43 protein-coding genes (1 of these 43 cut by a window edge) are annotated in these 47,507 nt (G+C 45.0%); 28 read left to right on the top strand and 15 right to left on the bottom strand.

The window, feature by feature from the left end:
* The 4 genes from AC1DFM_RS31165 to AC1DFM_RS31150 form a co-directional block, all read left to right on the top strand.
* On the top strand, positions 1 to 1,798 hold a 1,798-nt coding region (locus tag AC1DFM_RS31165; RefSeq protein WP_477080696.1), incomplete at its 5' end, for a T9SS type B sorting domain-containing protein.
* Positions 1,799 to 1,940: 142 nt separating this feature from the next.
* Entirely contained in the window at positions 1,941 to 4,097 is a 2,157-nt protein-coding gene (locus tag AC1DFM_RS31160; RefSeq protein WP_477080695.1) for a TonB-dependent receptor, read from the top strand.
* 11 nt (positions 4,098 to 4,108) lie between these two features.
* Positions 4,109 to 4,759 carry a hypothetical protein gene (locus tag AC1DFM_RS31155; protein ID WP_477080694.1) on the top strand — a complete coding sequence of 217 codons (651 nt, stop codon included), beginning with the start codon at positions 4,109 to 4,111 and terminating at the stop codon, positions 4,757 to 4,759.
* Positions 4,760 to 4,865: 106 nt separating this feature from the next.
* A complete protein-coding gene (locus tag AC1DFM_RS31150; RefSeq protein WP_477080693.1) occupies positions 4,866 to 5,168 on the top strand; it encodes a winged helix-turn-helix domain-containing protein in 303 nt (100 codons plus the stop codon).
* Between the two features lie 129 nt (positions 5,169 to 5,297).
* Here the strand turns inward: AC1DFM_RS31150 and pdxA are convergent, their stop codons facing one another.
* Positions 5,298 to 6,359 carry a 4-hydroxythreonine-4-phosphate dehydrogenase PdxA gene (gene pdxA, locus AC1DFM_RS31145; protein WP_477080692.1) on the bottom strand — a complete coding sequence of 354 codons (1,062 nt, stop codon included), beginning with the start codon at positions 6,357 to 6,359 and terminating at the stop codon, positions 5,298 to 5,300.
* A 157-nt stretch (positions 6,360 to 6,516) separates the two neighbouring features.
* Between pdxA and rsmA the strand changes: the two genes are divergently transcribed.
* The 4 genes from rsmA to AC1DFM_RS31125 all read left to right on the top strand — a co-directional run bounded on the left by rsmA (position 6,517) and on the right by AC1DFM_RS31125 (position 9,338).
* Positions 6,517 to 7,272, top strand: a complete 756-nt coding sequence (rsmA, locus tag AC1DFM_RS31140) for a 16S rRNA (adenine(1518)-N(6)/adenine(1519)-N(6))-dimethyltransferase RsmA (RefSeq protein ID WP_477080691.1) — start codon at positions 6,517 to 6,519, stop codon at positions 7,270 to 7,272.
* Positions 7,269 to 8,198: an NAD(P)-dependent oxidoreductase gene (locus AC1DFM_RS31135; protein ID WP_477080690.1), complete on the top strand. Its 930-nt coding sequence runs from the start codon at positions 7,269 to 7,271 to the stop codon at positions 8,196 to 8,198. The genes rsmA and AC1DFM_RS31135 overlap by 4 nt, the downstream gene beginning before the upstream one ends.
* Positions 8,199 to 8,333: 135 nt before the next feature.
* Entirely contained in the window at positions 8,334 to 8,858 is a 525-nt protein-coding gene (gene greA / locus AC1DFM_RS31130) for a transcription elongation factor GreA (protein ID WP_477080689.1), read from the top strand.
* A gap of 90 nt (positions 8,859 to 8,948) precedes the next feature.
* Positions 8,949 to 9,338 carry an HIT family protein gene (locus AC1DFM_RS31125; protein ID WP_477080688.1) on the top strand — a complete coding sequence of 130 codons (390 nt, stop codon included), beginning with the start codon at positions 8,949 to 8,951 and terminating at the stop codon, positions 9,336 to 9,338.
* Between the two features lie 5 nt (positions 9,339 to 9,343).
* Here AC1DFM_RS31125 and AC1DFM_RS31120 read toward each other — a convergent pair whose 3' ends face one another.
* Both AC1DFM_RS31120 and ruvC read right to left on the bottom strand, forming a co-directional pair.
* A complete protein-coding gene (locus AC1DFM_RS31120) occupies positions 9,344 to 10,042 on the bottom strand; it encodes a response regulator transcription factor (protein WP_477080687.1) in 699 nt (232 codons plus the stop codon).
* 185 nt (positions 10,043 to 10,227) lie between these two features.
* A complete protein-coding gene (gene ruvC / locus AC1DFM_RS31115) occupies positions 10,228 to 10,788 on the bottom strand; it encodes a crossover junction endodeoxyribonuclease RuvC (protein WP_477080686.1) in 561 nt (186 codons plus the stop codon).
* Between the two features lie 13 nt (positions 10,789 to 10,801).
* Between ruvC and AC1DFM_RS31110 the strand changes: the two genes are divergently transcribed.
* The 3 genes from AC1DFM_RS31110 to AC1DFM_RS31100 all read left to right on the top strand — a co-directional run bounded on the left by AC1DFM_RS31110 (position 10,802) and on the right by AC1DFM_RS31100 (position 13,439).
* Positions 10,802 to 11,809, top strand: coding sequence for a lysylphosphatidylglycerol synthase domain-containing protein (locus AC1DFM_RS31110; protein WP_477080685.1), 1,008 nt, complete (start codon positions 10,802 to 10,804; stop codon positions 11,807 to 11,809).
* A gap of 9 nt (positions 11,810 to 11,818) precedes the next feature.
* On the top strand, positions 11,819 to 12,610 hold the full coding sequence (locus AC1DFM_RS31105; protein WP_477080684.1) for a DUF3108 domain-containing protein: 792 nt from the start codon (positions 11,819 to 11,821) through the stop codon (positions 12,608 to 12,610).
* Between the two features lie 124 nt (positions 12,611 to 12,734).
* The gene (locus AC1DFM_RS31100; protein WP_477080683.1) at positions 12,735 to 13,439 is read left to right on the top strand and encodes a response regulator transcription factor; all 705 of its coding nucleotides are present in this window, start codon (positions 12,735 to 12,737) and stop codon (positions 13,437 to 13,439) included.
* 126 nt (positions 13,440 to 13,565) lie between these two features.
* Here the strand turns inward: AC1DFM_RS31100 and ruvB are convergent, their stop codons facing one another.
* Positions 13,566 to 14,594: a Holliday junction branch migration DNA helicase RuvB gene (ruvB, locus tag AC1DFM_RS31095; RefSeq protein WP_477080682.1), complete on the bottom strand. Its 1,029-nt coding sequence runs from the start codon at positions 14,592 to 14,594 to the stop codon at positions 13,566 to 13,568.
* 95 nt (positions 14,595 to 14,689) lie between these two features.
* Between ruvB and AC1DFM_RS31090 the strand changes: the two genes are divergently transcribed.
* The 3 genes from AC1DFM_RS31090 to AC1DFM_RS31080 all read left to right on the top strand — a co-directional run bounded on the left by AC1DFM_RS31090 (position 14,690) and on the right by AC1DFM_RS31080 (position 19,344).
* On the top strand, positions 14,690 to 17,101 hold the full coding sequence (locus AC1DFM_RS31090) for a TlpA family protein disulfide reductase (protein WP_477080681.1): 2,412 nt from the start codon (positions 14,690 to 14,692) through the stop codon (positions 17,099 to 17,101).
* 7 nt (positions 17,102 to 17,108) lie between these two features.
* A complete protein-coding gene (locus AC1DFM_RS31085) occupies positions 17,109 to 18,428 on the top strand; it encodes a M20/M25/M40 family metallo-hydrolase (RefSeq protein ID WP_477080680.1) in 1,320 nt (439 codons plus the stop codon).
* A 154-nt stretch (positions 18,429 to 18,582) separates the two neighbouring features.
* The gene (locus tag AC1DFM_RS31080; RefSeq protein ID WP_477080679.1) at positions 18,583 to 19,344 is read left to right on the top strand and encodes a hypothetical protein; all 762 of its coding nucleotides are present in this window, start codon (positions 18,583 to 18,585) and stop codon (positions 19,342 to 19,344) included.
* 130 nt (positions 19,345 to 19,474) lie between these two features.
* Here AC1DFM_RS31080 and AC1DFM_RS31075 read toward each other — a convergent pair whose 3' ends face one another.
* Both AC1DFM_RS31075 and AC1DFM_RS31070 read right to left on the bottom strand, forming a co-directional pair.
* Complete coding sequence (locus AC1DFM_RS31075; RefSeq protein WP_477080678.1) at positions 19,475 to 20,317, bottom strand: endonuclease/exonuclease/phosphatase family protein; 843 nt, start codon at positions 20,315 to 20,317, stop codon at positions 19,475 to 19,477.
* 58 nt (positions 20,318 to 20,375) lie between these two features.
* Positions 20,376 to 20,987: an RNA polymerase sigma factor gene (locus tag AC1DFM_RS31070; RefSeq protein ID WP_477080677.1), complete on the bottom strand. Its 612-nt coding sequence runs from the start codon at positions 20,985 to 20,987 to the stop codon at positions 20,376 to 20,378.
* Positions 20,988 to 21,252: 265 nt separating this feature from the next.
* Here AC1DFM_RS31070 and AC1DFM_RS31065 point away from each other — a divergent pair, with 265 nt between their 5' ends.
* From AC1DFM_RS31065 to AC1DFM_RS31055, 3 genes are read left to right on the top strand one after another with little or no spacing between them, the layout of a single operon-like run.
* Positions 21,253 to 22,269, top strand: coding sequence for a FecR family protein (locus AC1DFM_RS31065; protein ID WP_477080676.1), 1,017 nt, complete (start codon positions 21,253 to 21,255; stop codon positions 22,267 to 22,269).
* A gap of 26 nt (positions 22,270 to 22,295) precedes the next feature.
* Positions 22,296 to 25,874: a SusC/RagA family TonB-linked outer membrane protein gene (locus AC1DFM_RS31060; RefSeq protein ID WP_477080675.1), complete on the top strand. Its 3,579-nt coding sequence runs from the start codon at positions 22,296 to 22,298 to the stop codon at positions 25,872 to 25,874.
* A 24-nt stretch (positions 25,875 to 25,898) separates the two neighbouring features.
* Positions 25,899 to 27,293 carry a RagB/SusD family nutrient uptake outer membrane protein gene (locus tag AC1DFM_RS31055; protein WP_477080674.1) on the top strand — a complete coding sequence of 465 codons (1,395 nt, stop codon included), beginning with the start codon at positions 25,899 to 25,901 and terminating at the stop codon, positions 27,291 to 27,293.
* An 81-nt stretch (positions 27,294 to 27,374) separates the two neighbouring features.
* Here AC1DFM_RS31055 and AC1DFM_RS31050 read toward each other — a convergent pair whose 3' ends face one another.
* On the bottom strand, positions 27,375 to 28,061 hold the full coding sequence (locus AC1DFM_RS31050) for a peptidoglycan DD-metalloendopeptidase family protein (RefSeq protein ID WP_477080673.1): 687 nt from the start codon (positions 28,059 to 28,061) through the stop codon (positions 27,375 to 27,377).
* Positions 28,062 to 28,125: 64 nt separating this feature from the next.
* On the opposite strand from AC1DFM_RS31050, the gene AC1DFM_RS31045 reads away from it, so the two are divergent.
* Genes AC1DFM_RS31045 through AC1DFM_RS31035 form a run of 3 tightly spaced genes read left to right on the top strand, consistent with a single transcriptional unit; the run spans position 28,126 to position 30,559 of the window.
* Positions 28,126 to 28,884 carry a prolipoprotein diacylglyceryl transferase gene (locus AC1DFM_RS31045; RefSeq protein WP_477080672.1) on the top strand — a complete coding sequence of 253 codons (759 nt, stop codon included), beginning with the start codon at positions 28,126 to 28,128 and terminating at the stop codon, positions 28,882 to 28,884.
* The gene (locus AC1DFM_RS31040) at positions 28,877 to 30,286 is read left to right on the top strand and encodes a radical SAM protein (RefSeq protein WP_477080671.1); all 1,410 of its coding nucleotides are present in this window, start codon (positions 28,877 to 28,879) and stop codon (positions 30,284 to 30,286) included. The genes AC1DFM_RS31045 and AC1DFM_RS31040 overlap by 8 nt, the downstream gene beginning before the upstream one ends.
* Positions 30,287 to 30,289: 3 nt before the next feature.
* The gene (locus AC1DFM_RS31035; protein WP_477080670.1) at positions 30,290 to 30,559 is read left to right on the top strand and encodes a hypothetical protein; all 270 of its coding nucleotides are present in this window, start codon (positions 30,290 to 30,292) and stop codon (positions 30,557 to 30,559) included.
* A gap of 77 nt (positions 30,560 to 30,636) precedes the next feature.
* On the opposite strand, the gene leuS is transcribed toward AC1DFM_RS31035, so the two are convergent.
* A complete protein-coding gene (gene leuS, locus AC1DFM_RS31030; RefSeq protein ID WP_477080669.1) occupies positions 30,637 to 33,402 on the bottom strand; it encodes a leucine--tRNA ligase in 2,766 nt (921 codons plus the stop codon).
* A 262-nt stretch (positions 33,403 to 33,664) separates the two neighbouring features.
* On the opposite strand from leuS, the gene AC1DFM_RS31025 reads away from it, so the two are divergent.
* From AC1DFM_RS31025 to AC1DFM_RS31015, 3 genes are all read left to right on the top strand, one after another.
* Entirely contained in the window at positions 33,665 to 34,537 is an 873-nt protein-coding gene (locus tag AC1DFM_RS31025; RefSeq protein WP_477080668.1) for a cell division protein FtsX, read from the top strand.
* A gap of 39 nt (positions 34,538 to 34,576) precedes the next feature.
* A complete protein-coding gene (locus AC1DFM_RS31020) occupies positions 34,577 to 34,852 on the top strand; it encodes a DUF3098 domain-containing protein (protein ID WP_477080667.1) in 276 nt (91 codons plus the stop codon).
* A gap of 76 nt (positions 34,853 to 34,928) precedes the next feature.
* The gene (locus AC1DFM_RS31015) at positions 34,929 to 35,729 is read left to right on the top strand and encodes an undecaprenyl-diphosphate phosphatase (RefSeq protein WP_477080666.1); all 801 of its coding nucleotides are present in this window, start codon (positions 34,929 to 34,931) and stop codon (positions 35,727 to 35,729) included.
* 120 nt (positions 35,730 to 35,849) lie between these two features.
* On the opposite strand, the gene AC1DFM_RS31010 is transcribed toward AC1DFM_RS31015, so the two are convergent.
* On the bottom strand, positions 35,850 to 37,067 hold the full coding sequence (locus AC1DFM_RS31010) for an alanine dehydrogenase (RefSeq protein WP_079473555.1): 1,218 nt from the start codon (positions 37,065 to 37,067) through the stop codon (positions 35,850 to 35,852).
* Positions 37,068 to 37,109: 42 nt separating this feature from the next.
* Positions 37,110 to 37,547: a tRNA (adenosine(37)-N6)-threonylcarbamoyltransferase complex ATPase subunit type 1 TsaE gene (gene tsaE / locus AC1DFM_RS31005; protein WP_477080665.1), complete on the bottom strand. Its 438-nt coding sequence runs from the start codon at positions 37,545 to 37,547 to the stop codon at positions 37,110 to 37,112.
* A 91-nt stretch (positions 37,548 to 37,638) separates the two neighbouring features.
* Here tsaE and AC1DFM_RS31000 point away from each other — a divergent pair, with 91 nt between their 5' ends.
* Together AC1DFM_RS31000 and AC1DFM_RS30995 are read left to right on the top strand one after the other, a co-directional pair.
* Positions 37,639 to 39,744, top strand: a complete 2,106-nt coding sequence (locus AC1DFM_RS31000; protein ID WP_477080664.1) for a heavy metal translocating P-type ATPase — start codon at positions 37,639 to 37,641, stop codon at positions 39,742 to 39,744.
* Between the two features lie 129 nt (positions 39,745 to 39,873).
* Positions 39,874 to 41,781, top strand: coding sequence for a RecQ family ATP-dependent DNA helicase (locus tag AC1DFM_RS30995; protein WP_477080663.1), 1,908 nt, complete (start codon positions 39,874 to 39,876; stop codon positions 41,779 to 41,781).
* 55 nt (positions 41,782 to 41,836) lie between these two features.
* Here the strand turns inward: AC1DFM_RS30995 and AC1DFM_RS30990 are convergent, their stop codons facing one another.
* Entirely contained in the window at positions 41,837 to 42,883 is a 1,047-nt protein-coding gene (locus tag AC1DFM_RS30990; RefSeq protein WP_477080662.1) for a Gfo/Idh/MocA family oxidoreductase, read from the bottom strand.
* A gap of 54 nt (positions 42,884 to 42,937) precedes the next feature.
* Positions 42,938 to 44,491: a helicase HerA-like domain-containing protein gene (locus AC1DFM_RS30985; RefSeq protein WP_477080661.1), complete on the bottom strand. Its 1,554-nt coding sequence runs from the start codon at positions 44,489 to 44,491 to the stop codon at positions 42,938 to 42,940.
* 164 nt (positions 44,492 to 44,655) lie between these two features.
* Here AC1DFM_RS30985 and AC1DFM_RS30980 point away from each other — a divergent pair, with 164 nt between their 5' ends.
* From AC1DFM_RS30980 to AC1DFM_RS30970, 3 genes are read left to right on the top strand one after another with little or no spacing between them, the layout of a single operon-like run.
* Entirely contained in the window at positions 44,656 to 45,147 is a 492-nt protein-coding gene (locus AC1DFM_RS30980; protein WP_477080660.1) for a DUF2975 domain-containing protein, read from the top strand.
* Positions 45,148 to 45,184: 37 nt separating this feature from the next.
* A complete protein-coding gene (locus AC1DFM_RS30975; protein ID WP_477080659.1) occupies positions 45,185 to 45,643 on the top strand; it encodes a hypothetical protein in 459 nt (152 codons plus the stop codon).
* Positions 45,644 to 45,651: 8 nt separating this feature from the next.
* On the top strand, positions 45,652 to 45,858 hold the full coding sequence (locus tag AC1DFM_RS30970) for a helix-turn-helix domain-containing protein (RefSeq protein WP_477080658.1): 207 nt from the start codon (positions 45,652 to 45,654) through the stop codon (positions 45,856 to 45,858).
* 63 nt (positions 45,859 to 45,921) lie between these two features.
* Here AC1DFM_RS30970 and AC1DFM_RS30965 read toward each other — a convergent pair whose 3' ends face one another.
* The 3 genes from AC1DFM_RS30965 to AC1DFM_RS30955 form a co-directional block, all read right to left on the bottom strand.
* Entirely contained in the window at positions 45,922 to 46,302 is a 381-nt protein-coding gene (locus AC1DFM_RS30965) for a co-chaperone GroES (protein WP_477080657.1), read from the bottom strand.
* A gap of 56 nt (positions 46,303 to 46,358) precedes the next feature.
* The gene (locus AC1DFM_RS30960; protein WP_477080656.1) at positions 46,359 to 47,198 is read right to left on the bottom strand and encodes an MBL fold metallo-hydrolase; all 840 of its coding nucleotides are present in this window, start codon (positions 47,196 to 47,198) and stop codon (positions 46,359 to 46,361) included.
* 82 nt (positions 47,199 to 47,280) lie between these two features.
* Positions 47,281 to 47,507, bottom strand: partial view of an MFS transporter gene (locus AC1DFM_RS30955; protein WP_477080655.1) — the 3' portion only. It continues 1,048 nt past the right edge of the window; only the last 227 of its 1,275 coding nucleotides appear in the window; its start codon lies off the right edge, out of view; the stop codon is at positions 47,281 to 47,283.

Below are 47,507 nucleotides of genomic sequence, written 5' to 3'. Positions count from 1 at the left end.
GGTGAAAACAGCAGCAGCTACAGCTATTGCAGGCGATAGCCTCAAGTACACCATCACTATTACAAATGATGGTCCATCTGATGCGAGTGGCGTGAAGATCAGCGATATCGTTTCTGATACACTCAGTGGTGTAAGCTGGACAGCGAGTACCAGTGGCGCCGCGCAGATAATAGGCAGCAACAGTGGTACAGGTAATGTAACGCTGACGGGCAATATTGCTGCGGGTACTGGTAACGCGATTAGGATTCTGATAGCAGGTAAGATCAATCCTGACTTCACCGGTACCATCACCAATACGGCCAGTGCTACAGATGTAAATAACAATACCACTACCGGCACCGCTACTACGCAAGTGACGGGTAAATCAGCCTTGAGTATCACTAAAACAGGTAGTACAAGCGTGAAAGCCGGTGAGGCTATCCATTATGTAGTGGTTGCGGCTAATGCCGGTCCATCAACAGCTAACGGTATAAACATTACAGACCTGGTACCTGCTACGATAACGAATGTTACCTGGACCGCGGTGGCCAATGGCACTTCGCAATTGACCGGCCCGGCCAGTGGCAGTGGAAACAACGTGTCTGTAAAAGGAAACCTGGCTGCAGGCAATAGTAATACCATACAGGTGAATATCGACGGTATTGTTCCGGCGGATGCTACGGTTACTTCCGTATCCAATACCGCTACACTCAACCCTGGAACAGGCACACCAATTCCTTCTGAGCCGGCAGTTACTATAGTGGTTCCTGCGGTGAAAACATTGGATCTCTCTATTACCAAATCAGGTCCGGCCAGCTTATTCGTGAATGATTCTATTACGTATGAACTCACCGCGCAAAATGCAGGTCCTGCGGCCGGAGACGGTGCTGTTATTACGGATATCCTGCCAGTGGGCATAGATGGTGCTTATGCCGTGGTGACATCACTTACCGGAGGCGCTGCCAACGTACAGCTCACCAATGCCGGTAATGTGGTGAAAGCCTCTATCGGTACCTTCCCTGCCGGTGCAGTTATCCGGCTAATGATACGTGGTAAGGTAACCGGCACAGCCGCCTTGCGTAATCAGGCAGTGATTGCAGCGCCTGATGGATTGGTAGATAATAATCCCGAAAACAATACCAGCGCTACCGTGATTACCGCCATCAACCAGGTGGCCATGGCTGATCTGCAGGTACAGAAGGAACTGCTGAATACTACGCCATTGCAGGTAGGCGGTAAGGCTGAATTTGCGATTACCCTGAACAATGCCGGACCAGTAACTACTACGGGTATCATTGTAAGGGATACACTGAACAGTAATCTGGAAATAGTAAATGGATTTGATGCCTCTACAGGTACGGTAAACTACGATCTAAACACCAGGATAATCATCTGGACACTGGACAGTCTGCGACTCACGCAAACGGCTACACTGAAGTATACTGCAAGGGTTACCAATACCGGTGTAATCGCCAATCGTGCTACTGCTACTGCGCAGGTGCCTGATCCGAATCTCACCAATAACACGGCCTCCAGTAAGGAAATGACCGTAACCGGCGATGATATTCTCATTCCGAATGTGATCACACCAAATGGAGATGGTAAGAATGATAAGTTTGTCATTATCGGTGTTACCAGGTATCCAAATTCTTCCTTATTCATCTATAACCGCTGGGGTAATATGGTATTCCAATCGAAAAATTATCAGAATGAATGGGATGGAAAAGACCTGAATGAGGGTACTTATTACTATATCCTGAAGCTGAATACACCTAATGGAGAAAGGTCCTACAAAGGATGGATTGAGTTATTGAGATAACTAACGCATCAATTGCTTTTTGCTATGATTAAGGATCGTCCCGCCGGGTTAGCGGGACGATTCCTGTTTAATATCGTATTAATAGAAGTTTTGGTTTATATAATAAACTAGTTTACATTTGGTGAGAAATTAATCCCTGGACATGTCGAAATTCAACCTTTATCTATATTTATTAGTATTCGCACCATTGCTATCCTTTGCCCAGCATAAGGTCAGTGGTAAAGTAACAGATAGTAAGAAACATCCTTTACCGGGTGTAAACATCGCTATAAAAGGTTCCTATGATGGAGCTACCACTGCCGCAGACGGATCATTTTCTTTTACCACCACCGCCACCGGTGATCACTTGTTATCCGCTACCCTCACAGGATATCAGGTGCTGGAGTTACAAATAAATACAGACGCTGATCAACAACTGAATATTGTGCTTAAAAGTGCTGTAAATGCACTTCGTGTAGTTACCATATCTGCCGGTAGCTTTGAAGCCAGCGATGATAAAAAAGGTACCGTATTAAAACCACTCGACATTGTGACCACTGCAGGCGCCGGCGCTGATATTGTGAACGCCATCAAAACCTTGCCTGGCGCACAACAAACCAACGATAGAGAAGGGCTGTTTGTACGTGGCGGAACAGGTTATGAAACCCAAACCCTCATAGATGGTATGTTGGTAAGGAATCCTTTTTCCTCCAGCTTGCCGGATATCCCGGGCCGTGGCCGTTTTTCTCCTTTCCTCTTTAAGGGCACTACCTTCAGTAGCGGTGGTTACTCTGCACAATACGGGCAGGGATTGTCTTCCGCATTGATCCTGGAATCAGTCGATTTACCGGAGCGTTCTTCTTCCTCTGTAGGGTTATCTGTGATCGGCGCCAGCGCAGGATTGGATAACCTGTCGAAAGACAAAAAAACTTCTTATGGGGTAGAAGCCGACTATACGAATCTATCTCCCTATTTCAATATTTTTAAGCCTAAGCAAACGCCCAATCTGGGACCGGAAATTATAGGTACATCCGTTAACTTCCGCCATAAAACCTCCAGAACAGGGATGCTTAAATTTTATGGCTATGGTAACTGGACGAAGATGGGATTCGATAAAAACAGCCTGGAATATCCGGGATATACAGAATCCTTTAAACTGCATAACCATAACTTCTATACGAATCTTACTTATCGGGAAAATATCGGAAACGACTGGCACCTGTATCTGGGAGCGTCTTTCAGTTCCAACCTGGATAATATAGAAGCAGATACCCTACACAAAAATCTGCTGCCAACCCTGATCAAGGGACAATCTGATCTGAGTCAGACAAAGGTGATGCTCTACAAGAATCTGGGACAATTTTCTGTGATTCGTTTTGGTGGAGAGTATCAGTACGCGGTAGAGAAATCAGCGTTTAATGGTAACAACGCCAATTACGTAGACAACTACACCGCTGCTTTTGCAGAAGGCGATATCTATTTCACGCCCAGCTTTGTAGGACGCGTGGGTGGCCGTGCAGAGTATACTTCTGTATTGGGAAAAATGAATTTTGCACCTCGTGTATCGCTGGCTTATAAGATGAATAACTATAGCCAGTTTTCTGTTGCCTACGGCGATTATTACCAAAAGCCGGAGCCGCAGTATGTTCGCTTTGATCACTATCTCGGCTATATGAAAGCCACACACTATATTGCCAGTTATCAAAGAGTAGCCACAGATTATACTTTCCGTACGGAGGTGTTTTATAAGAAGTACAGTGATCTGCTGAAAACAGTGCCCGGCTATAACAACAATGGTAGCGGTTATGCACAGGGTATAGAAGTGTTCTGGCGTGATCGTAAAACCTTTAAGAATGTTGACTACTGGATTTCTTATTCTTACCTTGATACCAAACGTGACTACCTGAATTATCCGTTCAAAGTGCAGCCTGACTTTGCCGCTACGCATACCGCCAGCCTGGTGTATAAGCATTACTTTCCGAAGATCACCACCAATCTTGGTTTAACATACACATTTGCCACCGGTCGCCCTTATTATAATCCAAACTTACCGGTGGATAAGTTTATGTCTGAGAAAACGATCACGTATAATGCCCTCGGGGTAAGTGCCAGTTATCTGACTACTATCCGCAAAGCTTTTACCATCTTCGTGATATCAGTTAGTAATGCACCTGGTAACAAGCAGGTATTTGGTTACCACTATTCCTCTGATGGATTGCGCCGGGATGAGATTACACCTAATGTACCGCGGTTTATTTTCCTGGGTATGTTTATGAACTTTGGTATCGACAGAAGACAGGATGTTATTAATAACCTCTAACCACAATAAATATGAAACGTTTCTTTTTAGCTTTTTTAATCGCGGGTAGCTGTACTACCGCTGCCATGGCCCAAAGCGCCCAATACCAGGATGCGATGGTAAAACAAACCGCTGATCTGGATAGTGCCAGTACCTTTACCCCGGATGGGCTGCAACAGAAAAGCAACACTTTCGAGCGCATTGCAGATGCGGAGAAAGTACAATGGTTGCCCTACTATTATGCAGCATATATGCAGGTAATGCAGGCTTTTGCACTGAAAGATAAAAGTCAGGTAGATGCACTGGCAGACAAGGCAGAAGCTAACCTGGATAAGGCAGATGCGTTAAGCCCAAAGAATTCAGAAATTGCCTGCGTTCGTTCGCTGGTAGCTACAGCCAGACTTACAGTTGATCCCATGACCAGAGGAATGAAATATGGTATGGAAGCCGCTGCTCAGCTGGAAGCTGCTAAGACACTGAATCCTGAGAATCCCCGTGTATACCTGTTACAGGGACAATCATTATTATTTACACCAGAACAATTTGGTGGTAGTAAGTCAAAAGCCAAAACTACGTTCGACCTGGCATTGGAGAAATTTGCAGCCTTCAAGCCGGAAAGTAATATTGCACCACACTGGGGAGAAGCGTATGCCCGCAAGCTGTTGGAGGCAAGCCAGAAGTAATTTGAAATTTTATTGTTCAGGTATTTAGTTATTTTGTTGCCATTGGACGAAATCATTGGAACAAAATTGCTAAATACCTGGATAGGTATCTCAGAAAATCATGCTCATGGACTTTAAAGATCTGGACCCCGTACTACATTCACAATTGCGGCTGGCTATTATGTCGATATTAATCAGCGAAGAAGAAGCAGAGTTTACTTTACTGAAAGAGAAAACGAATGCCACCGCAGGTAATTTAAGTGTACAGATTAATAAGTTACGTGATGTAGCCTATATTACTGTTGTAAAGCAATTTAAAGAGAATTATCCTCAAACAATTTGTAAAATAACTGCTGCTGGCAGGAAAGCCTTTGAGAGCTATGTTAGTTCTATTCAGGGGTATTTAAATGCAGGTAAGCGGAAAGCATAAATTTTAGTGAGCTGAAAGCGTAAAGCAGAAAGCAAAAAGCTATTGAGGCGAATGACCTGAGCGAAATTTATATACGCTAAGATCATTCGCCTCAATAGCTTTTTGCTTTCTGCTTTACGCTTTCAGCTTTTATTCTGATGCTAATTCAGTTTTCTTCAGTGGGTTCCGGGTATTTTCTGCGTAGCGCATCCGTTGTTCGAGTATTTCCAGGCAGGTAAAGATGGCTTGTCTGAAGGAATCAGGATCTGCCACATTTTTGCCGGCAATATCGAAGGCGGTGCCATGGTCCGGAGAGGTACGTACAATGCTGAGACCCGCGGTGTAGTTGATACCGTTGCCGCTGGCCAGTGATTTGAAAGGAATGAGGCCCTGGTCGTGGTACATGGCCAGTACGCCATCAAATTGTTTAAACATTTCACGGGCAAAAAATGCGTCGGCGCTATATGGTCCGAAACAGAGGATGCCATTGCCTTTGGCATGGCGGATGGCGGGAACAATTTGTTCTATTTCTTCGCGTCCAATCAGGCCGTCGTCGCCAGCATGTGGGTTAAGGCCCAGTACTGCGATGCGGGGTTGATCTATACCGAAATCTTTTATCAGGCTATCTTTCATGAGTTGCAGCTTGCCAAGGATATTTTCCTTGGTCACATATTTGGCTACATCTGCCAAAGGCACGTGTTCAGTGAGCAAGCCTACGCGCATGTTGTCGGCAGTCATGAACATGAGCACATCCTTTGCCTGGAAAGCATCCCGGAGATAAGGGGTATGACCGGTATAGTTAAAGTTGGCGCTCTGAATATTGTTTTTATGGATAGGAGCGGTTACCAGTCCGCTGATATAGCCGTCCTGCATACATTTGATGGCTACTTCCAGTGCACGGGCAGCGTATTTGCCTCCGGTTTCATTCAGTACCCCTGGTGTAATCTGTACTTCTTCTTCCCAGCAGTTATATACATTTACCTGCTTGTGATTCAGGCGGGTAAAGTCTTTGATGCTCTGGTAATTGAAGTTGTTTTCATTCATCAGCTTCCGGTAAAAGTTGATGGTTTTGTTGGATGCAAAAATCACTGGCGTGCAAAACTCCATCATACGTGTGTCCATAAACGTTTTGATGATAATTTCTGCGCCAATGCTGTTGATATCGCCAATGGTGATACCTATTACCGGTTTGTTGATCTGGGTGGTACTCATGCTGTGTTGCCTCAATGAGGGGCAAATATAAGCATTTAGCTTTTAGCATTTAGGGGTTAGCTTTTAGTAAATGCAGCGGAGAATAACATAATATGATCTTTACTGCATTTACTAAAAGCTAACAGCTAAACCCTAAAAGCTTATCTTTGCATCCTCCATGTATACACTAAAAAAATCTCTCGGCCAGCATTTCCTGACGGATGAAAATATCTCCAGGAAAATTGTGGAGTCGTTACCTGTAACCGAAGGCCAGCAAGTGCTGGAAGTGGGCCCTGGTGGGGGCGCCATCACAAAATACCTGTTGCAGCTGCCAGGCATTCAATTTAAGGCCATCGAGCTGGATACCGAAAAGGTACAGTTCCTGGAAAAAACTTATCCCGATATCAGGGGCAAACTGATCAATGAAAGCATCCTGGATGCAGCATTGCCTTTTGAAGGATCTTTCCGCCTGATCGGCAACTTCCCCTATAATATTTCTACCCAGATCATGTTCAAAGTGCTCGATTGGCGCACCCAGGTGGACGTGGTGGTAGGCATGTTCCAGAAGGAAGTAGCCCAGCGTATTGCAGCCCCACATGGCAACAAGGAGTATGGTATCCTGAGTGTGTTGTTGCAGGCATATTATAAAATTGAATATTTATTTGAAGTACATGAAAACTGCTTCAATCCGCCTCCCAAAGTGAAATCTGCCGTTATCCGCCTGACCAGGCTGGAACAACCAGCGGATATTGCCTCTGAACGCAAATTTTTTGTATTGGTGAAAACAGCCTTCGGACAAAGGCGTAAGCAATTACGTAATCCGCTGAAGACCATGTTTGATAAAGAACTGTTAGCACAGGACCCCATCTTTACAAAAAGAGCGGAAGAGTTGAGCGTGGCCGATTTTGCAGCATTATCCCATAAGATGATATGAGCAGGAAAGTATTAGTTACCGCAAAAACACACCCGTATTTGATTGACCAGCTGGAAGGCAAAGGATTTGATGTTATTTACCAGCCGGCCATTACATATGACGAAGTATATAGTACCATTCATGATTGTGTGGGCCTGATTGTGACTACCCGTATCCGGGTCGACAAGCACATACTGGATCACGCTACTTCCCTCCAATGGATTGGACGCCTGGGCTCGGGCATGGAGTTGATAGATGTGCCTTACGCAGAAAGCAAAGGGATTCATTGCGTGAGCAGTCCTGAAGGTAACCGGGATGCAGTAGGTGAGCAGGCCGTAGGGATGTTGCTTTGCCTGTTGAACAATGTGCTGAAAAGCAGCCTGGAGCTAAGAAATGGCATCTGGGAACGGGACGGCAACCGGGGATATGAGTTGAATGGCAAAACAGTGGGCATTATTGGCTATGGTAATACCGGTAGCACCTTTGCGCATAAACTGCAGGGTTTTGATGTGAATATCCTCGCATACGATAAGTATAAAACCGGTTTTGGTACTGCTGCCGTGAAAGAGGCTACCATGGAGGAGATTTTCCAACAGGCGGATGTAGTAAGTGTACACTTACCATTAACGGCGGAAACAAAACACCTGGCCAATGCAGCGTTTTTTGCTGCTTTTGCGCATCCGGTGTGGTTCATGAATATGGCGAGGGGGAAACTGGTGAATACGCCAGACCTCATTGCGGCGCTGGACAGCGGTGTGATAGCAGGGGCTTGCTTGGATGTACTGGAAAACGAAAAGCCGGATACATATACCGAAGCTGAAAAAGCACAATTAGCGTGGCTGTTGAAGGCGCCTAATGTGGTGGTAACCCCGCATATTGCTGGTTATTCCCATCAGGCGAGTATTAAAATGGCCCGCATTGTATTAGAGAAATTAAACATTTTATAAACCTGTCAAGCAGGTGATGATTTCCGATGTAAATGGTTGATTTTCAATTTATTTATATCGGAAATAAGACCCTTTTTTCTTTATAGGAAATTCATTATATTTGCGATAATACCAGTAAACAACGCTTCTGTGCAAATGGAGGCGTTGATTTTTTTTTCTTATAACCACAAAAAAACACAACAGGTTATGTCTGGCATAAATTACGTTACGAAGGAAACCCTGGATCAGATGATGAGTGAATTGACCCAACTTAAAACCAAGGGTCGGGCTGAAATTGCGCGCGCTATTTCAGAGGCAAGAGAAAAGGGAGACTTGAAGGAAAATGCCGAATATGATGCCGCTAAAGAAGCACAGGGCTTGCACGAAGCTAAGATTGCCGTACTTGAAGGCGCAATAGCTACTTCACGTATTGTGAGTGCAGATTCGATTGATACCTCTAAAGTATCTATTCTGTGCAAGGTAACTATTACCAATGTAGCTAATAAGAAGACAGTTACTTACCAGATAGTTTCTGAAACAGAGGCCGATCTTAAAGCGGGCAAAATTTCTGTTACTTCTCCTATTGGAAAAGGCTTACTAGGAAAGCAAGTAGGAGACGTGGCGGAGGTACAGGCGCCAAATGGACAGATTAAATTTAAGATTGATAGCATTACAGCTTAAGTAGTACTGCTACTTTTTAATGATATTTGTAGGGGTTGCATTCATTTGCAACCCTTTTTATTTTTACTTTGATAATAAGAAATAACGACTATGACCATCTTCACGAAAATCATTAAAGGGGAAATTCCGAGCTATAAGATAGCAGAGAATGAACATTTTTATGCCTTCCTGGATATTTTCCCATTGGTTAAAGGGCATACGCTGGTAATCCCCAAAGTGGAAACAGATAAGTTCTTTGATGTTTCAGATGAGCTGATGAAGGAGTGGCTGTTGTTTGCCAAGCCGATTGCGCATGCTATTGAGAAAGTAGTGCCTTGTAATCGTATAGGCATGAGTGTAGTAGGACTGGAAGTACCACATGCACATATGCATCTCATCCCGATTAACTCAGCAGATGATCTGAATTTTTCCCGTAGTAAGCTGAAGCTGTCTGTAGAAGAATTTAGGGAGATACAGTCACAGATTGTTGCCGCTTTATAATGGTGTTACCGGGGAGGGGGAACGTTAAACCGGAAGCCCACCCCATGTACCGTTTCCAGTTTAATCTGTGGATCTGATTTGAAATGTTTCCGTAGTTTGGTAATGAAAACATCCATGCTACGTCCAAGGAAGTAGTCGTCCTTTCCCCATACATTGGAAAGAATATCTTCTCTTTTAAGTGTTTTATTGGGATTATTACAGAAGTATTTCAACAGGTCGGCTTCTTTCTGCGTCACAGAAATAGATACATCTCCATTGGTGGTAAAGAGACGAAGGTCGTCATAGTCAAAGGTTAGCAGTCCGATAGCAAATTGGTTGGACTTGTCTTTACTACGGCCCATCGTCCGTTTCAGGAACACTTCAATACGGAGTATTAACTCCTGCATACTGAAAGGTTTGCTGATATAATCATCGGCTCCTGTTTGGAGGCCGGCTATTCTGTCTTCTTTTTCATTCTTGGAAGTGAGGAATAATATAGGAACGTGGTCGTTTAGTTCGCGGATTTGCTGCGCCAGTTGTAGTCCGTCTTTTTTGGGCATCATCACATCCAGTAAGCAAATATCAAAAGAGCGTAGCTGAAACTGCTCCCATGCCGCCTGGCCGTCTATACTGTGCACTACATCATAACCCGCTTCTTCCAATCGTTTTTTCGTAACCGCACCAATATTTTGATCATCTTCCACCAATAGGATTCTTGCTTTCATATCTGCCTGATGCTGATTAATATAAAAAAGCTTGTTATATAACCTGTCAATAACAAATGATGGTCACTTTTCATAGTTAAGCTATGATCCGGTCCCCTGCCGGTAGCTTTAAATGGGTTGTTGAATTTCAACCAAAGTAACTACAATTTACGGATTTATGAAATAACCTTTTCGCCTGTTTGTTTTTACCGGCCAATCCTTTCGGGGTGTTGCTGAAGGAATTGATCCCAACCTTTGGCTTTGCTGATTCCAGCCAGCGGATTGGATTCCTGGTAAAAATGGCACACTGCTACCGCCAGCGCATCTGTAGCATCAAGGTAATCAGGACGTTCTGCAATGCTGAGAATACGCTGCAGCATTAACCACACTTGTTCTTTATCTGCGTTACCATTGCCGGTAACGGATTGCTTTACTTTTTTTGGGGAATATTCTGTCACTGCCAGGCCTCCCTGTATAGCGGCCGCAATGGCTACGCCCTGGGCACGTCCAAGCTTGAGCATACTTTGTACGTTCTTTCCAAAAAAGGGTGCTTCAATCGCAAAACTGGTTGGTTTATGCTCCTGTATGAGTTCCTGTACCCTTGTGTGAATCAGTTGTAGTCGTTCATAGTGATCTTTAAATTTGGATAGCTTCAGGACATCCATCTCCAGGAGACGGGCTTTTTTCCCTTCTATAAGTATAAGCCCATAGCCCATTACGAGGGTACCGGGGTCAATGCCGAGAATTATTTTTGACTTGTTTGCCAACCACAGTTTATTTTTGCCAAAATTTGACTATCTGAACAAAAGTACCAAAATAATTCTCAATTACTTATTAGGAGCAGGCCTTTTTAGCTGGTTGGCTTATTCTATCTATTCGCAATTGAAGCATCGGGATAACCTGCAGGTATCCGTTCATCACATGTGGGAAACACTACAGGAGAAAGGCTGGGTGGGGGTTTTCCTGGTAGTGATACTCATGCTTTTTAATTGGGGACTGGAAGCCCGTAAGTGGCAAAAGTTAGTGGCTCCGTTGGAACCGGTGCCCTTTTCAAGAGCCTTCAGTGCTATTCTTTCAGGGGTATCTTTATCCATTAATACCCCAAATCGTGTAGGCGAGTACGGTGGACGCATCCTTTATCTTAAGAATGAGAATAAGCTAAAAGCCATTGCAGCCACCATTGTAGGAAGTTTCAGCCAGCTGATTGTGACTATTATCTTTGGGTTAATTGGTTTACTCTACTATATTAACAACTTCGCGCTGGCAAAGGAGAGCGCTTTCCTGAACGCGTCTCTTTGGCAGAAAATAATCCTTATTGCCGGCATACTTATTTGTGGCCTGACGATATTGTTATATTTTCGGTTACAAATTATTCTGTCTGTATTTGAAAAGGTGCCTTTTTTGAGGAAAGCGAAGGGGTTTGTTCAAATTATAGTTCAGTACTCATCCGGCGAATTGTGTTACCTGTTGCTGCTTTCAGCCTTCCGGTATATAGTCTTCTCGGCACAGTATTTGATTTTGTTGGACGCACTTGGCATGGAGTTTATGTGGTGGCAAGCCTTCTTACTGAACAGTGTAATTTACCTGGTAATGGCTGGCGTTCCTACTATCGCCATCGCAGAATTGGGGGTACGTGGAAAAGTGAGTATCTTTTTCCTTGGTTTGTTGAGCTCCAATACCATGGCTATCATTGCTGCCACAGTAGGTATATGGCTGATTAACCTGGTAGTGCCCGCCGTTTTAGGGAGTGTATTGTTGTTAGGAGTAAAAATTTTTAAGGAAAAATAGCTTCCACCAATGAAGTATCTGCTACTATTTATCTTATGGCTCTCCTGTATTCAACGTGTTGAAGCGCAAAACGATTTTTGCTCCATTCGTAATACCAGCTTTAATGCCGGCGAAAGTATCACCCTGAAAGTATTCTATAACCTTGGTAAAATGTATGTAGGCGCAGGAGAAGCTACTTTTAATGTAGGTCTCGAACACTTCGCCAACCGCGATGTATACCATGTGGTAGGAGATGGTAAAACCTACCGGGCGTACGACTGGATCTTCAGAGTAAGAGATAAATACGAAAGCTATATCGACACTGCCACCCTGCAACCCCTTAAATTTGTCCGCAACGTAAATGAAGGCGGCTATAAAATCTTTAATAACGTGGTGTTTAACCAGGCGGCGCATCAGGCCATCAGTACCAATGGTACCTTTACCGTACCACCTTGTGTACAGGATGTTATCAGCGCTATTTATTATGCCCGTAATATTAACTTCGATAAATACGTTGCTGGTGATAAAATACCTTTCGCCATGTTCCTGGACGACCAGGTATATAATATCTATATCCGATACATGGGAAAGGAAGAGATCAATACTAAATTCGGAAAGTTCCGCGCTATCAAGTTCAAGCCCCTCCTGATCAAAGGAACCATCTTCGAAGGTGGGGAAAAAATGACCGTATGGGTGAGTGATGATGCGAATAAAGTGCCTTTGCGTATAGAAAGCCCTATTTCCGTAGGTAATATTGTGGTAGATATGGTCAATTACAGTAACCTCCGATACCCCTTTACATCACTGCTGAGCAAGAAATAACCCGTATTCCGGGTGTGTCATAGTAATAGTTTTAACAATTCATTTGACCGGTGGCCCCTAAATTTTACCGACCTTTCGTGCCGCAGAAAAACTTTATATTTGTTATAATCAATCCTTTATGATTATGGAAGAACGCAAACCGAAAATATTACTGGCTGAGGATGATACCAATCTGGGTATGGTGTTGAAGAACTACCTGGAGCTGAATGACTATGATGTGGAATTGTGCCGCGATGGTATCCTGGCTCTGGCAGCCTTCCGCCGCGAAAAATTTGACATCTGTCTGCTGGACATTATGATGCCCAATATGGACGGATTTAAGCTCGCAGAAGAAATCAGAGACGTAGATCCTGATATTCCGCTTTTCTTCCTCTCCGCCAAAACCATGAAGGAGGATATCATTCAGGGCTATAAACTGGGGGCAGACGATTATATCTCCAAACCATTCGACAGTGAATTACTGCTGCTGAAAATCAAGGCCATCCTGAAACGTAACCAGGAATTAAACAGCAAGGAAGAAGAAGTACATGAGTTTGTGATTGGCTCTTACGCCTTTAACTCCCGCCTGCGTACACTGGCACATAACAATGAAACACATACGCTCTCCCCGAAAGAGAACGAATTACTGCATATGTTATGCGAACATAAAAATGACCTGCTGCCAAGAGAACTGGCACTGAAAAAAATATGGGGTAGCGATACCTATTTCAACGGTCGTAGTATGGACGTATACATCGCCAAACTGCGTAAATACCTGAAAGACGATTCTAACATTGAAATCGTGAATATCCATGGTAATGGGTTCCGTTTGGTGGTAAAAGAAGCATAATTTTTTCATACAGCTAAAAGCTGAAAGCTGAAAGCAAAAAGCTATTGAAGCGAATGATCACAGCGCATATTTTCGCTTAGGTCATTCGCTTCAATAGCTTTTTGCTTTTTGCTTTCAGCTTTTAGCTCAAAAAAGCAAATTACTCCCGCCCTTAAAGGACGTTTTCCCAAGATGTATGTATGCTTTCTCCGTTACTTCTCTTCCCCGTGGGGTACGTTTAATAAAGCCTTCCTGAATCAGGAAAGGTTCATATACTTCTTCCAGGGTACCCGCTTCTTCCCCTACAGCAGTAGCAATAGTGGTAATACCCACAGGCCCTCCTTTAAAGTTTTCGATGATCACATTCAGGATGCGGTTATCCATTTCATCCAGTCCGTATTCATCCACATTCAGGGCTTTTAAGCTGAGCTGGGCTATTTCCATGTCAATCACTCCCGTACCAATTACCTGGGCGAAATCACGTACCCGCCGCAGCAATCCGTTGGCAATACGAGGGGTGCCCCGTGAGCGCCGGGCTATTTCATGAGCCGCATCAGACGTGATTTTGGTGTTGAGCAGTCCGGCTGCCCGCCACAGAATTTTTTGCAGGGTATTGGCATTATAGTATTCCAGTCTGGACTTAATCCCAAAGCGCGATAACAACGGCGCTGTGAGCAATCCGGATCGGGTGGTAGCGCCTATCAGGGTAAAGGGCAATAGGCTGATTTGTATGGAACGCGCACTGGGCCCAGTGTCAATCATGATATCAATACGATAATCTTCCATGGCAGAATACAAATATTCTTCTACCACGGTGCTGAGCCGGTGTATTTCGTCAATAAACAGTACATCTTTATCTTCCAGGTTGGTGAGCAAACCGGCCAGGTCGCCGGGTTTTTCAATCACCGGCCCGGAAGTTTCGCGGATATTTACTCCCAGTTCATTGGCCACAATACGCGACAGGGTGGTTTTTCCCAGTCCCGGAGGACCGTGAAACAATACGTGGTCGAGCGCTTCGCCACGCATCTTCGCCGCTTTGATGAATATTTTCAGGTTCTCGATAATTTGATCCTGACCCGAAAAATCCACGATCTCTCTGGGACGGATACTATTCTCAAACTCTTTGTCTGCGGCACTGAGTTTGGTATCCTCTGGTCTTAAAGGCTGATTGGACATAATTGTATGGGCTCAAAAATACGCAAATATTCAGAGGTAGGAGGCAGGTGTTTGTTTATATCAGTATCTTAATTGTACTAAATCTAACACCCTATATGTACAAAATCCCATTGTTACTGGCCCTGGTTGTATGGATGGGCAGTGTGATCACTTTAAATGCCCAATCACGATTTAAGCCGAAAGAGACCTGGTTATATGAGGCCTCTTTCGATCAGCATTTGCAGCAAGGAACACAACAATACGAGCACCGGGTGTACCGGATTACCATTATCAGCGTAAATAACGACGGCTCTGCCAATGCACAGGCAGTATTACTCAGTGCCGCCGGGAAAGGGAAGAACTATCATTTTAATACGGCAGATCAATCTTCCTATGAAGTAAATGATAACATGCTTCTCAATATGCAGTTATTGTATCAGCCATTGTTGTTCAAAATATTTCCGAACGATAGCATTGGGCAGCCAACGAATACTGCAGCTGTAAGTGCTGCTACTGCGGCTTCATTGGGGCTGCCGGCAGATTGGCAGGCAGTAGCAGCCGATACATGGAACCAGTTGCCGTATTATTTAATTGGTGCAATAGCGCCTTTCCCGGCAAAGCTTATTCCGCATTATCAATGGGCCAGCGGCGCCTGGAATTACAAGGTAACGGAGGTACTGCCGGAAACAGTCACCATCACCGGTGTGAAGAAAATGATCCCGGTTAGTGAATGGCAAAAACCAGCTAATATTTCGTTTACGCTTTCCCGTAGTACAAAACGGGTGCTTACCTGTTCCTGGCAGGATGCTATATCAAACGCAGCCCCGGCAAATAGTTATCAAATTATCAGCAAATGCTTACCACCTGCCGGGGAGCCGGCATTGGCAGATACTTCCTTCTTTAACGCATTGGTGCGTCTTAATTACCTGAGCAATGCTTTGGTAGTCCAAAATGAACTGGACTCCGCTAAAGTAGCCGATTTCCTGGCTTTGAATATGCCACGATACGGTGAGCGGTTACCATTTAAAATAGCCATGCTGAGTCTAAACAGGGGAGATGATTCCTATATCGAGGAGGTATATACCGCAGCCCTGCATGCCGTTCCTGGTTATGCTTTGGCAAACAATCCCAGTGGGTTGTTTAATAAATTACAGCATGTTTCTGTAGAGGGAGCCGATACGGCGATGGCGCTGATAAGGTTATTATCTGTTCATAAGAAAACGCTGAACGACTGGTTGGATCAGGCGTTTTATCAGACCTTAATGAACTATAAATTTGATTCCGTGGAGGCCAGAAAGACATTTGTTGAAAGAGGATTAAGCGAAAACGCCATCCAACGGATATTTGAAGAAGGCAGGGGAAGCCCTGTTGTTGCGCAGGAAATCATCACGAGGTTATCGAAGGAAAAAGACAGCCTCATACAGGTGTCTATAAAACCAATGGCGTGGTGGAATAAAATAAATCATACCACGGATACGGCTATATTAAAAAGTATGGTTACTCAACTGGGAACTCCTACTGCTGCTGAAATGACCTGGGGAAAGGCGGCACGTTATCAGTTGATGGTATATGATATACTGCAGAAAGCGCATCTGGAAAAGGAGGCGGCCACTCTGCTTGATAAAGCACTCACCGGCCTTACACAAAATCAGGCGGATACTGTTTTCTGGACCGCTAATCCGGATTTGAAAGATAAAAAGTATGCAAACCGGCAGATCCTTGCTCATGCTTATCATCTTAAATACCAGGAAATGCTTCCACGCAATAAAGACACGGCGCTGCGTTACCTGGCCCTGGCGGCGGCTAATGCGCCTAAGCATAATGAGGAGAAGGTGTACGAGAGCTTTTATGATCGCATCTCCCTGAATGCGAAAGAAGATTATACGGAAGATTTTGCGGCAGCACTTGTGGAGATGGGTAGGCCGGAAGAGGCCATGAAAGTGATTTCCAGGCAATTAATGACGCAGCCTGAGATACTGGATCAAGTGAAGACATTATTTGAAAAACAATTCCCCGGTAAATCATTCTCCGAATACTTCCGGAATGTATTGCTGAAAGAATGGGACCAGGCGCCTGACTTTGTGCTTGAAGGAATAAAGAAAGAAGCACAATTCCGGTTAGCGGACTACAAAGGGAAATGGCTGCTGCTCGATTTTTGGGGTAGCTGGTGTGGGCCGTGCCGGGCAGACCTGCCTCATATGGACCAATTGGCAAAAGACATCAACACTGGCCAGTATCCGGGTACTGCATTACTCGCTATCGCCTGCGGGGAGCCACTGGATATTACCCGTGATTTTCTGGGCAAGACCACCTACACTTTCCCCGCCGCTCATTCTGATAAAAAAGTAGAATATTTATATAAAGTGCGCGGTTTTCCTACCAAAGTGTTAGTTTCACCTGATGGGAAAATGTTAGACTTGCAGTTTGGTACTGACTATGCCGCCATGCTAAAAATGTATAGCAATATGTATGCTCAGCAAGAGAAACAACCATCAACAATCAATATAAAAAATAAGAAAAAGGATTAACTGCTTTATGAGGAAATCACTGTTATTATGCATCACCGCCGGTACGATGGCAGTTACCGGTTATGCACAGGATATTAAAGAAAAAGAAGTGGCCCGCATTATCAGCACATTGGCCGCAGATGATATGGGAGGACGCTTACCCGGCACCCCAGGCATAGAAAAAGCCGCAGATTTTATCAGCACCGAATTTAGCAAAGCTGGCCTGCAACCCCTACCCGGTGAAAAAAACTTCTTCCAGGAGTTTGGAAAATACCGGATGGAACAAACCAGTGTAGCCCTTACCGTTAATGGTCAGGAAAAAGACTGGCCCGTTATTCCTCTTGGCGCCGGCCGCAATTTTGACTGGGAAAAAGATGGCAGCTATAATGAGATGCATGCAAAAGATCCGGCAGCACTGATGCAGATCCTGCGTTATCCCGAAAAATTAGAGAAAAGTACATTGATATGGCTGGACCCATCTATGGCGGGCTATCTGAGCGACATATCCGCCTCTTTTTCTGAACGGAGCTATGATACCAAAGCAGCGCTGGAAGCAGCTGCCGACAAGGCATCCGAAGGAAAGCATATCATCATGGTCTTCGAAAAAGAACCGGTAGCGGCTGATGCCACCTGGCATATACATCTCCAGAGAGATATTCAAATACAACACTTTGCAAATGTTGCTGGCATGATTAAAGGCAGTGGTAAACCAAACGAGTATGTAGTGTTCTCCGGCCACTATGATCACCTGGGTACCTTACCGGCTGTTGCCGGCGATAGCATTGCCAATGGCGCAGATGATGATGCCTCCGGTACTACGGCAGTAATTATGCTGTCGAAATATTTTAAGAAACATCCACCGGTACGCTCTGTTATTTTCGTGGCTTTCACCGCTGAAGAGTCCGGTGGACATGGCTCCCGTTATTTCTCCGAAAAACAGGACCCCGATAAAGTAGTAGCGATGTTTAATATTGAAATGATTGGGAAGGAATCCAAATTTGGTAAGAACAGTGCCTTTATTACCGGATTCGAGCGTTCTGATTTCGGGCCAATCCTGCAACGTAACCTCAACGGCTCTACGTTCAGTTTTTATCCGGACCCGTACCCGGAACAAAATTTATTCTACCGTTCTGATAATGCCACACTCGCCAGACAAGGGGTGCCGGCACATACCATTTCTACCACGCAAATCGATAAAGACCAGTACTATCACACAGTTGATGACGAGCTCTCAACGCTGGATATAGGAAATATTACTGATATCATTAATGCTATAGCCATCAGTGCCGGTACTATTGTGAATGGAACGGATACGCCTACACGAATTGAAAAGGCATCCGTGAGATAAATAATACAGCTCCGGTATAATATATTGATCCGATGGAACGTTGTTCCGTCGGATCATTCTTTTTTAATTAACAATGAACTTATTTGTTTTCACAAATTCTTTGTTAAATTTACCGGAAGAATTTCCCCATTAGTCATTAAAAACCATATCAATAATGAAAACCGGAATCCTACAATTCTGCGGTGCTGTGGGCATTGCATCGATCATGCTGTCTTCTTGTTCTAACAAGGACATGGCTGGTCCCGACACAAAACAACCCATCAACGACGCCGACGTAGCAAGTGTCAACTACGAAATTTCAGCTGTCAATCCAACTGCCACGTTATCACCTGATGCTTCAGGACGCTTATCTGCTATTACAGGTGATGCTTCCATGGCCAAAGCAGCTGCTGGTGGTTTCGACATCACCTGGGATACTGCTACTGCCCGCTTAAGAGAAATCCGCTTCGATGCCAAACGCGGAAAAGATGAATTGGAGTTCAAATTGAAAACAGATCGTCAGATTGATCTGAAAAAAGTACCAACCCTGCTGGGTGCTATCAAAATTCCAAAAGGCACTTATCAGCAAGTAAAAGTGTACGCCAGAGTAGAAGGAGATAAGAAAGATCCTGCTGTAAAACTCAAAGGCTTCATCACCTGGGATAGCAAAAAGATTCCAGTAGAAATTCTGCTTTCCGGCCAGATCGAATTAATGGCGAAAGGAAAAGATGTAGTAGTAACAGATACCAAAATCGATTGGAAAGGTTCTCTGAAAATTTCCATGGACCTGATTCTGACCAAACTGCAAATCGGCGACTTTACTGGTTCTTTCAACAATGGCAAATTGCAAATCTCTGTTGACATCAATGGTAACCTCCATAACAAGGTGGTAAACGCATTGGAAAACAGCATGTCTGTTGAACACTCACATGACTAAAGAGAGGCGGAAAGCATAAAGCTGAAAGCAAAAAGCTATTATAGCGTATGATAAAAGCGAGTATTTTAATTACTTATACGCTTTTATCATACGCTATAATAGCTTTTTGCTTTCAGCTTTATGCTTTCTGCTACATAAATATCTCCGCATATACTGCAAAGTGATCAGACGCATATCTTCCTCCCCATGCCTCAGATATGGTCGCATGTTTCCCCACATTGAATTTTCCTTTCAGAAAAATATAGTCGATCGGTTGATCACCTTCTACACGCCATCCATGAAAAGTGCCTACCGGACCAAAGTGTGGCGTTTGGCTGATCGTTTTACTATCCGTTAAATGCAACGGGTCATTTGTATTTTCAATAATTTGAATAGGCTCATCGGAAGGAATGGCATTGAAGTCGCCGGTAATAATGGCCGGTGTATTGCCTGCCAGTGAATGCACCTGTTGCAACAGGAACTTAGCACTTTCCCTCCGGGCAATTTTACCCATATGATCAAAGTGGGTATTGAAGTGGAAAAATACTTTGTTGGTTTTTTTATCGCGGAATTTACCCCAGGTTACAATCCTTGTACAGGCGCCATCCCAGCCTATTTTACCTGCTACTGTTGGGGTTTCAGATAACCAGAACGTTTCACTTTTCAACAATTGTAAACGGCTGGTATCGTAAAATATCGCGGAATATTCTCCTTTTGTTTTTCCGTCATCTCTGCCCACACCAATGCTTTTATAAGCGGGCAGCCGTTGCTGCAGATCCTGCATCTGGTCATGTAATGCTTCCTGCACGCCTAATGTAGACGCACCGTAGAATAATACTTCTGATGCTACTTTGTCTTTGCGATGAGGCCAGGCATTTAAGCTGTCGTCAGGATTATTATACCGGATATTAAACGTCATTACCTTCAGTGGTGCCTGTGCGGCCAAGGTTCCCATTATCAGGCAGCAAAGGCCTGACAGCAATAGTTTTTTCATTCCCTAAAGTTTTACCGCATAAAAATAATATCTGTTACGAGAAAACGAAATGAATTAACTATTTCATCATTTCCATACGGAAATTAGCCAGCAGGGTAAGTAACACGGCTGTGGATACTTGCAGGATATCGCGCATGTTCTGTAATGCGCGGGCAGAGAGCTTATAGGCGCCTTTTACAGACAAATCCATGATGGCTGCAATGCTTTCATAGTCCAGCTCTTCGAAGTAGCGGAGATATAGTATTTCTTTTTGTCGTGCATTCAGTTGGTTGAGTGCGTCGAGTAGTTGTTGCTGTTGTGCCTGTAGTTGCTCTTTTTTGATATAAGCTGACTCGGCAGAGAAATGCGCGAGAAAGTCGTGTTGCTCCTGGTCAAAGGCTACAAGTGTTACATTTTTTTTGGGACGCAACCGGTTATAAATGGTACTCCGCAGGGATACGAGTAGGTATGGGCGTGGATTTACAGCAGTGCTAAGGGTGGATTTATTGGTCCAGAGTTTAATGAAAAGCTCTTGTATAGCGTCTTTTACCAGGTCTTCGTCAGGATGTAAGCGCATACCATATTCGTACAGTCGTTGAAAGTGACGGTCGTAAATGGTGGCAAAGGCTTGTTGATTGCCTTGTTGTAATGCTTCCCAAAGTGAAGTATCGGTAGTTGCAGAAAAATCCATCTCACGGGTTGATCGGTTAAAAGTACTAAAAAAAGTTTCGTTGCAAAGGGCTGGTGACTGGACATATGGAGAATAACAAATATGAAAAATATCTCCGGATATAAAATCAATAAAATCAGGGTATCTATAAGTTTTAAATAAAAAATTATAAAATAATTCAAAAAAAGTGGGGTGTTTTGCGACTTCTTCGTGTTCTGTTCTGGAGCAGCGAGGTGGTTTTTACTCTCCTGTGATGATTTTTTTGTGGCGCTAATGGTGATTGTACTTGGATAACAACTATCAGTTATTTACGAAAGATGATTTCCTGGAAGATGCATTTTTCCTGGAGTGGGTGAAGTATGCAACGCCGGCAGCAACCGCGTTCTGGACTGCCTACCGGGATAGTGTGCCCCCGAATTTGCGGGAGCTGGAACAGGCCATCGCAGCCATGAATGCCATTTTGAGTATGGAACGTATTGTTCCATCGGCGGATGTAAAAGCTGCGGTATGGGCTGGTATACAGCGTGGATTATCGGCGGAAAACATAGTGCCGGTATATCGGAAAACACGCTGGTATTGGGCGGCAGCAGCGGTGTTGGCGCCGTTGATAGCCATTTCCGGCTGGTTCCTGTTGCGTCCGGAGAAAATGAACAAAGTAGTGAGTGGCTATGGGCAACAACTACGTGTCACCTTGCCCGATTCTACAGTAGTAGTATTGAATGCGCATTCCGAATTAAGCTATTATCACTGGAGAAAAGGTACAAGAGAAGTGTGGTTAACAGGTGAAGCACTATTTGATGTGCACCACCGTACAATGCCTGTGGCCAGCAATTTCATCGTACACGCAGGAAATGTAGATGTAGAAGTATTGGGTACCGTTTTTAATGTAAAGGAAAGAGGCGCGAAAGTAGAAGTTTTCCTGAAGGAAGGAAAAGTAAAGGTATCTGCTAAAAACAGTGCTGACGTGCTAATACTCCAACCAAATGAAAAAGCAGCGTATGAGCAGGAGCTCAAGTCGTTGCAAAAAGCACCTGCTAAAAAGGAGGTGGCATTGGGCTGGACAGAAAATAAGATGTCCTTACAACATACTGCCGTCAAAGATATTATTAATACACTACACGATACTTATGGATTTACCATTTTGCTGGAAGATCCTGCTGTAGCTAATCGCACTATAGATGGCCTACTGCCGCTGAATAATGTCAACAACGTATTGTTTGAATTATCTACAATACTGAATGTAAAAATTGAAAAGAACAATGATACGCTGATCTTCAAGAGTACCGGTCAGCGCGGCTATTAAACACATATAATCTAAAACCAAGATCAATGAGGATTTGTATCAGACAAAGCCTGTATGGCTTCCTGTACCTATGTGTGCTGTTATTAACAAGCATTCATACCATTGCACAAGATCGTACCAGCAAGCATCCGGCCGTTGTTTCGGTGAAGGAAGCGCTGGACAAAGTAACCGCTTTGTATGGCACTACCTTTACCTATGAAAGTAGTTTGTTGAAACATAAAACAACAGCTGTAGATGTGGTGGCTGTGAAAAATAAGCCGGTGGAAGATGTGCTGAAAAGCATTTTGTATCCCGGTGAACTGTTGTTTTTGTATGTAGATAAAAACCATTATACCATTGTTGCCCGCCAGAAGAAAGATATGCAGATGAACAACCTGGGCGCTCCTGCCATGATCACGGAAGGAGGCACACAGGTGCCGGCCCGCACGGTGAGTGGCACTGTAACAGATCACGATGGTAGTCCACTTCCTGGGGTTACGGTGGTAGCAGATGGACAAAAAAGATGGGCCATTACCGATAACAATGGCACCTTCGTTATTACCATTCCTGCCGATGCCGTCTCCCTGTTATTCTCTTTTGCCGGAATGGAGCAAAAGAAAATTACACTGGGTAGACTGCCGGTTGTGAATGTAGTACTGGAAAGCAAAGTGCTGAATGAAGTAGTAGTAACCGGTTACCAAACTTTGTCCAAAGAACGCGCTACCGGATCTTTTTCCACAGTGAAGGCCAGCGATCTGCAAAACCGCCGTATTGCCAGCCTGTCGCAGGTCCTGGAAGGTAACCTGCCCGGACTGGTAAGCTATAAAGGCGATATCAGTATCAGGGGTACCAGCACGTTTGTGGGCAATAGCAGTCCGTTGTATGTGATTGATGGATTCCCGGTGGAAAATCTTGCTTATAATGATGGGGGGAAGTTGGTAGATAAAGTGCCGGACATTAACCCGGAAGATATTGAAAGCATTACCACCCTTAAAGATGCTGCCGCAGCTTCTATTTACGGCGCCAGAGCTGCTAACGGCGTGATCGTTATTACTACCAAAAAAGCACGGCCAGGTGCTGCCAGGATTAACTTCTCCGGAGATTTTTCTTTTACACCCAAGTACGATCTTTCCTATCTGCATAAAGCAGATGCCAACGAAATGATAGACCTTACCTATGATTTTTTTGATAACGATCCTAACTTTAAAACAGATCCACTTGGAGAAGTAGCTTATTTGCGCAATGGAAAAGGGATCATCACTCCTGCGTTGGATTACCTGTTGCAGTCGGTAGAAGGAAAAATCACCCGTGCAGAAGCAGATGCGAAGCTCAATGCTATGCGTAGTAAAAATGTATACGCTCAACAGGTGCTGGATCACCTGATGCATACCGCTTCCAATCAACAGTATAACCTGTCTGTATCCAAAGCCAGCGCAGGAAATGCTTTCAACTTTTCCACCACTTTCAAAAATTCGCAGGGATATAACCTAAACGACAATACGAAAAATCTGGGATTAAATTTCAGGAACACGTTATCCGTTAATAAATGGCTGACCGCTGAAACAGGCTTTTACCTGAACTATGGTGATGAAACCCGCCCTGGTTCAAGCACTGGCAAAGAAGGCATTGCAGGTACCTACCTCCTCAATAATCAGTTACCTTTTGAGTCGCTTTACGATGATAATGGTCATCCGCTTCCTTTAAGAGAGTCTATGACGGCGCAGGAAAAACTCAATGCGCAGAAGTATGACCTTTTTTCTTCGGAAATTATTCCGGAGAAGGAAATGAATTATAACCTCATTAAAACACGATCTATCAAAACGCGTGTGTATGGAAAGCTGAATGCAAAAGTTACTCCCTGGATGAACTATGATGTCATGTTCCAGTATGAGAAGAATAGTAGTAAAGCAGAGCAGTTGCTAGACAAAGATTCTTATTACATGCGGAATAAGTTCAACACCTTTTCTACATTGGATGCAAATAAAAATAAGGTGTATAAATTGCCTGTAGGCAACGCTTACCGGAATACAGCAGATTACCTGCGGGGATACACTTTCCGCCAACAGGTGAATATCAACAAAACATTTAATAATCGTCATGAATTGACGGCTATCGCTGGTTCAGAAACGAGAGAGGTGAAGAATAACCGCGATTTCAATGCTTATTTCGGTTATGATCCGCTGACTTTAAATTATCAACCCATCAATGCGCAGGATCTTGGTAATGCCTTTAATGGCCTGAATCAGGCCCGGGCTCAGCTGTCCGCATCCGATCTGGGATACCAGAGAGAAACGACCAACCGCTATTTTTCTTTTTATGGAAATGCTGGCTATACTTATAATGAAAAGTATATGCTGAGCGGTAGCATAAGGTATGATCTGTCTAACCTTTTTGGTACGAATCCGGCTTATCAGTACCGTCCATTATGGTCTGCCGGTGCAAGCTGGATTATGAGCAGAGAGAAATTCCTGGAAAATATTTCCTGGCTGGATATCCTGAAACTACGTGCCTCTTATGGTATTAACGGTAATGTGGCCAGAGATGCAGGACCATTTATGGTGGCCAATTACAGCAGAAATACACTCACTAATAACAACAGCGCCAGTATTTACACGCCTCCTAACCCCAACCTGCGTTGGGAAAAAACAACGACTACCAATATCGGTGTTGATTTCAGCATCATCAAAGGTCGTATATCCGGCTCCGTTGATGTGTATAATAAGAAAAGTAATGATCTGCTGACAACGATCACCATCAATCCTGCACTGGGCTTTGGAACAGCCATGGCGAATAACGGCGCTATGCAGAATAAAGGAGTAGAGTTGGCTTTAAAAGCGCAGGTGATCCGGCAGCGTGATTTCGGATGGGATGTCACCATCAACAGTTCTTTCAATAAGAATGAAGTAACGAGGGTAGACTTCATCGCTCAAACTGCTTATGAACTCGTCAATAACTATGGAAGCTATTATTATAAAGGGAAGCCGTTTAAGAGTTTATATAGTTATGCCTACGCCGGTTTAAACAACCTGGGTAATCCAACTATCTACAATCAGCAGGGAAAAGCGATTGATGATTACCTGGATCTGCCGGAGTTGGCTCACTATAGCGGTACCTTTGTGCCGACCTTCAGTGGCGCCCTGATTAACAATATCAGGTATAAAAATTTTCTGTTCTCCTGCATGTTTGTATATAACGCCGGACATGTGATGCGCATGGATGTACCTTATGAGATCTCCAGTTTCCCCAACAGTTTAACCGGTGCCGGCATTTCAAATGCCTGGAAGAAACCGGGCGATGAACTGATCACCAATATACCGCGTATCTCCTGGAACTATGATGAAACATCTGATAAAAATAATACACAGTACTACCTGTATGGGAATAATACCATTGTTAGTGCCGCCTATATTAAAGCAAGAAACCTGGCATTAAGTTATTCTTTACCGAAGCGTTGGATACAGCATATTAAGCTGGCAGATGTGAAGGTGCGCGTGCAGGCGGATAACCTGTTCTATATTGGATTTAACGGAAAGGGCATTGACCCGGAAGCCTCTGGTGTAAATGGTGTTAACCGCACCTTACCTATTATGCCTACCTATAACGTCGGTTTCAATATTTCACTTTAATTCAACGGAAGAAAAGAATTGTATATGAAAAGAATTATTCAGTTTATACTATGTGGAGCAGTGGTAACAGGTGCCATCAGTTGCAGGAAATACCTGGATATTGTGCCGAAAGGTCAGAAGATTCCGCAAAGTTTTGAAGATTATAAAGCACTCGTAGAAAGCGCGGATGGACATATGTTTGAGTATGAGAGTCAAAATCTGGTAGCCAATGATTTTTATATCGTAAAAAGTCAGCAGGCAGCGGTGACGCTTGCTAACATCAACTACAACTGGCAGGAAGATAAAGACAGGATGCAGTTTCTTACTACAGACCGCGGATACAATAATGCCTATAGGGGAATCTTTTTGTACAATGTATTGATCAACAATGTATCGGCTGCCACTACCGGTACTCTTGCGGATAAAAACCGCCTGGTAGCGCAAGCCAGGATTGGCAGAAGTATGTTGTATTTCTACCTGGTGACCAGTTACGCTAAGATGTATAACGCTGCTACCGCAGAACAGGACAGAGGCGTATTGCTGAATACATCAGATAATACGGATGCGTCACTTAAGCAGTTATCTGTAAAAGAGATCTACGATTTTATTTTAAATGATGTGAACCAGGCGCTCCCTGATTTGCCTGAAAAAGCAGAGGATGTTTTTTTCGCTAACAAAGCAAGCGGTTATGCTTTCCTTTCGAGAGTAAACCTGTTTATGCAGCGTTATGATCAGGCGGCTGCTTATGCTGATTCGGCGTTAAACAGGAATAATCAGCTTTTTGATTATGTAGCCTACTATAATCAGAATAAAGTGGTGGCCGATGGCAACAGTCCTTCTATTAACGTTCCGCGTTTTGAATTTAAGAGTCCGGAAAATTACATTTTTCATTACGGTGGAGATGCGGTGAAGCGGCAAGGGTTTTATATCAGCATGCTGCGTCCTGCAGACTCTACTCAGTATGATAAAGGGGATGCCCGCTTTAAAGTGAATTATACATTGGTAAATTTTGGGGAACAGATACTAGTCTACCGCAGATTGGATGATGTAAATGGCGGCGGTATCCGTACTCCCGAAATGTACTATACAAAAGCAGAGTGCCTGGCACGGGCAGGTAAGTTGCCGGAAGCCATGGAGGCGCTGAATACGGTGCGTCGGAAACGGATTATTCCTGAATTGTATGCAGATGTAACAGCAAAAACACCGACAGAAGCAATAGCATTGATACGTCGGGAATTAAGATGTGAATACAGAGGTACCGGGCTGGTATACCTGACACTCCGCAGATTTAACAACGATCCGCAATTCAGTGCCACCATTACTAAAACAGAAGGAAGTAAAACTTATAGTATCACGCCGGATTCACACATCTGGATCATGCCTTTTTCCACTACTGCTATTCGCTACAGTAATGGCTTGCTGGTACAAAATGCTAAATAACAAAGATCAAGAAACCAACTATTAATTGAGCGGTTGCCGGTTTATACCGGCAACCTTTTTTATGTTTTGATGGAGAGGTAACTAGTGCGTATACTGATTCAACTGTAGAATCACATCCGGGTCAGGGCAGTTTTGCAGGTATTTTTCTCTTTCGCTATACCGGCATACCCCTGGATAATCTCCCCGGAATCCTTGCATATCTTCTATCAGCTGAAAGTGTAAGTGCGGTGGCCAGCCACCATTTTCGGTGGGTGTACCAAAATGAGCCAGCGCCTGACCTGCGGTAACAGGCATATTTTCATATAACCCCTGCAGATTAGAGATGCTGAGGTGCCCGTATAAGGTATAAAAGAGATGCCCTTCTAACTGATGCTGTAAAACGATGGTAGCCCCATAATCCCCGAAATGGTCGTTGAACCGGAAGCTGTGTACATGGGCATTCATGGGGGCAAATATCTGCGTGCCCACCTCTCCCCATACATCGATGCCCAGGTGTAGCCGCCTTGGCTCTTCCCCGGCGTCAAAATGAGGACTTACGGCATAAATAGTGCGATGCTCTGCGTAGCCGCCAATGCCTAGCCGGCAGCCACTTTGTGCAAGGGTATTATCTATGTACCTGCTAAACTTATTGATGTCCTGCAGTATATTCTTCGTGAGGGTAGTATTGTTGGCCGTAAAATCCATTACCAGCAGGGATTCATGATCTCCTAAAAGCGGAATAACCGGCTTAAAGGCGGATTGATGTTTCTTTAGAACCTCCTGTAACATATTTTTTGAGCTTGACTTTCGTCTAAATATAAATATTAATTTGTGGATTAAATAATGATCGCCCTTGCAGTTCCCCGTATATATCCACCTGTTTTCGTTACAACTGCTACTGCACGCAGTCACAGAAACATTAAGCATGTTTATCGGCTTTCGTTATTTTCTGTACCTGCGCAAGAAACAAGGCGACCGTATAGAAAGCAGCAACCGCGTTTGGGCCATTATAGGGGCTATTTTCGGAGCATTATTCGGGAGCCGGCTGCTGGGAATGCTGGAAAATCCGCCCGGCCTCCTGGAGGCGAATAACACGCTGTTATACATCTACCAAAATAAAACTATTGTAGGCGGACTACTCGGCGGACTGGCAGGTGTTGAACTGATCAAGAAAGCTATAGGTGAGCGACACTCCACCGGTGATTTATTTGTATATCCCTTAATACTCGCCATGATCATTGGCCGCATAGGCTGCTTTTCCATGGGCGTGTATGAAGAAACTTATGGCCTCCCCACGTCATTGCCATGGGGCATGAACCTCGGCGATGGCCAGCTCCGGCATCCGGTATCTCTCTATGAAATTATTTTCCTGATAATACTCTGGCAAACACTGGCTTTTATCAGCCGACGCTGGCCCCTGGTCAACGGCGGACGATTTAAACTTTTCATGATTGCTTACCTGCTGTTTCGTTTTCTACTTGATTTTATTAAGCCCGGCTACCGCTTCGCCTTTGGTCTGGGATCTATACAGCTGGCCTGCCTGGCAGGACTCTGCTACTATTTACCTACTATTCTTTTTCCATCACGACTAATTCAAAAGCATTATGCCTGAAAAAAATTACACCTATTACGACTTCACACTGAGCATCTGTAGTACCTGTTTACGACGTGTAGACGCAAAGGTGATATTTGAAGATGGGAAAGTTTTCATGATCAAGCATTGTCCGCATCATGGAAAGGAGAAAGTACTGATTGCCACAGATATCGATTACTATAAAAATACCCGTAACTATAACAAGCCATCGGAGGCGCCACTAAAAACCAATACCAGCACACATTACGGATGCCCGTATGATTGCGGTTTATGTGCAGATCATGAGCAACATTCCTGCTTAACCGTGATTGAAGTAACGGACCGTTGTAATCTTACCTGCCCTACCTGTTATGCGATGTCGTCGCCACATTATGGCCGGCACCGCACCCTGGAAGAGATAGAACACATGCTGGACATCATTGTGGCCAACGAAGGACAACCAGATGTAATACAACTCAGCGGCGGAGAACCTACTATCCATCCACAGTTTTTTGAAATACTGGATATTGCCAAACGTAAGCCTATCCGGCATCTGATGATAAACACCAACGGTATACGCATCGCAAAAGACAAGGAGTTTACTGCCCGTCTGGCTACCTATATGCCCGACTTTGAAGTATATCTTCAGTTCGATTCCTTTAAACCAGAAGTGCTGGAACGCATGCGGGGGAAGGATTTGACTGATATACGGCAGCAGGCAATTGCTAACCTGAATGAAGTGAATCTTAGTACCACGCTGGTAGTCACGCTGCAGAAAGGACTGAACGACGATGAAATGGGCGCCATTGTTGACTACGCCGTGAAGCAGTCCTGTGTACGTGGGGTCACCTTTCAACCAGTGCAGGTAGCGGGTCGCACCGACGACTTTGATCCGGCCACCGACCGTATCACGTTAACGGAAGTACGGCAACGCATCCTGGAGCAATCGCCTATCTGGAATGCCAATGATATCATTCCGGTGCCGTGTAACCCGGATGCGCTGGCCATGGCATACGCACTGAAAATAGATGGAGAAGTATATCCGCTGACACGTTATGTAGATCCTACCGTGTTGCTGAATAATTCCAAAAATACCATTGTATATGAACAGGATGAAAGGCTGCACCAGCATGTATTGAAAATATTCAGCACTGGTATTTCCACTGATGCAGCGGTGAATGATATGCAGTCTTTACTCTGCTGCTTACCGCAGGTGCAGGCTCCCGGCCTCGACTATACGAATTTGTTCCGCATTGTAATTATGCGCTTCCTGGATGCGTATGATTTTGATGTACGTGCCATCAAGAAATCATGTGTGCATATTGTACATAAAGATGGCCGTATTGTGCCTTTTGAAACCATGAATTTATTTTATAGAGATGATAAAGAAGAATACTTGAAAGAACTGCAGAAGGAACGTTCGATCACTTCAATTGTTTAGTGTATGAATAAAACATTTAAAGAAGTATTACTGTTTTCCGGTGTGCCACTGGTGATATTACTGCTTATCTGCCTGAGTGGTGGAGAAGCTATTCTTGGTGCCGGTGTACTCATGCTGCTGGTGGCAGGCGCCTACTTTTTAGTGGGGTTAGTGATGTTGATTACTTCAAATACACATATGGGTAAGGTGCTGTTGTTGTGCTCCGGAATCATTTTGCTGGTAGGGTTTTCTACCTGTGGATTGATTATGGCAGGTATGGGTGGAGTAGGATGAGGTAGGTGTAAATTATAAAAAAGGCTGTTCTACATTTCTTGCAGAACAGCCTTTATGTCTTAATCAATCCGTAGCAATTAGACCACTACGTTGATCATCTTTCCTTTCACAATAATCACCTTTTTAGGTGCTTTTCCTTCCATCCACTTTTGCACCACTTCATTTGCCAGTACTGCCTGTTCGATATCAGGAATGGCTGCATCCAGCGGGAATCCCATCTCAGAACGGGTTTTGCCGTTGATAGCTACCGGGTAATTGAACGCACTTTCTTTGGTGTATTCCTCATTGTATATCGGGAACAAGGCATTCAAAATACTTTCGTTGTTGCCGATGTATTGCCATAATTCTTCGCAGAGGTGAGGCGCATACGGTGTGAGCAATATCAGCAATGGCTCCAGTATAGCGCGTTTATGACAACGCAGGGTAGCCAGCTCATTTACACAGATCATAAACTGACTTACTGCCGTGTTATAGGAGAAGCCATTGGTATCATGATCTATTTTCTGAATGGTTTTATGCAGTATTTTCAACTCATCTGGTGTAGGAACCTGCTCATTCACGAGAATACCTTTTTGCTCATCGGCAAACAGGCGCCACAGTTTTTTGAGGAAGCGGTGTACTCCTTCAATCCCTTTGGTATCCCACGGTTTGGATTGTTCTACGGGTCCGAGGAACATTTCGTACATCCGGAAAGTATCAGCGCCGTATTTCTCTACCAGGTCGTTTGGATTAACGGTATTGAATAAACGCTTACTCATTTTTTCCAGCTGAACACCGCAGATATATTTGCCATCTTCGAGGAGGAAGGTAGCATCTGCGAAGTCAGGCTTCCATTTTTTGAAGGCTTCGGTATCCAGTTCTACACCATCTACGATGTTTACGTCTACGTGCAGTTCATCTGTTTCGTATTGATCTTTCAATCCATGAGAAACATACTGGTGAGTACCACGAACGCGGTATACCAAACGGGAACTGCCGCCAATCATCCCCTGGTTGATCAGTGATTTGAATGGTTCCTGGAAACCAATATGTCCGAGGTCGTACAGCACTTTTGTCCACATACGGGAGTAGAGCAGGTGACCTACGGCATGTTCGGTACCACCAACGTATACGTCTACCTGGTTCCAGTAGTCGGTGGCTTTGCGATCCGCAAATGTGTGTTTGTTGTGTGGGTCCATGTAACGCAGGAAGTACCAGCTGCTGCCGGCATAGCCAGGCATGGTGTTGGTTTCGCGTTTTACGCCGGGCGCTACATTTACCCAATCGGTGATGTTGGCCAGTGGGCCTTCGCCTTCTGCGCCGGGTTTATAGTTTTCTACGTGAGGCAATTCCAACGGCAGGTCTTTTTCGTCCATGGCGTAAGGAATACCATCTTTATAAACGATAGGGAATGGCTCGCCCCAGTAGCGTTGGCGGCTAAAGCCGGCATCCCGCATTTTATAATTGATTTTGCGTTTGCCGATACCCATTTCTTCCAGCTTGCTGATCACGATGTCAGTAGCGGTTTTCATATCGGTACCATTGAGGAAGCCGCTGTTTTGCAGTTTGGCGTCTTTGGTGGCATTGGCTTCTTCTCCGTTAAAGGCATCACCGATGATGTTAGTGATCGGGATGTTGAAGTGTTTGGCGAAGCCAAAGTCGCGCTGGTCGCCGCATGGTACGGCCATGATGGCGCCGGTGCCGTAACCTGCCAGCACGTATTCCGCAATCCATACCGGAATTTCGCGGCCATCGAATGGATTGATGGCATAGGCGCCGGTAAAGCAGCCGGTGATTTGTTTTACATCGGCCATACGTTCGCGCTCAGAGCGGCTTTGAACGTATTCGAGGTATTTATCTATTTCACCCTGTTGTGCCGGAGAGGTGATAGATTTTACCAGGTCGTGTTCTGGCGCCAGCACCATGAAGTCTACGCCGAAGATGGTATCCGGGCGGGTAGTATATACTTCGATGTTTTCGGTGCTGTTTTTCAGCGCGAATTTAATTTCAGCGCCTTGGCTTTTACCGATCCAGTTGCGTTGCATTTCTTTCATAGCATCGCTGAAGGATACTGTTTCCAGGCCTTCCAGCAAGCGGTTGGCGTATTCGGTGATACGCAGGAACCACTGGCTCATTTTCTTTTTCACTACGGGGTAGCCACCGCGTTCGCTGACGCCGTTTACTACCTCGTCGTTTGCCAATACCGTACCCAGTGCGGCACACCAGTTTACTTCGGCGTGCGCCAGGTAGGCCAGGCGGTATTGCATTAATATATTGCGTTGTTCCGTTTCTCCATAGCTTTTCCATTCGGCGGCGGTGAACTGGATGGTGCGGTCGCCCGGACAAATATGCCCGGCATTGCCATTTTGTTCAAAGATGCTGGTCAGGGTGCTGATAGGTTCAGCTTTCTGGGTGTCGCGGTTATACCAGCTTTCGAAGATTTGCAGGAATATCCACTGTGTCCATTTATAATAGGAAGGGTCGCTGGTGGTAACCTCGCGTTCCCAGTCGTAGCAGAAGCCGATATTATTCAGCTGTTCGCGGAATGCTTTGATATTTTGTTCGGTGGTAACTGCCGGGTGCTGACCGGTTTCCAGGGCATATTGCTCTGTAGGCAGGCCAAAGGCGTCATACCCCATGGTATGTAGCACGTTAAAGCCTTTTAGTCTTTTATAGCGCGCATAGATGTCTGTTGCAATATAGCCCAGGGGGTGTCCTACGTGAAGACCCGCTCCGGAGGGATAGGGGAACATGTCCAGTACGTAACATTTGGGCTTTGGACTGTCATTGCTAACGCGGTAAGCATGCGATTGCTCCCACTGTTCCTGCCATTTTTTTTCGATTGCCCTGAAATTGTATTCCATATATCGGTTGTAGATGGCCTTAATTAGCCGGATATGAACAATACATCCGGTGAAGAAGGCGTTATCAGTTATAATTTAAAAAATTGTCATAATGCCGGTTCAGCAAAATAATGTTAAATTCATTAATACGCCAATGTCATTCCCCAACATCTCTATATATTGCCATTTTATTGCCCGGGTGAGCAGGTTTGCCAAGCTCGGTTGGCAAAATTAAACACATAACTACTAATTTTTATTATTTTCGCCGATAAACTGCAGATTAATGGCGCAATCCGGGAAATCATCAGCAAAGAAGTCGAAACCATCCTACCTGTACTCCATCATTGGTGTAGCACTGGTATTGTTTTTACTGGGCACATTGGGTCTGGTGGTCATACATGCCAATAAATTGAGCGTGTATTTTAAGGAAAGCATTGAGGTACAGGTGATTCTGAGAGATAATGTAAAAGAAAGCCAGGCACTCGCCCTGCGCGATTCTATGGCCCACAAACCATACATCAAGTCTATTGAGTATGTGTCTAAAGACATGGCGGCCCAACGTTTTAAGAAGGATTTCGGGGAGGACTTTATCACCCTGTTACAATATAATCCGCTTTATAGCAGCATTAACATAAAGGCCAACGCCAATTATGTGAATAATGATAGTTTGAAGATTATTGAAAATAATCTCTCCCAGCAAAGCATTGTAAGGGAAATCTCCTATCAGCGGATGCTGGTGAGCAAGCTGAATGAAAACGTGAACAGGATTGGTTTGATCATCCTTATTATCAGCGGTCTGTTGTGCCTGGTGGTAATATTCCTGATAGACAATACCATCCGTTTGGCCATGTTCAGTAACCGCTTCCTCATTAAAACCATGCAAATGGTGGGGGCTACCCGGTGGTTTATTGCCAAGCCATTCGATTTACGCAGTATTGCCAATGGCGCTATTGCGGCGTTGATTGCCATTGCCGGACTGGTAGGCATCATGTCATTAGCGGATAAACTGCTGCCTGAACTGGCGGGCTTACGCGACAATGTGATGATTGGCTTGATGTTCGCAGGCATGATCCTGATCGGTATCTGTATTTCCCTGGTGAGTACCCATCGCTCTGTGATGAAGTATTTGCGCCTGAAACTGGACGATCTTTATTAATTTTAGACATCTTTAACTGAAGATATAATACCAAACACTATGGCTAAAACTAGCGCAAATCCAGCATCAAATGATGCATTGGCCAACAGCCGCCCTATTTTCCCAAAAGAGAATTATAAATTTATGCTGGCTGGTATTGTGGTGATTGTTCTGGGTTTTCTCCTGATGATGGGAGGCGATTCCAATGATCCTAACAGCTTTAAACCAGAGGAAGTGTATAGCTTTCGCAGAATTACCCTGGCGCCTACCGTGATAGTACTGGGTTTGCTGATCGAAGTATATGCGATTATGCGTCGTCCAAAAACGAATGCTTAATCCGTTCCTATAAAAGTATTCTTACAGCGATGAGCAATCATCGCTTTTTTTTTCACTTTTAACCATATTAAATTCGATGAACGTTTTTCAGGCTATTATCATTGCCATCGTAGAGGGGCTTACAGAATTCCTGCCCATTTCCTCCACCGGTCACATGATCATTGTGAGCTCACTGCTGGGAATCGGTAAAGATGAATTCACCAAATTATTTGAAGTGGTGATTCAGCTGGGCGCCATCCTGGCCGTTGTGGTATTCTATTGGAGAAAATTTTTCGTATTCGATAAAAACCGCTTTAACTTCTACCTGAAACTGGCGGTTGCCGTTATCCCCGCGCTGATATTGGGTTTCCTCTTTAGTAAAAAAATAGACGCCCTGCTGGAAAGTCCGCTTACCGTAGGTATCTCTTTGCTGGTGGGCGGTATTGTATTGTTGTTTGTAGACAACTGGTTTAAAGAGCCTACCATTATCACAGAAGAGAAAATAGACATCTTTACCGCTTTGCGCATTGGGTTTTACCAATGTTTGGCCCTGATTCCAGGCACCAGCCGCAGTGCCGCCTCTATAGTAGGAGGGATGCAACAAAAGCTGTCCCGTAGTGTAGCAGCAGAATTCTCGTTTTTCCTGGCCGTGCCTACCATGGCAGCTGCCACCGGTTATAAACTGCTGAAAGGGAAGGAATTGCTGATGGCGCATCCGGACAACCTGAAATTGCTGCTGATCGGTAACGTAGTCGCCTTTTTAGTAGCCCTGTTAGCCATTAAGTTCTTTATTGGCGCCGTGAAGAAGTACGGATTTAAAATGTGGGGATACTACAGAATTGTAGTGGGCATTATTATTATAGCCGCTATCCTGATGGGTTATAGCCTGGAGGTATAGTATTCAGCTTTTAGCAGTTAGCTATTAGCATTTAGCAAAAATGCAGCGGAGAACATAATATATGTTAATCTCCGCTGCATTTTTGCTAAATGCTAATAGCTAACTGCTAAAAGCTAATCGTCATCCTTTCACCGCCAGCAGCAGTTCCAGGTCGGTATATTTCAATTTAAATTTCTCGCTTAAGTGGTAGTTGGTCAGGGCGCCTTTGTACAGGTAAATACCATTTCGTACGCCGCGTTTTATCCATACCAGGTTTTCAAACCCGCCATCATCGGCAGCTTCCACCAGTAAAGGCATCAGTACATTGCTGATAGCTTCAGAGGCGGTGCGGGCAAATCCGGAAGGGATATTAGGTACGCAGTAGTGGACTACATCGTACTTTTTGAACACCGGATTTTCGTGGGTGGTGATTTCCGAGGTTTCAAAACAGCCGCCACGGTCAATGCTTACATCTACAATCACGGACCCGGCTTTCATATTGCTGACCATGGATTCGCTGACCACAATAGGAGTTCGGCCACTTTGAGAAGAGAGGGCGCCTACCGCCACATCGGCATTACGCAGTTGTTCTGCCAGTACTTTAGGCTGGATAACGGAAGTGAATACACGTACGCCAATATTATTTTGCAGCCGTTTCAGCTTGTAGATATTGTTATCGAATACTTTTACGGAAGATCCCAGTGCCAGGGCGGTGCGGGCGGCAAATTCCCCTACAATTCCTGCGCCTATGATCACTACTTTAGTAGGTGGGATGCCCGTAATACCTCCCAGCAGAATGCCTTTCCCTTTGTTGTCGTTGCTGAGGTATTGCCCGGCAATGAGCATACAGGCGCCTCCGGCAATTTCACTCATGGCCCGCACAATCGGATAGGTACCGGCATCATCTTTCAGATTTTCGAAAGATAACAGCGTGATACGCTTATCCATCATCTTCTCTACCTGTGGCGCTTTCAGGGCTGCCAGATGGATGGGGGAGATCACGATCTGATGCGGATGGAGTAATTCAATTTCTTCATCGTTCAGAGGGGCGGATTTTACAATGATTTCCGCTTTAAACACTTCTTTTTTATCATATACTATTTCGGCGCCGGCTTCTGAATAGTCGGTGTCATAGTAATGTGATCCGTCACCCGCTTTATGCTCCACCACAATATGATGTCCGTGGGCCGCTAAAATGCTGACTGCATCAGGGGTAAGGGCGATCCGGTTTTCCTGGAAAGAGGTTTCCTTGGGAATACCTATAAACAGCCGGGAATTTTTCTGTGGAATATCCAGTGTTTCCTCCAGCGGTGAGTAGGTAAACCCAGCACTTACTACAGGTTTTTGCCTCTGCTCCATATGCTTGTTCTAGTTTTTTATATCGTAGTATTCAAAGATACGTTATTTGGGAGAGGAAGCGATTTCGCGCAAGATCCTTTTTTGGTCCGGCTGTACTTCCAGTTGCAGATGTACGGTATCCGGGGGGAGCATATGCGCTACCACTTCCGGCCATTCTACAAAGCTGATCGCATCCTGGTAAAGGGTATCTTCTACGCCGGCGCTGATGGCGTCGTCTTCGTCTTTCAGGCGGTAGAGGTCCAGGTGAAAAATGCGGCGTGGCTGCCCTTGCTTATCCACATAGGCGTATTCATTAATGATGGAAAAGGTAGGACTGGCGGTAGCGTCTTTCACGCCTTTGGCAGCGCATAATGCCTTTACCAGCGTGGTTTTGCCTGCGCCCATGGGGCCGTCCAGTGTGAATACCTGTTTATCCGCAAAATGTTCCCAGAATTGCCGGGCTGTTTCGGGTAGTTGATCCAGCGTAAATGTCCATTGCATCCTCAAAAATAAGGAGAAAGGAACAGCTTTTCTGCTTCAGCGTTGCATTAATATTTGCCCTGACTATCCGATCATCGGGTACCTTTGTAAAATGACATCAATAAGCTGCAAGGTAGAAGGAATGCATTGCACTAGTTGTGCACTGAATGTATCCAAATACCTGGAGAAAAAAGGAATGCAGGATGTAAATGTAAGCTTCGCCACAGAGGAAGTACACTTTATAGCGCCTGCCGGAGCGGATTCAAAAGAGGTATTGAATGGAATCGCCCAGATGGGCTACCGGGTAGTATTGCCGGAAGATGCGCCTACACAGCAGCCCATATATACTACGCTTACTTTCAAATTTATCTTTTGCGCCATATTTACTGCCCCGTTGCTATTGCACATGTGGGTAAGCTGGCCCTGGCTGCATGAGCCATGGGTGCAATTTGCGTTAACGTTGCCGGTATATATCATGGGAATGTGGCATTTCGGCGTTAGCGCCGCCCGCGCACTCATGAACCGTATGACCAATATGGACGTGCTGGTGACCCTGGGCGCCAGCGCTGCATTTGTATACAGCTTTGTAGGTACCGTGATATATGGTAACCCGGACTATATGTTTTACGAAACCACCGCCGCTATCATTACCCTGGTATTCCTGGGCAATATGCTGGAGGAGAAATCCGTAAAACAAACTACCAGCGCTATTGCAGACCTGGCGCGGATGCAGATCACCACCGCCAGACTTATTAACACGGATCATGGTCATGAACATATTCATGAAGTAGATAATCGCACCCTCCGTACGGGCGACTGTGTACTGGTGAACACCGGCGATAAAATCCCCATGGATGGTACCATTTACTGGGGTAGTGGCCATGCCAACGAAGCCATGATCACCGGCGAAAGCGCACCTGTCAGCAAAAACGAAAAGGATAAGGTAATAGGCGGAACCATTTTGGAAGATGGCAGTATCAAGGTATACATCACCGCTACGGGCAAGGATACCGTACTTTCTTATATCATTGAGCTGGTAAAACAAGCCCAGGCTGATAAGCCGCCGATGCAGAAGCTGGCGGATCGCATCAGCGCCATATTTGTGCCGCTGGTGCTTAGTATTGCCGTAGTCACCTTCCTGGGTTGGTACTTTATCGGACATACCACCATCGCTACCGCGATGATGCGGAGTGTAGCGGTGCTGGTAATTGCTTGTCCCTGCGCCATGGGACTGGCTACACCCGCCGCCGTCATGGTAGGATTGGGTCGTGCCGCCCGCAATGGTATTCTCATCAAGGGAGGCCATACGCTGGAAATGTTTAAAAATATCCGGCAGGTAGTATTTGATAAAACAGGTACCCTCACCACTGGTAAGTTGCAGCTGGGGGAATACCAGTTTTTTGATATGTCGGAAGAAGCATTTAAACAGGTGGTATACAGCCTGGAAAAATATTCCTCCCATCCCATTGCACGCGCTATTGCCTCCGCCTGGAAAACGTTTGGGGAACTGCCTTTACAGCAGGTACGGGAACACAAAGGATTAGGCATGCGTGCCCACGATAAAACCGGCAACGAATGGCAATTAGGTTCCTTCCGTATGACTGCTGGTATTACGGAAGATGACAGTCATAACCTGTACCTCGTGAAAAACGGGCAGTTAGCCGGCTGGATTAACTTTACAGATGAAATCAGGCCGGAAGCAGCTACTGTGGTAGCACAGCTGCGACAAGCGGGTATTAAATCCATTTTGTTAAGTGGTGATACCACCCGTAAATGCCAGGAGCTGGCTGAGAAGCTGGGCATCACAGAAATATATGCAGAACAATCGCCGGAACAGAAGCTGCAAAAAATAGATACGCTTATGCAAACCGCTCCTACCGCCATGGTAGGCGATGGTATCAACGATGCGCCGGCACTGGCCAAAGCTACTATTGGTATTTCTCTCAGTGATGCTACCCAGGTAGCCATGCAGAGCGCCAATGTAGTACTGTTGAATAATAACCTGGGCAGCCTGCCACTGGCGCTGGGCCTGGGAAAACATACCTATCTCACTATCCAGCAAAATCTTTTCTGGGCATTTATTTACAACGTTGTGGCGATCCCGGTAGCCGCTCTTGGATTCCTGAATCCTATTGTGGGCGCCGGTATTATGGGATTGTCTGATGTGGTATTGGCTATTAATTCTGTTCGGCTGCGGTATAAGAACGTGATCAGCTAGTACTTTTGCCCTTAGGTTGATTAAACTGATTTTCTATTTTATATCATCAAAAAATAAAATCAGTTTAATCAGTCTAATCCTGGGAAAGACAATTTCCGCGTATCTTCGCATTAACCATTAAATTTTTATTTGAATACACCCGTAGCCATATTACAGCAATACTGGGGATATAACCAGTTCCGGCCACTTCAGGAAGATATTGTAAACGCTATACTGGCAGGACAGGATACACTGGCCTTGCTACCTACGGGTGGGGGTAAGTCTATTTGTTTCCAGGTACCCGCTATGATGAAACCAGGATTATGCCTGGTGGTCACACCACTGATTGCCCTGATGAAAGACCAGGTAGCTAATCTCCGGAAAAAAGAGATTACAGCCTACTCGATCTACTCCGGGATGCAATACAAAGAGGTGGAAAGAATCCTGGAAGCCGCCCGCCGCGGTGGATGCAAGTTTCTGTATGTATCTCCCGAAAGACTCCAAAGCAAGCTTTTTCAAACCTATTGCGATGGTTTACCGGTAAATATGATAGCGGTAGATGAAGCACATTGTATTTCTCAATGGGGCTACGACTTCCGCCCGGCCTATCTGCAGGTTGCGGATATACGTAGTTTCTTCCCCAACGCACCAGTGTTGGCGCTGACGGCTTCTGCTACCCCCCGCGTACAAACAGATATCTGCGATAAGCTGCTGATGAAAGACGCCAAAGTGTTTACCAAAAGCTTTGCACGGGCCAACCTCTCTTACAGTGTGCTGGAAGAAACTACTAAAATCGATAAAGTAAAACATATACTGGACCGCGTGCCCGGCTGTGGTATTGTATATTGCCGCAACCGCAAACGCACCAAAGAAATAGCGTCCCTGCTTGAGTTACAGGGTATCTCCGCCAGTTACTACCACGCGGGATTACCACAGGCCGAACGTGCTGCGAGGCAAGAAGCCTGGATTAACAACGAAACCAGCATCATGGTATGTACCAATGCCTTCGGCATGGGTATCGACAAGCCAGATGTACGCATCGTAGTGCACTACGATATGCCCGATAGCCTGGAAGCCTACTACCAGGAAGCAGGTCGCGCCGGCAGGAACGAAGAAAAAGCATATGCCGTACTGCTGTATAATGAAGATGAACTGGCAGAAATGCAGGAGCGCATTGCCCTGCAATTCCCTACCCTGGAGGAGATCCGGGAAGTATACCAGGCCATTGTAAATTACCTGCAGGTGCCGGTAGGCAGCGCCGAAGGCATGTATTTCGATTTCGATATCAACGACTTTGCACGCACCTTTCAACTGAATCTTACCATTACTTACAGCGCTGTGAAGCTATTGGAACAAGAGGGCGTATTGCAGTTGAGTGAAAGCGTATTCCTGCCTTCCCGAGCGGAGTTCGTCACCAATAAGGATTCCCTCTACGAGTTTGAAAACGCGTATCCGGCACTCGAAGAAATAATTAAAACGCTGCTGCGCACCTACGAAGGCATCTTCGATACAGCTGTTCCTATCTACGAAAGACAGATAGGACGCATCATGCTGATGGAAGATGATGACATCGCCGCGCAATTGCAACAGCTCCATCAATACGGGATACTGAAATATCACCCCCGTCGCGATGAGCCACAGCTCACCTTTTTGCAGGAACGGGTGTCATCGCAAAACCTGCGCATTAATATGGCCCGGGTGGAAGTACGGAAAAAAGTGTACACCGACAGGCTGGATGCCATGTTTGCGTATGTACGTAACCGTGATACCTGCCGCACGCAGCAAATTGTGCAGTACTTTGGTGAAAAAGAAGCCGCCCCCTGTGGCGTCTGCGATACTTGTTTAAAGAAGAAAGCCCAACCGATAGACGCTGCCGCATTTAAACGTATATCCGACACCGTTATCAGCTTCCTCAAGGAACAACCCTTGCTGTTTAGTCTGCTCCAAAATAAAATGTCCGATGTAAAACGCAGTGACCTGATGGATGTATTGCAGTTCCTCAACGAAGAGGGCCTGGTGGTGCGGGATGACGCGGGTAGATTGTCGGTAGCAGGATAAAAAAAGCGTGTATCAGTGAATGATACACGCTGCAAATATGTTTTAGGAAGACTTCCTACAAAGTCACTACTTTCCCTTCTTTACTGCTTTCAAAAGCAGCTTCAATCACACGGATTACCTTAATCGCATCCTGCGGAGGCACCGGGTTAGCGGCTTTATTCACCAATGCTTCATAGATACCATTGTAATAATCCATGTAGTTGCCACTGCCACCAGGTATGAACTGCTTAACAACTTTTCCGTCAACCTCAGTGTGCAGCAGTCCCCATTCATGTGGCGCTTCTGCGCCCCAGTCGGGACTATTAGGGAACAAGCCTCTTTGCAGCTGGGCTTCCTGTATATCAGATTTGGTTTTGATAAAGGAGCCAATGCGGCCATGCAGTTGATAAGCGGGCAATGCTTCGCGTACCAGGTAATTACATTTAACGCGCGCGCGGAGGTTGTCGTAGTAGAGAATTAACTCGAAGTAGTCGTCTACTATGGAGTCTTTGCGGATCACGCGGATATCTCCAAATACCGCCTTGGGCATGCCAAACAAGGTAATGGCCTGATCAATCAGGTGGGAGCCGAGATCATAGAGGGCACCGGTACCGGGGCCGCCAACTTCTTTATGCTTTTTGTAGCTCAGTTCTTCTTTGAAGCGGTCGTAGTGGATTTCTGCTTCGAGTACATCACCGAGTTGACCGGATTGCAGTATTTGTTTCACTACTTTATAATCGCTGTCGTACCGGCGGTTATGGTATACGCTTAATAGCAGGCCCTTTTCTGCGGCCAGTGCGGCGAGGGCTTCTCCTTCTTTGGCGTGAACCGTAAAGGGTTTTTCCACAATCACATTTTTCCCTGCTTCCAGTGCTGCTTTAACATAGTCGAAGTGAGTGTAGTTGGGTGTATTTACTACAATCAGCTCCAGGTCTTTGTCTGCCAGCATGTCTTCCACGCTCGTATATACTTTTACGTTAGGATAGCGTTGTTGGGCCAGGTGTTTACTTCTTTCTACTACCGCTGTAAATTCAAATCCTGGATTCACGTGCAGGAACGGGGCATGGAAAATTTGTCCGGACATGCCATACGAGCATACGCCCGTTTTAATAATTCTACTCATACGCTTTATAATATATGGATGTAAGCTGGCAGCCGATGGCTGCCGGTTGCATAATTAAAACCAGCTTTTGCTTTTGCTGCTGCGGCCACCCAATCCGAGGGCGCCCAGCAGACTACGGGTAATAACGCTGGCGGCTGTACGTCCTGCCTGTTTTACTGCGGAGCTCTCCATTACCTGTTCCAGTAAACCTTTTTCTTCTTTTTGTTTTCCGGCGGCTTTGGGTGCGGCTTCCTGTGCGGCTGTTTTATCAGCAGCTTCCTGCAGTTTGGCAGTAAGTATTTCGTAAGCGCTTTCGCTATCAATTTCCTCGGCGTATTTTTTCACCAGTTTGGAATTGGCCACGAGGGCATCAATTTCTGCGGGTGTTAATACGTCCATGCGGGATCTTGGCGATACCAGCATGGTGGCGGCGAGGGGAGTAGGTACTCCTTTTTCATTTAAGCAGGTAATCAGCGCCTCCCCGATACCTATTTGGGTAATCAGGTCATCCGTTTTATAGAAGTCCGACAACGGATAGTTCTCCGCGGTTTGTTTAATGGTTTTGCGGTCATTGGCGGTAAAGGCGCGCAGGGCATGCTGTACTTTTAACCCCAGCTGGCCTAATACAGATGGTGGTACGTCCATCGGATTTTGGGTACAGAAAAAGATGCCCACACCTTTGGAACGAATCAGTTTGATGATGGTATCTATTTGTTTGAGCAGGGCATCACTGGCTTCATTGAAGATCAGGTGCGCTTCATCTATAAACATCACCAGCTTGGGTTTGTCCAGATCTCCTTCTTCCGGCAGCGTAGCATATAATTCTGCCAGGAGGCTAAGCATGAAGGTGGAGAAGAGTTTCGGACGATCCTGTATATCACTTACGCGTAAAATGGATACGATACCACGACCATCATCACTGATGCGCATGAGGTCATCCACTTCAAATGACTTCTCCCCAAAAAACTGCGCAGCGCCCTGTTGTTCCAGTTCTATTACCTTACGTAATATGGTACCGGTAGAGGTGGTAGATATTTTACCGTAATCTTTTTCCAGGTCGGCTTTACCTTCATCGCTGGCGTATTGCAATACCTTTTTAAAGTCTTTTAAATCCAGTAAAGGCAGTTTATTATCATCGCAGTATTTGAACAACATGGCCACCAGTCCAGCTTGTGTGTCATTCAGTTCCAGAATTTTGGAAAGCAGGATAGGACCAAATTCGCTGGTGGTAGCGCGTAAGCGCACCCCTTTCTCCTGGCTGAGCGACAGCAATTCAGATGGATAAGCAGCAGGGCTCCAGGTACCGCCAATTTTTTGATAACGTTCGGTAATCTTGGCGTTGGAAGTACCTGCAGCGGCAATGCCACTGAGATCACCTTTAATATCCATCAGTAATACCGGTACGCTGGCATCGCTGAGTCCTTCCGCAATTACCTGCAGGGTTTTGGTTTTACCGGTACCGGTAGCTCCTGCTATCAATCCATGACGATTGAGGGTTTTGAGTGGAAGAAATACATCCGCGCCGGGTACTACCTCACCGTTCAACATGGCACAGCCGAGTTTAAAGTGCTCGCCTTGAAACGTATAACCGCTTTTGATATAATCCAGAAATGCATCCTGATTGGCCATGACCTGTTTTTTTTATGAAGATAATAAAAAGCATTTAGTGGTTGAGCCTCAAATTGTTACCTTCTTTATTTATACTGTTTATCGTTTAATATTTATTGATAAACGATAAATTTATTTTGAATTTCGATAAAATGGAAGTAGGTTTGAGTTATTAAATCGATCATATGAAAATTGTACCCTCGCCACTTGTATTAAAGATCGTGGTTATTCTCTTCACACTATTTGGTATTGCTGCTATCATCTGGAATATCAATTATATTTTTCAACTGAAACTGTCCTCACAGTCCCCCGAAACATTTGTAATAAAAAACACGATTATAGAGCATGCTATTGTAGGCGGGCTTTATATGATCATGGCTATTTTTCTTTTTAAGTTGGTGGGAGGTACTTCTAACCGGGAAATAATTTCCCGTAATAACTTAAAAAGCGTAAATGGAATACTTTATATACTATGTGCCCTTGTGGTTACCAGAATTGTATTCGCCTCGTTTACTGTATTTAGTCCAATAGGAAGATCCCATGGTATCGGCTTCCAGTTAGTCGCATTGATTTTTTCTTCCTGGCAACCTGTGATGGGAATTGTGGTAGTGTATGTACTTGCCGCTGTCTTTAAAAGAGCGGTAATTTTCAGAGAAGAAGAAGCGCTTACTATTTAAAAGTATCTCCTGGTTTTTTAATGCTACAACGACCTATATGAAAAACAAATCTTCTCAGTTTTATCTAAAGGCACTTATAATTACCGCTGTATTGATTGGTGTTGGCTTTGGTTTAGTAACGTTATTTCGGATGCACACACCCCCACTCTTAGCCTTACTGCCGTTTATTGGAATGGGAGCTCCATTCCTGGCAATAGCTGTTCTGTTATACCGGATAGCGGCTAGTTTGGGAACTAAAGACATCATTTCCCGGGATAACTTGATGAGAGTACAACGTATCCGGTTTGTTTTGTTGGTGCTGTTGGTTGGTAAGGTGGCAATTGTAATGATAGTAACCATAGGCTCCCCAATGTCCTTTATGACCTCGATATTTGCCACATTGGTTGCTTTTTTTTCTTCCTGGGAACTACTCGTAGGGATATTGATTATTCACATACTGACTAAAGTATTTGAAGGTGCGTTAATTTTGAAGGAAGAAGAAGCACTTACTATTTAAAAAAGGCTATGGCAATAATCGTTAATCTGGATGTGATGCTGGCTAAAAGAAAAATGTCGCTGACGGAGCTGAGTGTACAGGTAGGCATCACCATGGCGAATCTCAGCATCCTCAAAAGTGGTAAAGCGAAAGCGATACGCTTTTCTACGCTGGATGAAATATGCCGGGTACTGGCATGTCAGCCGGCAGATATTCTGGAGTATAGAGAAGCATAAAACAAATGAGGCGAATGATCCACAGGGATCACTCGCCTCATTTGTTTTATGTCTGCAGTTTCTTTACAGATCTTCTTCCCGCTCCAGCATCAAAACAGCCCCTTGCGGCACTATATAATACGTTTCATCTTCGTATACTACTTCTGTAGACCCACTGAGTAAAAAGATGGCTAAATCGCCTTCTTTTACCTGCAAAGGGATATATTTTACCTTCTCTTCCTCCGGTTTCCAGGACTCCTCCTGTTCTGCCGGTACCGGAATAGCATAACCCGGACCCGTTTTAATCACATATCCGCGCTGTACTTTTTCCCTTTCCTGCACGCCGGGAGGCAGGTATAATCCGCTGCTGGTGCGTTCGTGGGGAGTGGTAGGCTTTATCAGCACGCGGTCGCCCACAACGATCAGTTTTTTCAATTTATTATCTGTTGTTATGTGTATAGCCATACCCTATGCTATCAAATATAGTGCAGGCCGCAAAATAGTGACAGACTGACAGGAGATTACAAATCGCGCAATGCAAAAATTTCACCTGCCCGGATCCCCTTTTCTGTTTGCTGTAACACACAGCATTCATTTACCGGGTCATGCTCAAAGAACAGGACGTATTGCTGATCTACGGCTTCCTGTAAAAAGCTTTTCTTTTCCTGCAGTGTTTTCAGCGGAAACATATCATAAGCCATTACATAAGGAAGGGGAATATGACCAATAGAAGGCAGCAGGTCGGCCATGTAAATAATGGTTTTGCCTTTATAGCTGATCTGCGGTAACATCATGGCATCAGTATGCCCATTGGCAAACCGGATGGAGAAGTTATCCACAAAAGAGAATCCTTCCTGGTGCTGTACAAACTTCAATTGTCCGCTTTCTTGTATAGGAAGAATGTTTTCTTTGAGGAAAGAAGCTTTTTCCCGGTCATTAGGCTGGGTAGCCCATTTCCAGTGGTCTTCGTTACTCCAGTAAGTAGCGTTTTTAAAAGCCGGTACCAGCTTGTCGCCCTGCCGTACAATACTGCCGCCGCAATGGTCAAAGTGAAGATGCGTCAGGAATACATCGGTGATATCATCCCGGTGAAAGCCGTGAGCAGCAAGGGAGCTGTCAAGTGTAGCAGTACCATGGGGTTGGTAATGACTGAAAAACTTTGCATCCTGTTTATCGCCGAGACCATTATCTACGAGGATCAGGCGGTTACCATCTTCTATCAGCAGGCAACGCAGCGCCCAGGTGCACAGGTTGTTTTCATCCGCAGGGTTTAATTTATTCCAGATGCTTTTAGGTACTACACCAAACATAGCGCCACCATCCAGTTTAAATAGCCCTGTGTCGATTGTATATAATTTCATAATGCAGTTATTTACTTATTTGAAGACAGAAAGTTACCCAATTCTGCGCACCCAATTAGTAAATAACTGCATTATTTCGTGGCTATGTCGTCTGTTGTTGCTTGCGTAATGCGGAAATAATAAATGCAAGACCGATCACGAAAAACACCACCAACGCCAGTACGGAGTTACGCATGTCTTCTGTGAGGTCGTCTATGTAGGCAAAGGAAAACATACCAATCACGATAGAGATTTTTTCCGTTACATCATAATAACTGAAGAAGGATGTGGTGTCGGGTGTTTCCGGCATTAGCTTGGCATAGGTAGAGC

It is taken from the genome of Chitinophaga sp. 05T412 (genome assembly GCF_056396465.1).
Note: the sequence above shows the minus strand (reverse complement) of the source record. Positions and strands in the feature narration are given on the sequence as shown.

Excerpts from the sequence above, each read along its gene's own strand:
- AC1DFM_RS31060 (WP_477080675.1), top strand. The coding sequence starts at position 22,296 with ATGAGGATTTGTATCAGACAAAGCCTGTATGGCTTCCTGTACCTATGT.
- AC1DFM_RS31085 (WP_477080680.1), top strand. The coding sequence starts at position 17,109 with ATGAGGAAATCACTGTTATTATGCATCACCGCCGGTACGATGGCAGTT.
- AC1DFM_RS31020 (WP_477080667.1), top strand. The coding sequence starts at position 34,577 with ATGGCTAAAACTAGCGCAAATCCAGCATCAAATGATGCATTGGCCAAC.
- AC1DFM_RS31080 (WP_477080679.1), top strand. The coding sequence starts at position 18,583 with ATGAAAACCGGAATCCTACAATTCTGCGGTGCTGTGGGCATTGCATCG.
- AC1DFM_RS31025 (WP_477080668.1), top strand. The coding sequence starts at position 33,665 with ATGGCGCAATCCGGGAAATCATCAGCAAAGAAGTCGAAACCATCCTAC.
- AC1DFM_RS31035 (WP_477080670.1), top strand. The coding sequence starts at position 30,290 with ATGAATAAAACATTTAAAGAAGTATTACTGTTTTCCGGTGTGCCACTG.
- AC1DFM_RS31055 (WP_477080674.1), top strand. The coding sequence starts at position 25,899 with ATGAAAAGAATTATTCAGTTTATACTATGTGGAGCAGTGGTAACAGGT.
- AC1DFM_RS31155 (WP_477080694.1), top strand. The coding sequence starts at position 4,109 with ATGAAACGTTTCTTTTTAGCTTTTTTAATCGCGGGTAGCTGTACTACC.
- AC1DFM_RS31075 (WP_477080678.1), bottom strand. The coding sequence starts at position 20,317 with ATGAAAAAACTATTGCTGTCAGGCCTTTGCTGCCTGATAATGGGAACC.
- AC1DFM_RS30960 (WP_477080656.1), bottom strand. The coding sequence starts at position 47,198 with ATGAAATTATATACAATCGACACAGGGCTATTTAAACTGGATGGTGGC.
- AC1DFM_RS31125 (WP_477080688.1), top strand. The coding sequence starts at position 8,949 with ATGACCATCTTCACGAAAATCATTAAAGGGGAAATTCCGAGCTATAAG.
- AC1DFM_RS31010 (WP_079473555.1), bottom strand. The coding sequence starts at position 37,067 with ATGGAGCAGAGGCAAAAACCTGTAGTAAGTGCTGGGTTTACCTACTCA.
- AC1DFM_RS30980 (WP_477080660.1), top strand. The coding sequence starts at position 44,656 with ATGAAAATTGTACCCTCGCCACTTGTATTAAAGATCGTGGTTATTCTC.
- AC1DFM_RS31040 (WP_477080671.1), top strand. The coding sequence starts at position 28,877 with ATGCCTGAAAAAAATTACACCTATTACGACTTCACACTGAGCATCTGT.
- AC1DFM_RS31160 (WP_477080695.1), top strand. The coding sequence starts at position 1,941 with ATGTCGAAATTCAACCTTTATCTATATTTATTAGTATTCGCACCATTG.
- rsmA (WP_477080691.1), top strand. The coding sequence starts at position 6,517 with ATGTATACACTAAAAAAATCTCTCGGCCAGCATTTCCTGACGGATGAA.
- AC1DFM_RS31120 (WP_477080687.1), bottom strand. The coding sequence starts at position 10,042 with ATGAAAGCAAGAATCCTATTGGTGGAAGATGATCAAAATATTGGTGCG.
- tsaE (WP_477080665.1), bottom strand. The coding sequence starts at position 37,547 with ATGCAATGGACATTTACGCTGGATCAACTACCCGAAACAGCCCGGCAA.
- AC1DFM_RS30975 (WP_477080659.1), top strand. The coding sequence starts at position 45,185 with ATGAAAAACAAATCTTCTCAGTTTTATCTAAAGGCACTTATAATTACC.
- AC1DFM_RS31000 (WP_477080664.1), top strand. The coding sequence starts at position 37,639 with ATGACATCAATAAGCTGCAAGGTAGAAGGAATGCATTGCACTAGTTGT.
- leuS (WP_477080669.1), bottom strand. The coding sequence starts at position 33,402 with ATGGAATACAATTTCAGGGCAATCGAAAAAAAATGGCAGGAACAGTGG.
- AC1DFM_RS31050 (WP_477080673.1), bottom strand. The coding sequence starts at position 28,061 with ATGTTACAGGAGGTTCTAAAGAAACATCAATCCGCCTTTAAGCCGGTT.
- AC1DFM_RS31100 (WP_477080683.1), top strand. The coding sequence starts at position 12,735 with ATGGAAGAACGCAAACCGAAAATATTACTGGCTGAGGATGATACCAAT.
- AC1DFM_RS30985 (WP_477080661.1), bottom strand. The coding sequence starts at position 44,491 with ATGGCCAATCAGGATGCATTTCTGGATTATATCAAAAGCGGTTATACG.
- greA (WP_477080689.1), top strand. The coding sequence starts at position 8,334 with ATGGAGGCGTTGATTTTTTTTTCTTATAACCACAAAAAAACACAACAG.
- ruvB (WP_477080682.1), bottom strand. The coding sequence starts at position 14,594 with ATGTCCAATCAGCCTTTAAGACCAGAGGATACCAAACTCAGTGCCGCA.
- pdxA (WP_477080692.1), bottom strand. The coding sequence starts at position 6,359 with ATGAGTACCACCCAGATCAACAAACCGGTAATAGGTATCACCATTGGC.
- AC1DFM_RS31015 (WP_477080666.1), top strand. The coding sequence starts at position 34,929 with ATGAACGTTTTTCAGGCTATTATCATTGCCATCGTAGAGGGGCTTACA.
- AC1DFM_RS30965 (WP_477080657.1), bottom strand. The coding sequence starts at position 46,302 with ATGGCTATACACATAACAACAGATAATAAATTGAAAAAACTGATCGTT.
- AC1DFM_RS30970 (WP_477080658.1), top strand. The coding sequence starts at position 45,652 with ATGGCAATAATCGTTAATCTGGATGTGATGCTGGCTAAAAGAAAAATG.
- AC1DFM_RS30990 (WP_477080662.1), bottom strand. The coding sequence starts at position 42,883 with ATGAGTAGAATTATTAAAACGGGCGTATGCTCGTATGGCATGTCCGGA.
- AC1DFM_RS31105 (WP_477080684.1), top strand. The coding sequence starts at position 11,819 with ATGAAGTATCTGCTACTATTTATCTTATGGCTCTCCTGTATTCAACGT.
- AC1DFM_RS31135 (WP_477080690.1), top strand. The coding sequence starts at position 7,269 with ATGAGCAGGAAAGTATTAGTTACCGCAAAAACACACCCGTATTTGATT.
- AC1DFM_RS31150 (WP_477080693.1), top strand. The coding sequence starts at position 4,866 with ATGGACTTTAAAGATCTGGACCCCGTACTACATTCACAATTGCGGCTG.
- AC1DFM_RS31090 (WP_477080681.1), top strand. The coding sequence starts at position 14,690 with ATGTACAAAATCCCATTGTTACTGGCCCTGGTTGTATGGATGGGCAGT.
- AC1DFM_RS31070 (WP_477080677.1), bottom strand. The coding sequence starts at position 20,987 with ATGGATTTTTCTGCAACTACCGATACTTCACTTTGGGAAGCATTACAA.